Source organism: Verrucomicrobiaceae bacterium, assembly GCA_016713035.1.
Classification (GTDB): Bacteria; Verrucomicrobiota; Verrucomicrobiia; order Verrucomicrobiales; family Verrucomicrobiaceae; genus Prosthecobacter.
Window position 1 is genome coordinate 403,698 of the sequence record JADJPW010000001.1, and the last position, 57,671, is coordinate 461,368.

The window sequence follows — 57,671 nt, forward strand, 5'->3', positions numbered from 1 at the left end:
ATCGGTGCGCGGCAACATGGCGCGGATTTGCGGAACCTTCAGCCCCATGAACAAATCCCCTTCTCCATACTCCCCTGGCCCCGTTTTGAAAAACCGCTGCGACACCTCCGCATGCGCAGGTGTGGCCTGCGAGCGAAGTTCCTTCCTGAGTTGGCTCAATGTCATAAAAATGGACTACTCACTCCCCAAGAAGGCCGTTTCAAGCCCGTGAAGCGTGAAACTGCTATGAAACGCCCTCTCCACACTCTCCAGGTCGAAAACGCGGTTCAGCCCGGTTTTCAGATCGCCCCGATGATTGATGTCGTCTTCGTCATCATGCTCTTTTTCATGGTCATGGCCGCCAGTGTGCGAAAAGAGGGCGAGCTCGGGCTACACCTGCCACGGGGACTCCATTTATGGGAATCAGGCCCGCTAGCCGATGTGGAAATCACACTCGGCATCCAAGCCGACCACAACGTGACGATGAATGAAGAAGTATTCGACTCCCCAGGCCAGCAGCAGCTTCCACAGCTCACACGCACCCTGCGCCGACTCGCTGCATCCTCGCACGCCACAGGCTCCAAAGTGCTCGCCACCATCGAAGCAGAGCCTCAAGCAGACTACCAGCGCATCATCGACGTCCTCGCCGCGCTCCATGTTGCTGGCATCGGGCATGTCACCTTCCAAGTGAACGCCGAGTAGCCCAACAACGGCATGCTACTTTCACCTGATACTCCATCCAGGGTTGGGATTACCCGCAGGAAAAGCCCATCATGCGACCCAAACCGCCCAATGGTATTCATTCTCGATTGATGACTCGCGAAGCGAGTGCACCAAGTCACCCAGCGATAACGTCCCCATTTCTGGATGGGCCGTGAACGGGTGCTTGATAGCCTACTTGAATGTCCGGTTCACGATCTGGTTCTTTTCGTCGAGCAGGAGGCGCTTGGGGACGATGGGGTGCTCGCTCTGGGCCCAGGCCATGATGGTGACGCGGTGGCCGGTGTTGATTAAGTGAGCAGCGGCGCCGTTGACCACGATTTTCCCGGAGCCACGCGGGCCCGTGATGACGTAGGTCTCTAGCCGGGCACCACTGGTGATGGAGGTGACGAGGACTCTTTCGCCCTCCCATAGGTCCACGTCTTCCATGAGATCGAGCGGAATGGTGATGCTTCCCTCGTATTCGGTGTTGGCGTCGGTGACGCGGGCGCGGTGGATTTTGGATTTGAGCAGGTGTCTGAGCACCCGGCAGACATGCGGGCAGGTGCGGGTAGTTTCAAGTTTCAAGTTTCAGGTTTCCACATCCTCCGCTACACGAATGGGCATGCTTTCTGACACTATCGCCGCGATTTCGACCGCCACTGGCGAGGCCGCCATCTCTGTGATCCGCCTCACCGGTCCTAAATCCCTGCAAATCGCCGCGCAGGCCTTCAAACTACCGGCCAATCCCCTGCCCCGCTTTGCGCATCTGGTTTCTGCGATGGATGAAACGAGAGCGGTGATCGATAGCGGGCTGTTTTTCCACTTCGTAGCGCCTGCGAGCTACACGGGGGAGGCGGTGGTGGAGTTCCACGGCCATGGCGGGCTGCTGGTCACCCAGCGTGTGCTGGAGCGTGTGCTGGCATGCGGGGCACGGGCGGCAGAGGCGGGTGAGTTCACCCAACGTGCTTTTTTGAATGGCAAAATGGACCTCACGCAGGCGGAGGCGGTGATGGACCTCATTCACGCCCAGAGCACGCTGGCGCTGCGTGCGGCCAATGAGCAGCTCGGCGGGGCGATCGGTCGGGAGGCGGCAGCGATGCAGCAGGCGCTGATCCCCGTGCTGGCCCATGTGGAGGCCTTTATCGACTTCCCAGATGAGGACATCGCTCCTGAGACTGGCGCGGATCTGCTACGCCGCATCGACAGTGTGCGTGATCAGGCTAGGCGGTTGCTAGCGACCTCGGAGCAGGGCCGCATCCTCCGCCACGGTGCTCGCACGGTCATTTCCGGCTCGCCGAATGTCGGGAAAAGCAGCTTGCTGAATCTCCTGCTCGGTTACGAGCGTGCCATCGTCAGTCCTACTGCTGGAACCACGCGTGACACCATCGAGGAAATCATCCAGGTCCACGGCATCCCCCTGCGCCTCGTCGATACAGCAGGACTGCGTGAAGCCGGGGACGACATCGAGCGCATCGGTATCGAGCGCACTCGACGGGAGCTGGACCGTGCCGATCTCATCCTGGAAGTGGTGGATGCCAGCAGATCACCGGATGAGGTGCAGCGGCTTCTTTTGCCGACAGAGGTAGCGTCTCGCAGGATCTTCATTCTGAATAAGGCCGATCTCGGGCTGCATCCTGGCTGGAGCGGCGAAAAGGATGCCATCCACCTTTCCTGCGTCTCTGGCGAGGGCATGGACACGCTGCGGGATGCGATCCGGGCCGTCATCGCACGGGCGGGCACGCTCTCCGCAGATCACCCCATAGCCATCAATGCGCGGCATCAGGCGGCCTTTGAGCGGGCCGCTGCTCGGCTCGATGCCGCCCGTGCTGCACTACAATCACAGGCTGCGCCGGAATTCCTCGCGCTGGAATTACGCGATAGCATGCAGTCCCTGGGCGAGGTGATCGGCCAGGTCGATGTGGAGCGTGTGCTCGATGTGATCTTTAGCACTTTCTGCATCGGCAAATGAGCAGCGGACTCGATCTGGCCTTCTGGCAGCGCCTCCTACCGGATGCGGATCATCGTTTTCAGATGCATCTACGCCCTGGAGACGCCACACGCTTCTGGCAGCCCACGTCTGCCTCCGGCGACATCTTGGCCGAGCGCACACGCTGGCTCGCAGAGACACCTGGGCGCTACCTCTGCGTCCAAGAAGAGGCCGCAGCAGCCATCTCCGAGGTCGCAGAGGCCGTAGGCCACGCAGGAGCCACAGCGGCCACTTTGGCCACGGTGATCGAGCCAGACTGGCTGGTGCTCGCTGGGGATGAATCCCGCTTTTTCCCCGTCATCGCCGGAGCGGTCCTTTTTCCCTCCGGCTGGGCTTTGGAGGAGAAAATCGGCCTGCCGCTGCATGTGGTGCATGGACCCGTCCCCGGCCTCCAGAGTGCTCTGGGCAGCCAAATCGCCCGTTTTTTAGCCAAGCTAGCCCCCCAGGCCGCCTGGGAGCGGGACAACTGGGGCCTCAGTGCCGATCCTGGGCTCAATCACCACCCGGCGCTGCTTTTTCCGCGCCTGGATGCCCAGGCTACCCTCTCCAGCACCTGGCTGCGCCTGGAGCAGCAGATCCTCCAGCGGCTGCCCCGCACTGGGGCGGTGCTCTTTGGCATCCGAGTGACGAATCACCGGCTCGATCAGCTCATGACCACGCATCCGACACTGGCTCCACGCCTGATCCGTGCCCTGGAGACCATGGATCGCGCCACGGCGGAGTACAAAGGCCTGGCGACAGCTCGTGGCACACTGGCCGAGCAGTTGCGCCAGTTTGAGTGAATGCACTCGGTGGTGAACATTCTCTCTTGCCACAGAGCGGTGGGGGGCACTAAAACACGCCCTCCCATGAGCCCCCTCTCCCGTGAAGCAACCGTCGCCCCTGCTGGATTCAATCGCTGGCTAGTCCCGCCCGCCGCGATCGCCGTCCACATGTGTATCGGACAGGTCTATGGCTTCAGCGTCTTTAAAAAGCCCCTGGCCAAGGCCCTCGGCATCACCGCGCCGATGACCGGTGATTGGACCGAGGCAGACGTGGGCGTGGCCTACTCCATCGCACTGGCTCTGCTGGGCATCTCCGCCGCCGTCTTTGGGAAATGGGTCGAGCGCAGTGGACCGCGCAAAACCATGCTCGCCAGCATGCTATGCTTTTGCTCCGGGCTGGTGCTGGCATCCCTCGCCGTGCGCTTTCACCAGCTCTGGCTGCTTTACGCAGGATATGGGCTCATCGGCGGCATCGGGCTCGGGCTGGGCTACATCGCCCCCGTCTCCACCTTGATGAAATGGTTTCCAGACCGACCCGGCATGGCCACGGGCATGGCGATCATGGGATTCGGCGGTGGTGCGCTCATCGGTGGACCACTGGCAGAGGAGCTCATGCAGCGCTTTGCCTCAACGACCTCCGTCGGTGCCCATGAGGCACTCCTCGTCATGGCAGGCCTGTATGCCATCTCGATGCTGTTTGGTGCCTGGATCGTCCGCGTGCCCGCAGAGGGCTGGAAACCGCAGGGCTGGGAGCCGAAGGAGCATGTGAAGCCGCTCGTCACCAATGCCAACGTGGCCGTGGACACGGCATGGAAGACACCGCAGTTCTGGCTGCTGTGGATCGTGCTCTGCATGAATGTGAGCGCAGGCATCGGCATCCTCGGGCAGGCCTCGCCGATGATTCAGGACATGTTCGGCGTCACCGCTGCCGCAGGCGCAGGCTACGTGGGGCTGCTCTCTCTGTGCAATCTGGGCGGGCGCTTCCTCTGGTCCTCCATCTCCGACTTCCTCGGGCGGAAACTCACCTACTGCGTGTATTTCATCCTCGGAGCCGCACTCTACATGAGCGTGCCGTGGACGCAGGGCGCGGGCAATGTGACCCTCTTTGTGATCGTGACCGGGCTCATCCTCACCATGTATGGCGGCGGCTTCGCCACGATCCCAGCTTACCTACGAGATCTATTCGGCAGTTACCAAGTCGGAGCCATCCATGGCCGACTCATCACCGCATGGTCGCTAGCGGCCATCATCGGCCCGCAGCTCGTCGATCGGCTCTCCGTCGCCAATAAAAAGCTCCTACCCGCCGCCCAGGCCTACAATTCCATCTTCTACGTCATGGTCGGCCTCTTGGTGGTCGGTCTCATCGCCAACCTCCTGGTGCGACCCGTCGATCCGAAGTATCACGTCCAAAAATAACACCGCATGAAGTCTCCATTCATCCTCATCGCCTGGATCTGGGTGGCAGTGCCACTCGGCTGGGGCGTTTACCAGTCTGTGAACAAATCGCTGCCACTCTTTGGCATCGCCGCGGCCAAAAATCCACCCGCCGCCGCCGCCCCCGCTGCACCCGCCGCAGTGAAGTAGCACAACCACGCCACGCAGAAGTTTCGCCCGCACGGCGCAGGTTTGTTTGCTTCAGCAAAGAGACCGCGTAGAAGCAGCCCCCCATGCCGCTGAATTTCATCCGCTTCAAACACGCCCGCTTCTCTGCACGCTTCCCGGACTCCTTCCGTTACTCGCGCTCGCACTACTGGATGGCAGAGGTCGAGCCCGGCCTCTGGCGTGTCGGATTCACCAAATTCGCCACCCGCATGCTCGGCGAGCTGGTGGACTGCGAGTGGAAGAGCCCCGAGGGAGCCCCCGTCGCCCCTGGCGACAACATCGGCTGGGTGGAGGGCTTCAAAGCCGCCTCCGATGTCTATTGCGTGATGCAGGGCCACTTCGCCGGAGGCAATGCGGCACTCAAAGCAGACGCCTGCATCGTCCGCAGTGATCCCTATGAGCAAGGCTGGCTCTACGCCGTCCGTGGCAGCCCCGAGCCCGATGACCTCGATGTCCACGGCTACATCGACTTCCTCAGCGAGAAAATCCAGCGCATGGCCGAAGAAGGCCACGGCGAAGAAGGAGCCGAGGAAGAATGAGCACCACCTCAGCTCGCCGGAAGACGCGGTAGCGTTGGAAATGCGGCTCTCAGCGCTCAACCGAAAAGCTGTGTGACAGGGCGGCCCTTGTCGGAGACGGTGAAGGGGCGCTTGCTGGGGCTGTAGAGGACGGTGTCGAGCGGAATGCCGAGTGCGTAGGCGATGGTGGCATTGAAGTCTGGGATGCTGACGCCGTTTTCGACGACTTTGCTGCCGATTTCATCGGTCGCGCCCCAGACCTGGCCACCACGGATGCCGCCACCTGCGAGTAGGCAGGTGAAGCCGGGTGCGTGGTGGTCGCGGCCATCGTTGGCATTGATCTCGGGGGTGCGGCCGAATTCTGTGGCGAGCACAACGAGGGTGTCTTGGAGCATGCCTCGGGATTGCAGATCTTGGAGTAGGGTGCTGAGGGCCGCATCGAGCTCTTCGCATAGCTCTGGGACGCGGGTGAAGTTCGCGTTGTGGGTGTCCCAGGAGCCAAAGGTGACCTCAACAAAGCGCACGCCATGCTCGACGAGGCGGCGGGCAAGCAGGCAGCCCTGACCGAAGCGGTCTGTGCCGTAGTTTTGACGCAGCTTGGCATCTTCGGCACTGAGGTCGAAGGCTTTGAGCTCCTCGCTTTTCATCATCTTGAGGGCATCGTCATACATGTCGGCATAGGCGCGGACGTTCTTGGTGTTGTAGGTGCTGGCGAACTGCGCATCGAGCTGCTTGGCGACGCTGAGGCGGCTGGCAAAGCGCTCTTCGGTGAACCACTGGTTGGTTTTGACGTTGTTGATGCCGTCTTCAGGATCATTGATCATGAGTGGGGCGAAGCGGCTCTCAAAGAAGCCCGCTCCGGGATGGCGGCTGTCGTTGCCGATCATCACACTGCCGGGCAGCGTGGGATTGCCCCTGTCCTGGAATTTTTGGAGCCACGCTCCCATGAAGGGGTGGCGGATGCTGCTGCGCTGAGTGTAGCTGGTGCGCTGGTAGTAGGCCCCCTGCTCATGCGCTCCCTGGGTGGAGGACATGCCGCGCACGACGGCGAGCTTGTCCATTTGGCGGGCGATGAGGGGAATGTTGTTGGAGACTCGGATGCCATCGACGTTGGTGTTGATGACCTTGGTGAGGCCCATGATGTCGGTTTTATCGGGCTTCGGGTCAAAGGTGTCGAGATGGCTCATGCCGCCATTCATGTAGAGATAGATCACGTTCCGTGCTGTGGCAGCCTGCTTGAGCGGTGAGGTGCCCTGCCCTGGTGCTGCGAGGATACGACTGCCTGCGGTGACGCCGAGAAAGGTCTGCGCGGCTCCGTGGACGAAGGCGCGGCGGGATAGGTCATGGCGGAGGTTCATGGTCAATTCTGTGAAGGCTGAGTTTTTTTAGAGGGGGCGCGGAAACGTGGCCTTGTGGGCGTTTTTGCATGAAATGATGCTCGATGGGGCAAAAAACTACTCCAGGCAGGTTTCTCCGCCGGTGTGTGCTGCCGGAGGTTTCTGGGGTGTGCTAGGCGTAGCTATCGGATACGCTTCGGTTTGTGCGAAGTGGCTCAGCTCTGGCGCACCTCGTTCACGAACTCCTCCATCAAATCCATCGCTTTGGCGATCAATTCAGGTGCTGTGGCGTAGCAGCAGCGGACGAAGCCCTCTCCTGCGCTGCTGAAGGCGCTGCCGGGGACGACGGCGACGCTCTTTTTCTGCAAAAGCTGGATGGCGAATTCTTTGCTGGTGAGGCCGGTGCTGCGGATGTCTGGGAAGACGTAGAAGGCCCCGCCGGGATTGAAGCAATGCAGGCCCATGCCATTGAGTCGGCTGACGATGAGATTGCGACGCTGCTCGTAGCTTTGGCGCATGTCTTCGTAGGCAGAGGCTCCCATTTTGAGGGCCTCAATGCCGGCCATCTGGCTCATGATGGGGGCGCAGAGCATGCAGTATTGATGGATCTTCATCATCGCCTCCCGCAGTGGTGCGGGGGCACAGGCGTAGCCGAGGCGCCAGCCAGTCATGGCGAATGCTTTGCTAAATCCGTGCAGGAGGACGGTGCGCTCACGCATGCCGGGGTATTCGACGATGCTTTTGTGCACGCGGCCATCGTAGAGGAGCTCGCTGTAGATTTCATCGGTGAAGACGAAGAGGTCGTGCTTCACGGCGAGGGCGGCGATTTTTTCGAGCTCCTCGTGCGGCATGATGCCGCCAGTGGGATTGGTGGGGAAATTGAGGGCGATGACTTTCGTCTTCGGTGTGATGGCTTTTTCGACATCGGCAGCCATGAGGGCGAATTCATTCTCTTCGCGGGTCTGGACGACGACGGGGACGCCATAGGCCATCTTGATGCTGGGGGAGTAGCTGACGTAGCAGGGCTCGTGGTAGATGACTTCATCACCGGGATTTAAGACGGCACGGAAGGCGAGATCGAGCGCCTCTGAGACACCGACGGTGACGAGGATCTCCGTTTTCGGGTCGTAGGTGACGCGGAATTGCTTGGTAACGTAATCACTGATGGCGATACGCAGGGATTCGAGGCCGAGATTGGAGGTGTAGCTGGTCTGGCCTTTTTCGAGCGAGCGGATGACGGCCTCGCGGATGGGCCAAGGTGTGGGCTTGTCTGGCTCACCGACGCCGAGTGAGATGACGTCGGTGCGGCCGATGACGAGTTCAAAGAAGTCGCGGATGCCGGAGCGCGGCAAGTCACGAATCTGGGTACAGAGTTTGCTGTCGTAATCCATGGTTGGTGGTTCCTCGGCAAAAGATTATGCACTCACGGGGAGACGTGCTTCGTCATCGCCGGGATTGACGAAGAAGCCGCCTTCTTTGTAGGCCTTGAGCTGAAAGCGTGTGGCCGTGCTGAGGACGCCGCCGAGTGTGGAGAGCTTTTCAGCGACGAAATTCGCCACATCGAGCAGGTCTTTGCCCTCGACAATCACAGCGAGGTCATAGCCGCCACTCATGAGGAAACATTCGCGGACTTGATCAAATTTAGCGATGCGTTTCGCCAGCCGGTCAAAGCCCCCATCACGCTCAGGAGTGATGCGCACTTCGATGAGGGCGGTGACGCCACGGTGGCCTGCTTTGAGTCGATCGACGACGGCGCTATAACCCAAAATGGTGCCATCGGCCTCTGCAGCGGCGATGCGGGTAGTGACTTCATTCTCGCTGATGCCGAGGAGGCGTGCCATCTCCACCGGAGTGCGGCGTGAGTTGTTGTGAAGGAGTTCGATAAGCGGGTCCATGGTAGGAAGGGCTAGGATGATAGCGAGTGAAGAGGATTTGAACAGCGGGAAACTGAGGCTGAGTAAAATGTTGAGCGGCAGGCCTGCTCGGGGTTAGGTAGTCGTTTCTCCACACGCTCCCGCATGCCCGAATCTCAGACTCAACTCCCAAATACACCCGCGTCGTCTCCCCAGCCAGCGAAGCATGATGTCATGGATATCACCAAGCAGACGCTGAAGGCGCTGTGGGGCTATACCCTGCCGTATCGGGGCCGATTTGCGCTGAGTTTGCTTTTGGGCATGCTGAGTGCACTCTTCAATGGGGTGATGTTGATCGGATTTAACGTCATTTTTTCGCTCGTACTGAAGGGGCAAACACGCAGCATGGGTGAACCCATCAATCTGGGCATGCTGGGGGAGTTTAATTTGGCAAAAATGCTCGGGCTGGAGGAGGACCGGCCAATAGGCCTCATTGGAGTCATCATCGCCTGTTCCTTTGTGCCGTTGTTGATTTTTCTGCGTGGCTTTCTGACCTATCTGGCGAGCTATATGCAGGCCTGGGTCTCCAGCCGGGTTGTCTTTCGCATTCGGAATGATGCGTTTCGCAGCATTTTGCGCCAGTCCCCGGCCTACTTTAACAGCGCACGCACAGGTGAGCTGATGCAGACGGTGGCTAGCCAGACGGCGGTGGTGCAGCGCAATGGCATGCTGCTGGTGCAGACGCTTGCACAGCGCCCGCTGACGATTGTTTCGATCCTGGCGGTGCTTTTTGCCAAGGACTGGTTTTTCACGCTGATGTCGCTGTTTGTCTTCCCACTGTGCCTTTTGCCCATCATCCGCATCGGCAAACGTGTGCGCAAAGCGGGAGCAAAGGAAGAATATGATTCGCGTGAGATGATGGTGGCGATGCAAGAGACATTCAGCGGCATCCGCTTGGTGAAGGCTTACTCGCGTGAGGACTATGCGGCGAAGCGCTTTGAGAATGTGAATGACAGCATGACAAAAAATCAGGTGCGCTGGACCAAGGCGGTGGAGCTCGTGGGACCGATGGTGGAGACCGTGGCCTCGATAGGCATCGCCGCAGGGTTGGTTTATGCCTGGAAAACGGGGCTGGAGGCGGAGGACTTCATCCTGCTGGTGATGGCCCTGACGCAGATCTACCCACCGGTCAAAGAGCTCAGTAAAGTACAGATGATGCTGCAAAAGACCACGGTGGCCGCTGGGATGGTCTTTGAGATACTAAAGCGTCCGTCGGACATCCAGGATGCGCCAGATGCGCGGGTGATGCCGCGTGGAAATGGGGCCGTGAGCTTTGATCAGGTGACTTTCCACTACCGCGATGCTGAGGTGCGAAGGTTAGAAAAGCCTGCAGCTTCGGACATCAGCGTCGATTTGGAGCCGGGCAAGTTCTACGCCATCGTCGGACCCACTGGAGCGGGAAAAACGACTCTGTTCTCGTTGTTGCTGCGTTTTTACGACCCAGATCGCGGTAGCGTGCGGCTGGACGGGCAGGACATCCGCTCCATCACCCTGGAGTCGCTTCATCAAAACGTCACCATCGTCAGTCAGGACATTTTTATCTTCCACGATACGATTCGTGAAAACATCCGCTATGGCCGACTAGATGCCACGGAGGCGGAAATCATCGAAGCCGCGAAAAAAGCCCATGCGCATGATTTCATCATGCAGATTCCCGGCGGCTATGATGCCGATGCTGGCGAGGGCGGCAGAAACCTCTCTGGAGGCCAAAAACAGCGCATCAGCATTGCTAGAGCCATTTTGCATGATGCACCCGTATTGCTACTGGATGAGGCCACTTCCGCACTGGACACGGAAAGTGAAAAAATCATCCAAGAGGCCATCCAGACTCTCTCAGCGGGCAAAACAGTCATCGCCATCGCTCACCGACTCTCCACCGTGCTCTCCGCGCATCGCATCATCGTCATGCAGAATGGACGAGTGGAGGCTGTGGGCTCGAATGAGGAGCTGCTACGCACCAGCCCGCTCTACCAGAGACTCCACGGACTACAATTTCACTCCGAGACAGAGAATTGAACATGCGGGCACGGAATTAGAAGCTGCTGTTCTTGACCACACCCCGCGCCTGCCTAGCCTCTTCGCCTTCTTATGGCACTCGAACTCGTCAGACTCGGCATCGTTGGACTCGGAAATATGGGCAAAGCACACCTCGCGAATATTCGCGCGGGCAAAGTGCCAGGAATGCGCGTCACGGCGCTATGTGAGAGCCATGGCACCATCCCGCCGCAGCAGGAGGGAGAGACGGCCTTCACAGATGTGTCGAAAATGATCGCCAGCGGCCTGATCGATGCCATCCTCATCTGCACACCGCATTTTAGCCATACCACGATCGGTATCGAGGCACTGAAGGCCGGACTGCATGTGCTTGTCGAAAAACCCATCTCTGTTCACAAAGCGGACTGCGAGCGGCTGATCGCTGCGCATACAGACAAGAGCAAGATTTTCGCCGCGATGTTTAACATGCGCACGAATGCCTGCTTCAAGAAGGTGAAGGACCTCATCGAAAGTGGTGAGCTGGGGCAGGTGCGCCGCGTCCACTGGGAGGTGACGAACTGGTTTCGCACGAATTACTATTACGCGACGGGCGGATGGCGTGGCACCTGGAAGGGCGAGGGCGGCGGTGTGCTCATGAATCAGTGCCCGCATAATCTTGACCTTTTCCAGTGGCTCTTTGGTATGCCGCAGAGTGTGCGCGGCTTTTGCCAATTTGGTCGTTTTCACGAGATCGAGGTCGAGGATGATGTGACGGCGGTATTTCAATATGCCAATGGCACCACCGCTACCTTTGTGACCAGCACAGGCGAGGCCCCCGGCTGCAATAAGCTGGAAATCTCTGCTGAACAGGGACGCCTGACGGTCACTGATGGCACAAAGATCCACTTCCAGCGCAATCGAGCGCCGATGAGCAAATTCTGCATGGAAGCGGACGCTGCCTTCGCGATGCCGGAGAGCTGGCACATGGACATCCCGGTGGATACTAGCGGTGGGCAGCACGTGGAGATCCTGCAAAACTTCACTAACGCGATTTTGAAGGGCGAAAAGCTACTCTCACCTGCCGCTGAAGGCATTTACAGCGTGGAGCTGGCCAATGCCATCCTTCTGAGCACTTGGCAGGATCAAACCATCTCCATGCCGATGAGCAGCGCGGACTATGAGCGCATCCTGATCGAAAAAGGTGAGAAAAGCACCTTCCAGAAGACTAAAGTGGTGGCGAAAGCGACCTCTGATGATTTCGCCAAGAGCTTCCGCTAAAACCATTCCAACTCATCAGCCTCCGCCGACGAGGCCACCCAACTTACGAATGCGTGTAGGGTGGCGCAGTTTGCGCAGCGCCTTCGCCTCGATCTGACGGATGCGCTCGCGGGTGACATTGAATTGCTTACCCACCTCTTCGAGCGTGCGTCCTTGACCGCCATCACTGAGGCCAAAACGCTGATCGAGCACGGCACGCTCGCGTTCATTGAGGCTGTGGAGCACATCCCGCAGCTTGTCACGCAGGAGATGCATGGAGGTGAGCTCCATTGGATCGCGGGCTTCCTTATCCTCGATAAAGTCGCCGAACTCGACATCGCTATCGCCACTATCACCACCGACTTTCGCCTGCATGCTGATGGTGGGCTGGGACATGCGCAGCACAGCATTCACGCGATCGACTGGGATCTGGATCTCTTCGGCGATTTCTTCCGGCGTGGGCTCGCGGCCGAGCTCTTGATTGAGCTGGCGGAAGACACGCATGAGCTTGTTGATCGTCTCGATCATGTGCACCGGGATGCGAATGGTGCGGGCTTGATCAGCAATGCTGCGTGTCATGGCCTGACGTATCCACCAGGTCGCGTAGGTGCTGAATTTGTAGCCGCGGCGGTACTCGAACTTCTCGACGGCTCGCATGAGGCCCATATTCCCTTCCTGGATGAGATCGAGGAAGGAGAGACCGCGGTTGGTGTACTTTTTGGCGATGGAAATGACGAGGCGCAGATTGGCCTCGATCATTTCTGTTTTGGCCTTGGTGGAGTCCGCGACGGACTGCACGGCACGGGCAACGAGGGCACGGAATTCGTCCGAGCTCATCCAAACGTCGTTTTCAAAGGCACTCAGGTCATCTTGAGCGGACTGACTTCGTGGATGGTCACGCAGATTCGCCTGGAGATCATCCAGATCCTTCAAGCGCTGCTGGGCGACGACCATGAAGTCTTCCATGACTCTTTGCTTGAAGAAAAATTTGTCGCTAAACTTGAAGAAAGCGCTGCGGGCAGTCTCAAAGCTGGTGCGGGAAGCCGCTTTCTTACGTGGTCCGGCGGATACGAATTCAGCGAAAAGGCGGGAGCATTTATCGAAGGCATCCTGGCCTTGGAGAATGAGCGGCCCGAGCTTTTTGAAGTAACTGTCTCGCTCGCTGGATTTGCGGTCAGAGACCAGCTTGTCAAAACGCTCGACACCTTCGGCGATTTGGCGTGCGTGGGCAAGATAACCACTGGCGACGAAGCCTAGCTCATGCATGCAGGCACGGAGCTGATTGTCACCCTTTTCGATGCGCTTGGATATTTGGATTTCTTGCTCACGGGTCAGCAGCGGCACCTGCCCCATCTGCCGCAAATACATGCGAACAGGGTCATCAAGCGTGTCGAGTTTTGCGCTTTCCGTGTCACGCTGACGGTCCGTAGAGCTGCGTCTGGAGGCAGCCTCCACTTCGCTGTCGTCGAGGATTTTAATCTCCATCGAGCGAAGGCGGGTGATAAGCTCATCCATGACCTCTGTGGTCACAAGGCCCTGAGGAAGGGCATCATTCATGTCATCCCAGGTGAGATAATCATGCTCTCGAGCAATGCGGATGAGCATGCGAAGCCGTGACTGGACCTCGCTATGATTGATGTCACTGAAAACGACTACGGCAGCACGGGCACCCTGGCTGCTCTTTGGCGGACGGCCCCGGCGACGGATGGGCAGTCCATCTGGACCGAGGACGACGACAGGAGTCGGCTGGTCCTTCAGAGGATGAATACGTGGGCGACCGCGACCGCGTTTGACTGGGGTGACAGCATCTGGCTCCTCGCCCTTTTTTGCGGCGTGGGAGATTTGTGGAGATGCGTGATTACCGTTGTGGTTGATTTTGGATGCAGCCATACACGCCGCTGGGGGGTTCTCCGGGAGGTCGCTTCGGGCTAAGAAAGCGAACCAGACTAATGCTGGGCAGGTCGCAAGCGGTCAAGGCTTTCTTTAAGCTGTGCGGTCAACTCAATGACGTGTTCCTGCTCGGCGGCCATATCGTCGGGTTGCTGGTCGGGCTGGCGCATGCGTGCCTTTGCCCGTTGGATGAGGCTTTGTAGCCGGGCGACTTCGAGGGTATCGAGCGTCTGCCGCGCCTCTTCGAGTCCACCAGGGGGGCGCTTTCGTGCGATGAGCTGGGCCAGCGCAGCCTCCTCATGCCGCTCGAGTCCTGCTAGGAATGTAGTCTGTGAAATGTCATCCATCGGATCGTAGCGACTGTGCCAGAGCAGCGAAAGCAACTCCGTGCCGGGGACATCATTCAAAATCTGCTCACAGGGCTCAGAGCGGAGCCAATGGAGCACTTGGGCATCCGCGAGGGCGATTTGACAGAGGAGCATCGCGTTCGGGTGTTGTGCGGCGAGTAGCTTTTTGGCACTCTCATCGGGTTTCACGGCGTCCTTGGCCTCATCGGACTTCTGAGGCCGCTTTTCGCGGTCTTTGGCCGCACGGGTGACCATGCGCCCGAGTTCATCTTCCGAGATTTCGAGCAATTTGGCCACTTTATTGACCGCCGCGACTCGCTGGGCCACACCAGTGAAAATGCTGATCGCTCCAGCGACTTGGCCAGCCATGCGCACGCGCTCGGCCATACCGTCGCCCTTTGCATCGGAGCGCATGGCACGGATCTGGTGCTCTAAAAACTCTGGCGCATTCATCACGATCTCACGCAGAGTATCGGCCCCTTGCTTACGAATCAGTGAATCTGGGTCTTCCCCAGGCGGCAGCGATGCCACACGCACCATGAGACCGTGCGGAGAAAGCAGCTCGAAGGCACTCACGACAGCTTTTCGACCTGCGCCGTCGCTATCGTAGCAGAGAATGACTTCGTTGCAGAGGCGCTTGAGCATTTTAGCATGCTGCTCGGTGAAAGCGGTCCCCTGCCCTGCGACGACATTTTGCAGACCAGCCTCGAAAACCATGATCATATCGATCTGGCCTTCGCAGATGAAGGCCTGGCCCGCTTTGGCGATATGGCGCTTCGATTTGTCGAATCCGAAAAGGACACGACTCTTGCTAAAAACCGGCGTCTCGGGTGAATTGACGTATTTTCCGCCTTTTTGCTCAGGATCGAGTATACGACCGCTAAAGGCGATCACGTCGCCATTGTCATTGCGAATGGGAAACATCAGACGGTGCCGCCAGCGAGCGTAAGGACGGCTAATGTGGCCACTGTCATCCGGCCCCGGCTGGGTAAAGATGCCAGCATCGACCATCGCCTGCTCAGAGAGCTTTTGTTGAGCCATCCATTCTCGATAAAAGGCCGTACTCTGCGGCGCATAGCCCATCTGCCAACGCTTGGCCATCTCAGCATTGATGCCACGAGACTTCAGGTACTCACGAGCTGGCGCGGCGAGTTTATGCTTCAGAAGCAACGCGTGAAACCACTCTGCAGACTCTTTATTCGCACGAAGTAGCAGTGAGCGCTGCTTCGCCTCTGCCTCAGCATTCGCATCCCACACCTCCTCCTCCACCCGGATGCCCGCAGCATCGGCGAGACGCTTCACCGCCTCGACGAACGACATGCCATCCTGTTCCATAATAAATCGAATCGCGGAACCACCCGCACCACAGCCAAAGCAATGATAGGTGCCGCGTGATGGACTCACATTGAAAGAAGGCGTCTTCTCATTGTGAAATGGACAAAGGCCCGTGAAATTCGTGCCCGCACGACGCAGCTTCACACTACGACCGATCAGCGCCACGATGTCTGTCGCGGCGAGGATTTGGTTAACGGTTTCTTCAGGGATACGGCCCATTTTGGAGACCAGAGTGTGGAGCGCATGCTGGCTAGGCGCAAGACCAGCCGTGCGAATCCATCCCTCAGCATTCGTTTCTCCAGCTATCCGATGGGCCTAACGCGTAAATTTCGCAGTGAAAAAAGCTGCCCATCCGCTTCAGCGAGGTGCCTCGCCCCATTTTTGCGCTGCGGACTAAACTGTCGACGTCTGCGGCGAAAAACTGCCTCCACAAAATCTCGACCACCCAGCGCCACACCATCGCTAAAGTAACGCACTCTGTGACGGATCAGATCGCCCCGTGAGAGCTTTCCACCCGTGAGCAACACGTCCTCGGCTGCACGGCGGGTGATTCCACTGCGCACGACCTTTCCCTCATCATCCAAGACCTCCACTGCCGTATCGAAAAGCATGCGCCGGTATCCCTCACCAACAGAGTGCCTCAGCCAAGCATCCTCATCATGCGCCATCACGCGGCAAATACCACGCTGGCATGCCACATCACCCGCCAAGGCCTCTGCGTAACCACACCAGCGGTAATTCTGCGGATCAGCGCAAATACCGGCACGAACAGGATTCAAATCAATATACAACGCCATTGTCAAAAGAGGCTCATCTCGCCCCTCCACGAGCACCGATTTGAAGCGATCCATCCAAAGGGTCCCCTTGCGCTGGTGACGTTTGTTATACCACCGTGAGAAACGCTCCTTCACCTCTTTGATGAAGACCGTCAGATCGCAAAAACGCCGCCGAATCCCCTCCAATCGCTCCTGCGCAAGGCGCTCCTGACCGCATTTTCTCCATTCTGCCAGCTCCACCTGGAGAGACTCGATATAGCTTCGGCTATACAGAATCCGCAGGTGGCGAAGCAGCCTCGCCTCGCCCTCAGGGCCTGAAAAACGCTGCTCCAACCACGACTCCCGATTTGGCACCTCCGCCAAAACATGGAAGTGATTATGCATGACACAGTAGGTCAAAATGCGCACCCCCGTGAACTCCGACAGACGCCAAAGAACACGCCGCAGCGCCTCCTTTTCCACATCATCCCAGATCACAGCTCCGCCGCAGGTGCGAGACATCGCGTGGTAACAATTGGAGGCATTTTCCTTGAACCCCAAAATCCGCCGACGCCGCCCCTTCCAACCACTGGCAAATGAATAAATAGACGTCTTCGCATCCACCCCGATGAGTGGAGACGTCTTCGCCGACGAAGTGGTTTCGGACGCTAGACCATCCGAAATGCCACCGACTAATCGGGGCGAAGAAACTTCAGGGAGGAACGTGGGCGATCCTGAGCCAGTCGGCGGAGTCGAAGGGAGTAGAGCCATGGCCCAAAAGTAGTCGTGTCATTGGTAGGACGCAACAACTTAATGCCGCGCATATAGTAAGCATCACGGGCCTGCAAAACACGGGGTTGCGAGCGTGCGCTCCGAGCACCGCGGCGCATGACGCCATTTCCTACTCAGGACACGACTTGACGAAGCCTTGGAGGCGGGGCACCGAGCGGCATGATGCTTATCTCAGGAAATCAGGTCGCAGAAAAAGTACTTTTGGAATGCAAAGCGGAAATCGCCGCGCTGAAGGCGTGTGGTGTCACGCCAGGGCTGGCGGTGGTGTTGGTGGGGGATGATCCTGCCTCGCGGGCTTATGTGCGCTCGAAGGATAAAAAGTGCCGCGATCTCGGGCTGCACTCGGTGAAGTTGGAATTACCTGCCACGACGTCGCAGGCGGAGTTGCTGGCTGTGGTGGCCAAGTTGAATGCTGATCCGGCCATTCACGGCATTTTGGTGCAAAGTCCGCCCCCTGCTCACATCGACGAAAGCGCGATCGTGAGAGCTATCGAGCCCACGAAGGATGTGGATGGCTTTCACCCGGTCAATGTGGCCAAGCTGGCGCTGGAGGATGCATCTGGCTTCGTGCCTTGCACGCCCCTGGGTTGCCAGAGACTGCTCATGGAGGCCGGGATCGAGACAAAGGGCGCCCGAGCGGTGATCATCGGTCGCAGCATGATCGTTGGGAAGCCGATGGCGATGCTCCTCATGGCGAAAGGGCCGGGCGGTGACGCGACGGTCACGGTGGCGCATTCACGCACGAAGGATCTGGCTGCGATCACCCGCGAGGCGGATATCATCATCGCGGCGATTGGCCGCCCAGGCTTCGTGAGAGCGGAGCACGTGCGCGAGGGAGCCGTGGTGATCGATGTGGGCATCAATCGCGTGGACGATCCAGGCTCTGAAAAAGGCTACAAGCTGGTTGGTGATGTGGCTTTTGATGAAGTGGCGCCGAAGTGCCGCGCCATCACGCCTGTGCCAGGCGGCGTGGGTCCCATGACCATCGCGATGCTGATGGCCAATACGATCAAGGCAGCCAAATTGGCCACGGGACGCTGATTTGATCCCTCATTGGCGGTAGGAGCCAGATTCGGCTCATCCGAGGCGTTTTTTGCATCTCGACTCATGCGCACGCTTTTTTTCTGCCTTCTTGCCTCGTCTTTAACTGCCGCTGACTGGCCTACCTATCGTGGTGATGCCTCGCGTAGTGGTTACTCGCCAGAAACGATCCCCAATCAACTCCGGCAGCGCTGGGAGTTTCGTCTTCCAGCAGCTCCAAAGCCAGCCTGGCCGACCTCCGAGCGCATGGAGTATGATTTGGCGTTCCAACCGATCATTGTGGGTGATCTTGTGCTGTTCGGTAGCTCGGTGGATGATCAGGTGTATGCGCTGGAGGCAAAGACGGGGGCTGTGCGCTGGCGATTCTTCACGGGTGGACCGGTGCGCTTTGCGCCAGCAGCGTGGAAGGACCGCGTGTTCGTGGTGAGTGATGATGGGCATCTCTACGCACTCGCGTTGAGCGATGGGAAGGTGCTATGGCAGCATCGTGGTGGGCCGGGACCGCAGCAGGTGCTCGGGAATGAGCGAATGATCTCACATTGGCCTGCACGGGGTGGGGCGGTGGTGCTTGGTGATCAAGTGTATTACTCTGCGGGTATTTGGCCGAGTGATGGTGTGTTCCTGCATGCGCTGGATGCGGCCACGGGCACTCCGATCTGGCAAAATAGCGAGTCGGGCGGCATTCTCATGGCCCAGCCGCATGGCGGCGCGGAGGCTGTGAGCGGTGTGGCTCCACAGGGCTACCTGCTGGCTGATGAGAGTGCTTTGATCGTGCCCACAGGCCGCGCTGTGCCAGCGGTGTTCGAGCGTAGTGATGGAAAGCTGCTCTATTATCATCTGCAAAAAAACCAGCAGCGCGGCGGCACGCGCACGGTGCTCACGGAGTCGAGCTTTTTGAATGCAGGCTGCCTTTTTGATGTCAAGACGGGCGATATGACCTCGCAGTTCGGCATGGGCTCGGCGGTGGCTATTCCCGGTGGGGTGGTGCGTGCCGAAGGACGCTCCCTGGCCACCTATCGCTGGAAAGATGTGGAAAAAATCGACCGCAAAGGCGCAGCGTCGATGGTGCGCTCGCTGGTGCAGGACAAGCTCACCCCGCTGGAAAAAGAAGTGCTCGAATTCATCATCACTGGCTCAGAGGCGGTGATCGGCTTTGACGGGCAAATCAGCGCCATCGACTACAACGGGCAGCGCACAGAGTGGTGGAAGCAAAAGGTCGAAGGACGTGTGCTGGGGCTAGCGGCAGGTCATGGCCGTGTAGTCGCTACCACGGACAAAGGCATGGTTTATCTCTTTGATGGTGATCCTGCTCCGCTGCCCGCCCCGGTGCCACTAGCAGAAGAAAAGTCGCTCGATGCCGCCGCGATGGCAGAGGCAAAAAACATCCTCGATGCCGCGAAAATCACGGAAGGCTACGCCGTCGTGCTCGGAGCAGGTCACGCTGATTTTGCCCTCGCTTTGGCCCGCCAATCCGAATTGCAAATCGTCGTCGTGGAGAGTGATGCCGCCGCTGCACAGGCAGCGCGGGAACGAATCGCCCACGCAGGCCTCTACGGCACGCGTGTGTCCGTGCAGGTTGGTAAGTTGGATGCTACGAGCTTTCCCAAGCAGTTCGCCAACCTCGTCATTGCACCGAAAGAGGTCACGCCAGCGATTCAAAAGGAGATGGATCGTCTGCGCCGCCCTTACAGCGGTCTCATTTGCCATCGCGACAGTCTAAAGCTCGAAAAAGCTGATGCTCCAAGCGGTGCAGGAAGCTGGACGCATCAAAATGGCAGCGCCGCGAATACACTGTGCTCGGATGATGAATTGGTGAAGGGCAAGTTGTCGATGTTTTGGTTCCGCGATGTCGAGTTCGAGATCGCGAATCGTCATGGACAAGGCCCCGCACCACTCATTGCGCAGGGTTACATGGTCACGAGTGGTGTTCACGGCCTCTATTGCCTGGATGCCTACAATGGGCGCAAGCTATGGGAGTTTGATGTGAAGAATCTGCTCATCGACTTCGATGGCATCCATCATGATGTCGGCATCGGAGACACGGGTGGTCCGTTCTGCATCGGTGGCGACTCTGTTTATGTCAAAAGCGGTTCACGCTGCCTGCGGATCAGCCTGGCGACGGGCAAGCTCGTGCGTGAATTCGCCACGCCAGTCGCGACGGATGCTGTGAACCGCAACTGGGGCTATCTGGCTTTTGAAAATGGGCTACTCTTTGGCTCGGTGGAAAACGCCGCGCATAATGTGAGTCCGCGTTATCAGCTCACAAATCTGCGTACTGAGTCTGTGCTACTTTTTGCGGCTGATCCGGCCACTGGTGCGATCAAATGGAAGTATGAGCCCCAAGGCTCCATCCGCCACAATAGCGTCGCCATCGCTGGAGAGCGTGTCTATTTGATCGACCGCCCGATCATCGAGGCGGATCGCGTGAGCAATCCGCGCCGTGATGGCAAATCAGCACCGAAGCTCACGCACAGCCAGCTTCCGGCGGGCACTCTGATCGCGCTGGATTCTGCCACGGGCAAAGTCCTGTGGGAAAACAAGGAAGACATTTGGGGGACTCAGGTGGCAGTCAGTGCGAAGCACGGCGTGCTGCTGATGAACTACAAAGCCGTGCGGCATAACTTCTTCGAGCTGCCATCGGAAGTGGGTGGACGCCTCGCCGGCTTCGACATTGCCACAGGGAAGCGCTTGTGGGATCAAGACGGCAAATATCAGACCCGCCCGCTCATCAATGACTCGACGATTTATTCCCAAGGCGGTGCCTGGGATCTAAAAACGGGTTCACCGGTCGAATTCGAACTCCAGCGCTCCTATGGCTGCGGACAGATCGCCGCGAGCAAGAATCTGATGCTCTTTCGCAGTGCCACGCTCGGCTATGTGGATCTCACTCGCAAAGCGGGGACTGAAAACTATGGCGGCATACGCCCTAGTTGCTGGATCAATGCGATTCCCGCCTCTGGTCTCGTTTTGGTGCCGGATGGCTCTTCGAAATGCCATTGCAGCTACCAGATGCGAGCGTGGTTCGCCCTTCAGGGGGAGTGAGGCGTTTGAGGCGATGGAGACTAAGTTTTCGGGCGAAAAGCGCCATTCTCACAGCGTAGGTTTCTTGTGAGCGCAAAAATGACACCTCGGGTTTTTATTGGATGGACGTTGCTGGCTGGCATCAGCCTCGCGGCGGCTCCACAGCAGCCATTGAGCTTTGTGAACGATATTCAGCCTATTTTGACCAAGGCGGGCTGCAATGCGGGTGCTTGCCATGCAAAGGCGATCACGGGCCAGCGCGGTTTTCGCCTCAGTGTGCTGGGTTTTGAGCCGGAGGAGGATTACGAGGCGATCGTGAAACAAGGAAAAGGCAGACGCGTGTTCCCGCCAGCGCCAGAGGAAAGCCTGCTCATCACGAAAGGGGCCGCCATCGTACCGCATACGGGCGGGAAGAAGATCGAGCCCGGATCGGAGCCTTTTCAGACGCTGGTGCGCTGGATCGCGGAGGGGATGCCCTACGAGCAGCCAGGGGAGGCGAAGCTGACGCAAATCACCGTGGAGCCCGCTCGCGTGACGATGCAGGCCAAAACACAGCGCCAACTTCAAGTGAAGGCTACTTACAGTGATGGAAGCAGCCGCGATGTGACGAAACAGGCCCTTTTTGAGGCCAATGACACGGCGATGGCCACGGCGAGCGAGAGCGGGCTGGTGAGCACGCTGGATCTACCGGGCAATGTGGCCGTGATGGTCCGCTATGGCGGCAAAGTGTCAGTTTGCAGCATCTCGGTGCCACTAGGGGCTCCTGTCGTCTCGATGCCGCCGGAGAAAAACTTCATCGATAAGCATGTTTTTGCCAATCTGCGGCAGATCGGGGTGCCACCATCGCCCATCTGTGATGACAGCTCTTTCCTGCGCCGCGTGTCGCTAGACATTGCGGGCCGATTGCCGACTCCGGAGGAGACTCGCACGTTTTTGAGTGATCAGCGGCCCGATAAGCGTGACAGGGCTATCGACTCGCTTTTGGCCTCACCTGATTATGCGGACTATTTCGCCAATAAATGGACCTCCCTGCTCAAAAACCAGCGCACCGAGGCCGCAGACATCACGGCGAACTTCGCCTTCCACGCATGGATGCGGGATAGCCTGCTGGCGAATGCGCCCTACGATCAGATCGTGCGGCAAGTGCTGGCCTCCACGGGCACCATCGTATCGAATCCACCCGTGGCGTGGTACAAGCGGGTGAAGGAACCGAATGTGCAACTGGAGGATGTGGCGCAGCTCTTCCTGGGTGTGCGGATGCAGTGTGCGCAGTGCCATCATCATCCGTTCGAGAAATGGACGCAGGCGGAGTACTATCATCTGGCGGCGTTCTTCAGCCAGATCGGTCGGAAACCGACCGCCATCGCGGGTGAGGACCTCATCTTCCACAAGCGTGGCATTGCACAGACGGAGCACCGCAAGACCCGCGTCATGCTACGGCCTGCGGGACTGGGAGAGCCGCCATTGGACATCCCGCCGGATGAAGATCCGCGCCTAGCGCTGGTGGATTGGATGAGTAAAAAGACGAACCCGTTTTTCGCGAAGTCGCTGGTGAATCGGTATTGGAAGCACTTCTTCAAGCGCGGCCTAGTGGAGCCAGAGGACGATCTGCGTGATACGAACCCGCCGAGCAATCCAGAGCTCTTCGATGCTCTGGCCAAGCACTTCACGGACAGTGGCTATGACCTGAAGTCCCTGGTGCGTGAGATCGCCCGTAGTCACACCTACCAGCTCAGTGCGATGCCGAATGAGCACAATGCGGTGGACCGGCAGGCGTACTCGCACTTTTACCCGCGCCGCATGCCTGCGGAGGTGCTTCTCGATAGCATCGACATGGTGACGGGCTCGAAGACGGACTTCGCCGATCTACCACCCGGCACGCGTGCCGTTTCACTGCCAGATAATAGCTACAACCGCGCTTCGCCCTTCTTAAAGGTGTTTGGCCGTCCAGAGGCGACGAGTGTGTGTGAGTGTGAGCGCACGCAGTCGGCGAGTTTGGCGCAGAGTCTGCACCTGATGAATGCATCGGACGTGAAATCGAAGCTAGCGGCATCCAATGGCCGTGCGGATCTGCTGACGCGTGCGGAGAAGCCAGAGCCGGAGCGTATCCGGGAGCTTTACCTCGCAGCCTTTTCACGCGAGCCGGAGGCAGATGAGGTGAGCATCGCGGAGACGCATCTGCTAAAGCCACGCACGGATGCCGCAGGCAAGCTGCTCGACTCGCAGCGTGCAAAGCGAATGGGCTACGAAGATCTGCTGTGGGCGCTGATCAATACGAAGGAGTTTCTATTTAATCACTGAGTCGGCATCTTTGCATTGCCGGGGGCGGTTTTTCGGCCAACGGGAGAGTTCCTCTATCTCACTTCATGCCAGCCACACTCCGCGCCGTCCTCTTCGATTTCGATGGCCTCATCGTTGATACCGAAAGCACCGGGTATCTCACCTGGAAGGAAATCTTTGCGCAGCACGGGCATGAGCTGCCAGTGGAGCGCTATGCGCAAGTGGTGGGCACGGATTTTAGCACCAGCTATGATCCGCGCCGCGATCTGGAGTCGCTGACTGGCCTGCGCTTTGACTGGGATGCGATGGAGCTACAGCGGCGTGAGCGTGAAAACACGCTGCGTCAGACGCTGACACCGCTGCCCGGTGTGCTGGAGCGGCTGGAGGAGGCGGCATCGCTGGGGCTGCCCTGTGCCATCGCCAGCAGCAGCCCACGCTGGTGGATCGACTCCTGGATGCAGCAGCTCGCGCTGGGGCATCGCTTTGTGCATTTTTCCACGGTGGATGATACGGGCAAGGTGAAGCCGGACCCGAGCCTGTTTCAGCATGCTGCGGCTAGTCTAGGCATGGCAGCGGATGAGGTGGTGATCTTTGAAGATTCGCTCAATGGACTCAAAGCAGCGCTAGCGGCCGAAATGCGCTGCGTAGTGGCCCCAGGGCCGATGACGCGGCATCTCGACTTCGAGGGTGCTTGGCGACGAGTCGAGTCGCTGGCGCATGTGTCGCTGCGGGAGTTAGCGAGCGAGTTTTGACCGGCTTCATTTCGTACCGATGGCGTACACGGCTTTGTCACTGCGTAGAATGAGCACATCGCCACTGACAGCTGGCGTGGCATTGAACTGCGAGTTATCGAGTGAGAGCACATTGTGGCCAAGGAGCTCGTATTTGGGCTTGGCGGCGAGGATGTAGGTGCCGTTTTTGCGGCTGACGCAGACCAGCTTGTCACCGACGAGCACGGGGGAGGCATAGAAAGGCTTTCCACCGCCACGGCGTGCGCCACCGCTGCCGCCCGCGCTGTCGTTTTGCATCACTCGCTCGCGATAAACATCTGCGCCGGTCTTTGCGTCGATGCAGGTGGCAAAACCCTGGTCATTGACGACAAAAAGATGGCCGTCCTTGAGAAGCGGCGTGGGCACATAGGAGCTGGTGTTGCTGCTCCAGAGCACGGAGGCGGCTCCGAGGTCGCCTTTGCCACCGATTTTTAGCGCGGCACTGCGTGTGGCAGGATAGCCACCGAAGACGTAGGCCATGCTTTCGCCAAAAAATGATGCTGGGGGAAACATTGCCGCTCATGCCATGTGGGGCGAACCAGCGGAGCTTGCCCGTCTCGGGGTTCATTCCCCAGATTTCCATCGGCACGGCGATGACGAGGTCGGTGAGGCCATCTCGCTGATAGAGTGCGGGGGTGCCGTAGGCCATGCCGAACTCGCCCTTGGCTCTCCAGAGCTGTTTGCCGGTTTTTTTGTCCAGGCCGATGATGGCCATGCTTTCATCGTTGGCATTGATGACGAGCACATCACCCGCGAGCACAGGGCTGGCGGCACTGCCCCAGCGGCGATCCCCAGAGCTGGTGCCGCAGGAGGTCTGCCAGAGCTGCTTGCCATCGAGATCGAAGGCGAGGGCACCACTTTTGCCAAAGAAGACATACACCCGCTCTCCATCGGTTACAGGCGTGTGGGTGGCATAACCATGCTCGGTGATAAAGCCCTGCCAGGGGTCCTCTGCGACGGTGGAGGGCACTTTCGCATCCCAGAGCAGCTTTCCATCCGTGCGGGAGAGGCAGACGAGGTGGCGAGTGAGCTTCGTCATGTCATCCGATCCTGATGCGTCGCCGTAGCCGCTCCAGCAGGTGATGAAAACTTTATCCCCCAGCACGATGGGGCTGGAGGAGCCGGGGCCGGGCATCTCGGACTTCCACAGCACGTTCTCGGAGTCGCTCCACTTCAGCGGTGCCTTGGATTCCGGCGCAAGGGCAGCACCCGTGGGGCCGAGGAAGCGCGGCCAGTCTGTCGAAGAAGCAGCGTGCAGCGTGATGGAGGCGAAAGTGAGTGCGAGGAGCAATTTCATGTCCCGGAGCGAAACCCGCCTGCGCAGAAAAAGTTACGCAAGATCACGCCAGGCAGAAATCGAGGCCAGGGCGGGGCGCAAACGTCCTCTTTGCAAGTATTCGCGTCGCCATTATCCTCCGCGCATGCCGCCACCCGCTATCGACTATGCCCGCCTGCCACGCATGACCGGGGAGGAGTATCTCGCTTTTGAAGAAGAGAGCGATGTGAAGCACGAATACGCCGCTGGCTACATCGGCTAAAAATGCCCGTGTCTGCCATCCCTGCCCAAAAACCTGACTTCGTAGCGCTGCTGCATGATGTGCCGCATGCGCCGGGTGTGTATGTGATGCGTGACCGACTTGGACGCGTCATTTATGTGGGAAAAGCACGGGATCTGCGCAAGCGGCTCTCGAATTACTTTTTGCCCTCGGCGGTGAAAAAGGCGGAGCCTGAAGACCAAGGCACTCATCGCGAGTATTTGGAGCTTTGAAATCCATGTGCTGCGCAGCGATACGGAGGCGCTGCTGATGGAGGGGAAGCTCATCAAGGAATTCCGCCCGCGCTACAACGTGAGCTTCAAGGACGATAAGCGCTTCTGGATGGTGCGGGTGCACTTTGCGGATGATTTTCCACGCATCGGACTCACGCGGCTGCGGAAGGAGGATGGGGCGGAGTATTTCGGCCCTTTCGCCCATGGTGGAGCACTCAAAATCACACTGGAGTGGCTGAATCGGCGCTTCGGCCTGCGTGTCTGCCGCCCTTTGCGGCCCGGAGAGGCGGATTACAAGCATTGCAGCAACGACATCATCAAAAACTGCTCCGCACCGTGCATCGGACGCATTTCAGCGGAGGAATACCGCCAGCGTGTGCGTGAGGCCTGCGACTTCCTCCAAGGCAAGAGCAAAGACCTCATCGCCGCCTTGGAGGAGGAGATGCAGTCGGCTGCGAAGCGGCTGGATTTCGAAAAAGCCGCCGAACTACGCGACATGGTGCAGAGCATGCGACAGACGACGGAGCGCACGCGGCGCTTCGAGCGTGGAGCCCGCATGAAGGTGATGTCCACCATCGACCCGATGGCGGATGTGCGTGAGTTGCAGGATATTTTGCGCCTGGAGCGCCCCCCGTTGGTTATGGAGTGCTTTGACATCGCCAATATCGGCACCGCGCACTGCGTGGCGAGCATGGTCCGTTTTAAAGAAGGCGTGCCGGATAACGCGAATTACCGCCGCTACCGCATCAAGTCCGTCAGTGGCCAAAATGACTTCATCAGCATGGCGGAGGTGATCCGGCGGCGCTTTTCCCGCATCCTGCTCGAAGCGGCCCAGGCCGCCCCAAACGCTGAATTCAGCCAAGAGGCTCCTCTGGAGGCGATGCGCCGCCTTGCGGACTCTGGACGAGCTGAGGTCAAAAATCAGAAATTCGTGTCCTTGCCCGATTTGGTGATCGTGGACGGTGGGAAGGGCCAGCTCGGCATGGCGGTGGCTGAATTGCAAAAACTCGGTCTGCATGGCTTACCTATCGTGGGCCTAGCCAAGGAACATGAGGAGATTTATCGGCCCGGTGAGAGTGATCCAGTGATCATCCCGCATGATCGCGGTGCTCTGAAACTGCTCCAGCGCATCCGCGATGAGGCCCACCGCTGGGCCAATGGCTACCACCAGCTCCTCCTGCGCCGCCGCGTGGCAGAGAGCATTCTGGATGAGTGCCCCGGCATCTCGGAGGCTCGAAAAGCGGCATTGCTAAAGGCTTTCGGCTCTGTGGCCAGACTACGAAAGGCCAGCGCCAAACAAATCGCGGAAGTGCCCGGCATCAGCGAAAAGCTAGCGAGTGAGGTGTTGTCCTTTTTGGAATCGCGAAAAGACTGATCTGAGAGCAAAAGGATGCGTTGGGGGCAGAATCAGGCGTCTTGAATGGCCTTTCTGAACAATTTAGAGGCCTGAACTTCCATCTTGACGCGAGGGGGGCGGGAAAGCAGTAATGTGCAGCCTTTATCCGTTCTACGGAGTGGGCTTATTAAGTACACGTCATCCCCGCCCCATACCCCTTCTCCCGATCATGCTGCAATTGATCCTCCGCCGTTCTCGCGCCGCCTTCAGCCGCGCCACATTATCGGCCCTGATGCTCCTCGCACCCGCGATCACCCATGCCCAGGATCTGGGTTTGCGTGAGGCCCCCACTGGAGCACGCATCGTGCGTAATGTCTTCGTGCGATTCAAAGGAGCTGCAACCCTCGATGAAGCGCGTGTGCGCAGCCAGATGGCGACGCGTCCAGGCTCCCCCTATCTCGATGAGACAGTCGAGCGTGACATCCGCAGCCTTTACGCAACGGGCGCAGTGGAGAATCTAGACATCCAGGCACAAAATATCGGCGGCAATGGCGTGAATGTGATCGTGACCATCTCTGGCCGTGGAGCCATCGGTGAGATTTACTTTGCAGGGAACACCGTCTTCAATGCCGAAAAGCTACGCATGGAGATCAAAACCCGCGTGGGCGATGCGGTGGATGAAATCAAGCTCGCTGCGGCCCAATCAGACATCCGTGAGATGTATGAGAAAAAAGGCTACCCTGATGTAGGCGTGAGCTATGAGACCACCCCCTCTAGCCGCGAAGGTTTCACCGCCGTGACCTTCAAAATCGACGAAGGTGCCCGCGGCCTGATCAAGGACATCATTTTTGAAGGCCTCACCTGCACAAAGCACTTCAAACTGCGTGAGAAGCTCAAATCGAAGGAAAAGACCTTCTGGCGCATCTGGGGCAAGGCCGGCAAGCTCAACAACGAAGACGTCCAGAGCGACATCAAGACCGTGGAGCACGCCATGCAGGATCGCGGTTACGCGTATGCCAAAGTCGTCGAAGTCCGTCGCGACCCTGTGAACAGAAATTCCGTGAACCTTGTCTTCGTGTGCGTCGAAGGCCAAAAATATGACGTGGCAGGCGTTTCCGTCACCGGTAACACCGTTTTCTCCCAGGATGAGTTGATGCCCGGCATCAGCACCGAGGCTGGCTTCCCCTACTCTGGTGCGGACGTGCGTGCGGATGAGAAGATGATTCAGGAGTACTATGGCTCACGCGGCTACTCAGACGCCCGCGTAGATACCTCCATCCTCAATGCCGGCCCAGGACAGGTCAAAGTGAACTACGCCATCACCGAAGGCAGCAAATTCTACATCAACCGCATCAACATTACCGGAAATTCCGTGACGAAGGACGAAGTCATCCGCCGCGAGCTACCCATCGCCCCAGGTGAAGAACTCAACACCGTGAAGATGAACACCGGCAAGACCCGCCTGGAACAGCTCAATTACTTCAGCCAAGTCGATGTGCGCACCAATCCGACCTCCGCGCCAGATCGCAAGGACATCGACGTCAATGTCCAGGAAACCACCACCGGCACCGTGAACTTTGGTGCGGGCTTCAGTTCCATTGACAGCATCAGCGCCTTCGTCGGCGTCACCCAGACGAATTTCGACATCCGTGACTGGAGCGACTTCCGAGGCGGCGGCCAGCGCTTCAACGCCAATGCACGCGTCGGTCTTCTCCGCCGTGACTTCAACGTCACTTGGACGGAGCCCTGGTTCCGCGGTGAGAAGCTGGCCCTCACGGTCGATCTCTTCTACCGTAACCTCTTCTACCTCTCCGATGTGTATGACCAATCGAATGGCGGCTTTTCTGTGGGGTTGCGCAAGTCGATGGGCGAGCACGCCTATTGGGAGACCACTTACACCCTCCAGATGGTCAGCATCGACAATATTGATGCCGCCGCCTCACCCCAGATCCGTCAAGAACAAGGTGACTACATCCAGAGCAAGATCGATGGCCGCTGGGTGCATGACACGCGTGATAGCATCTTTATTACCCGATCTGGGCATAAATTCGAGGCAGGCGGCCTTGTTTCCGGCCTGGGTGGCGACGCCCAGGTCTGGGGTATCAACTTTGCTGGCCAGCAGTTCTTCACCTTCCCAGGCGATGTGATTCTGTCCTTCGAGGGAGCATTCTCCAGCGTGGATACGTGGGGCAGCGGCACGGTGCCGATCTTTGAGCGCCAGTTCCTGGGTGGAGCGAACAATCTTCGCGGCTTCAATTTCCGCCATGTTGGCCCGAAAGATGCCACTGGTGAGCCCCTCGGCGGTCTGAGCTCCCTCTACGGCACAGCCGAGGTCAGTGTGCCAATCATCGAAAAATTCCGCATCGCGGCCTTCTATGATGTGGGCAGCGTGGGCACCAGCTCGTTCGATGTCGGTGGAAAAGTCTATTCCGACTATGGCCTCGGCGTGCGTCTCTTCATGAGCTCACTGGGCCCCATCCGTATCGACTACGCCCTCCCACACCAGGGGGACAATTTCACGGGCGACTCTGGCCGCTTCCAGTTCAACATGGGCTACAAATTCTAAGCCCCGCACCTCAAACTTAACGCAGGTTTTACTTGGCATAACCTGCCAGATGCCTCCACATTTCCACTCTTATGCTCCGCAGCACCATTACCGCACTCCTCCTGGCCGCCTCGACGGCCCTCTCCAGCGCCGCCGAACTGAAACTGGCCGTCGTCGATATGAAGAAGGCTTTTGAGGAATTTCACAAAACCCAGGAAGCCGCCGAAACCTATAAAGGCAACTACAACAAAGCCGCCGCAGAGATGCGTGAGCGCCAGGATGCCTATAAAAAGCTCTCTACTGAGATGCAGCAGCTCGAAAAGAAGGCCCGTGACACCATCCTCACCCCTGATCAGCGCCAGAAAGCCATCGCCGAGCTGAACGACAAAATGAAAGAGGCCCGCGCCCTTGAGTTGGAAATGCAAGAGTTCGCAGAGCGCCGTATCGGCCAGCTCAAGCAGGAGGACATGAAAATCCGCCAGACGCTCTATGAAGAAATCAGCAAAGTCGTGCGCGATCACGCCCTAAAGACCAGCATCGACATGGTTTTCGACAAAACGGGCGTCTCTCTCTCCACAGTGCCAGTGCTCGTCTTCTCCAAAGACGGAGCTGCGGCTGACATCACCAACGAAGTCATCGTCGAGCTCAACAAAAACGCCGCTCCGAAGAAGGAAGAAGTCGCTCCAGCCAAACCTGTCGAAGAAGCCAAGAAATAAGCTCACCTCCCCCGGTAGCGCCTTCCCTGGCGTCACTTTTTAAAAAGCACGCCACGGCATCTCGCCCGGCGTGCTTTTTTGTTCCCTCCATTACGCAACCCTCCTCGTGTCCACGCATGACGCTCACCCTCCAGCAGCTTTCCGACCTCGTCAGCGGCGAAATCCTCCGCGGCGGTGCCGACACAGAACTGCATGGGCTGAACTCCATCCGTGAGGCAGGACCAGGGGAGATTACCTTCCTCGGGAATCCGCGCTACCTCCCGCAACTGAAGAGCACCCAGGCCTCTGCCGCACTGATCCCGATGGATTATGTCCTCAGCGAGGACACGCCCTCGGGCTTGGCTCTCGTGAGATGTGAGAATCCCACCCTCGCCTTCTCCAGCGTGATCCGCCATTTCGGCCCACCTGCCCGCGAGTTTGCCCCTGGAGTGCATCCTTCGGCCTCCGTCGCTACTTCCGCCGTATTTGATCCACAGAAGGTCAGTATCGGCCCCTGTGTGGTCATTGAGGAGGGGTGCGCATCGGAGATGGTACGATCCTGCGCGGAGGAGTCTTCATCGGCCATGAGGCGATATTGGGTGAAAACTGCCTCCTGCATGCCAATTCGACCGTGCGTGAGCGCTGCGTGCTCGGAAACCGCGTCATTTTGCAAAACAACTGCGTTATTGGCTCCGATGGCTTCGGCTATGAGCTGGTCAAAGGCCGTCATCAAAAGATCGAGCAAGTCGGTATCGTCCAGCTCGATGACGATGTCGAAGTCGGCTCCTGCACGACGATTGACCGTGCTCGTTTTGGCCGCACCTGGATCGGTGAGGGCACCAAAATCGACAACCTGGTCCAGATCGCCCACAACGTCATCATTGGTCCGCACAGCATCGTCGTCTCGCAGACGGGCATCAGCGGCAGCACCCGTATCGGCAACCATGTCACCATCGCAGGCCAAGTCGGAATCGCTGGGCACCTAGAAATCGCGGACCAAGTCATGCTCCTCGCGAAATCGGGCGTCAGCAAAAGCATCACCGAGCCGGGAGCCTATACCGGCTTCCCTGCCCGTCCGCTCATCGAGGGGCGTAAGATGCTGGCTCTCCCAGCTAAAATACCCGATCTGATCGACCGAGTGCGTGACCTCGAACGAAAAATCGCCGATCTAGAGCAAAAGGAGGGCTGAGCTCCAAACCAGCCCCACTGGAGAATTCCCGCTGCATTTAGCCAATCTGCGACAGGATGGCGGAGGCCACTTTATCTGCCTGGGCATCGAGATACTCGATATCGCGCCCCTCAATGAGTAGGCGGATGATTTGCTCCGTGCCAGAGTAGCGCAGCAGCACCCGGCCATAGTCCCCCAGCTTCTTCTCGGTCTCTGTGATGATCTTTTGGGCCTCCACTAGCTCTGTGATGGGCGGTTTGGACCTGACACGCAGATTGCGGGCAGATTGGGGGAATTTCTTCAAGCACTTGCGCAGTTGGCTCAGGGGCTCGCCGGTCTCCTTCATGATTTTGAGCAACTGTAGGCCCGCGATGAGTCCATCACCTGTCGTCGCCCAGTCACCAAAAATGATGTGGCCACTCTGCTCACCGCCGAAATTGAGCCCACGGCTGCGCATCTCTGCCAGCACATAGCGGTCACCTACATCCGTGCGGATCACCCGCCCACCCAGGCGAGAGACTAAGTCATCGAGGCCGAAATTACTCATCGTAGTTACGGCTAGAGTGCTCTGCTTCAGCGTGCCTTTGCGCAGCATCGACTCGGCGGCGATGGCCATCAGCTCATCACCGTCCAATGCGCTAGCCTCTTCGTCACAGAGTGCGATACGGTCTGCATCTCCATCATGGGCGATACCCGCTTGGGCCTGGGAGGAGCGCACGATGCGCTCGATCTCCTCAGCGTGCGTACAGCCGCATTCCTCATTGATATTGAAGCCATCTGGCTCGCTGTGAAAGACCTGCACGTCCGCGCCCAGCTCCAGCAGTGCCAGCGCACTGGTGTAGGCTGCTGCACCATGTGCATTATCCAGCGCCACACGCATGCCATCGAGCCGCACACCGCCCATGGAGGCCACTGCGTGCTTCACATAGCGCTCTGCGCCATCCGCGAGCCGCGTGATGCGGCCGATGCCACGGCCCTCTGGCCTAGGCATGTCCTCAGAGCCCAGGACGAGCTTTTCCATGGCGATTTCGGTCTTGTCGTCGAGCTTGTGCCCATCGCCATGGACGAATTTGATGCCATTGTCCTTAAAGGGATTGTGAGAGGCCGAAATGATCACCCCGAAGTCTGTGCCGAGCTGCGCAGAGAGCATCGCCACGGCGGGCGTGGGCAGTTGTCCGACGAGGATGACATCCACCCCTGCCGAGTTCAGCCCAGCGGCCAGTGCAGCCTCCAGCATCTCGCCAGAGGCACGCGTGTCACGCCCCACGACGCAGCGGGAGCGCTCGGACCCGTTTTTTTTTCCCATGACGACGGCAGATGCCTGCGCGAGGCGCAGGACAAACTCGGGGGTCATTGGATGACGATTGGCCACAGCGCGAACGCCGTCTGTACCGAAGAATTGACGCTTTTCAGACATGAGGCGGCGGCTTTAAGCCAAAAGCACAAGAGTGTCAAAACGTGTGATTCGCAGTCGATCCACCCTTTCCCCAAATACGCGGGATCAATACTGACCATTCACCACCTGCTGATGGGAAGGGCGATACACATAACTCCACCCACCGTAGTGCCGCATGGGCACCGCATAGCTCGTGGTGGGGCTGCCATACTCCTGATACCGCGTGTAGCCTGGGTTACGCCACTGCGAGCTGTAGGGCATCGCATACCAGGTGGAGCCGTAATAAGGCCTGCCCCAGCCGTAATTGGCGTAGTAGGGACGCACATGACGTGTCGCAAAGACGAATCTGGTGGGCTCTACGTTGCTATTGTGCTGGCTGTAAAGCGGTGTGTAGGCCGGGGCGATACGAGGCGTCTCATTGAGCACCCCTGTGCCATAAGGCTGCACCGCGCAGGACGATAAGAACATGCCAATGAGCATCAAGAAGCGGAGGTGGATAGTAAGCATGGGAAGGGCCTTTTGTGTTCGCGTCCCAATGCGCCAGAGACCGGCCTTTTCATCAAGTAAGAAGGCTGTCAGTGCCCCGTCTCAAATCTCACATCTCCCAGGCGGATCCAGAGGCCAATGTGGCGGCTTCAAAAGGCCCATAGCCGCACCGGCAGGCTATCGCGGGCACGTTTACCCGGATCATCCCTCATCAGCAGCTCGAACTGCTCTGCCCATTCACGGATCGCAAAACGGGCCTGCCCGGTGGGGTAGGTCTCTTGCACTGGCAGAAGGATCACCGATTTCGCCTCTTCGCGGTCTGCGAACTCGAAGACAGGCTTGCCGCTTTTCGGCTCAATGAGTCGTCCTTCGATGGTGATGACGCTGCGGAGAGGTTTTGAGATCAAATCACCCACCGCAGGCAGAGTGAAGAGATCCACCGTCTCACGTGCGAGGAAGCCACTAATCGCATTCGGCTCGAACTCCAAAATCTGTAGCTCCAGACGCAGCGCATCAGGCGCAGCCTCTGGGACGATCTCATGATCCGTGTGTTTTGCGGACTTAAAAGCCCGTGTGAAGCGCTCATGCGCATAATCAGCCAGCTTCAGCAGCTTGGCGGCACGGCGCTCATCGCTGAACTCTGCCCGCGCTAGCACGTTCTTCATTGGCCGCGTCTCGTGGAAGCGCACGGGTGCGATGTAGAGCCTCCGTGTATTCGCCGCCGCCGTTTGTAGCGCTGCATCAGGCGTCCACCAGTTCCCCAGGAATGGAGAGCGATTCCGGTCCTCCTTGAGCTCAGTCCCATGCGTGAGAAAAGCTGATGGCTTTACCACCGTGGCAGCCACCACGGTCTTTGCCGTCTGGCAGGAGGGCAGACTCAATGCCGAGAGCCCCGCCAGCAGCAGAAAACCGCAGCTTCGAAAAACCTGGATGGAGCACACAAACATCGTCATGAGAGGCTGGGAAAAGTACATTCCGTGACCGGTCAGAGGCACCGGGCAGCTATTATCCCTGCTAAAGAGCACATTTCACGCGGAAACTCCGCCCGTTCATTTGCACCGTACCTGCCAGGGTGGTAGCTTTCCGGCCTTTTTACGGTCCTTCAGACCCCACTCCTCGTTTTTCCCCCTCCACACCTCTCATGTCCTGGCTTTTTGACATCCTCCGCCCTGTGCTCCTCATTCTGGAGGTCATCCTCGTCTTCAATCTCATGATCGTCGTGCATGAGTGGGGCCACTTCCTCGCTGCACGCTGGCGCGGGCTCAAGATCGACCGCTTCTACGTCTGGTTCGGCAAACCCCTCTGGCGCAAGACCATCAATGGCGTCGAATATGGCCTCGGCAGCATCCCCTTCGGCGGCTACGTCGCCCTACCACAGATGGCCCCCATGGGAGGGCTCGAAGGCGAGTCCAACCACGAGCAGCTCCCCACCATCACCCCACTCGATAAAATCATCGTCGCCTTCGCCGGGCCGCTCTTCAGTTTTCTGCTTGCCTGCGTGTTTGCTGTATCCGTCTGGTTTTTCGGCAAGCCACAAAGCGAATCCCACTCCACCAGCATCGTCGGCCATGTCGCCAAAGGCAGCCCAGCCGAAAAAGCAGGCATTAAAGCCGGAGACATCGTCAAAACCGTCGATGGCGATCCCGTGAAGCGCTTCGAAGGGCTCGTCGATAGCGTGCGCTGGAGCATGGTCGCCAGTGAGGGCGAAACCATCCCCTTTGAAGTCGAGCGGCCAGGGCAGCCCGGACTGCTGAAATTCGACGTCAATCCCAAGGACTGGAAGACTGAAGACGGCAAGCCCCTAGAAGCCCCCCAATACTCTTGGTGGCAATCCATCTTCAAGCGCCCAGACCTGCGTGAAGTCGGCCTCAGCGGCCAGTCCACACCTGTCGCAGGCATCATCATGAAAAACAGCCCCGCAGACGATGCTGGGCTCAAAGGCAACGACATCGTCGTCCGCGCAGACGGCCAGCCATTGCGTAGCACAGGTGATTTGAGTGATCTCATCCGCGCAACACCCGGCAAAACGATCAACCTCTCCATCGAGCGTGAAGGACAGGTGCTGGAACTCCCCGTCACCCCTCGCGTGCCCGATAAAAACAACATGAAGGAAATCGGCGACAAAAAAGAATTCCCCATGATCGGCATCCAGTGGGATACAGAGGGCAAACGCAACCTCACTCGCCCCGGCCCCACTCCCAAAGAGCAAATTTACGATGCCGTGAAGCACATGGGAGCCCTGGTGGACAAGCTCACCTCCCCACGCAGCGACCTCGGCCTCTCGCACATGAGCGGCCCCGTCGGTGTAGGCCGCCTCTACTACAAGCTCTTCCAGCACCCAGATGGTTGGCGGCTCGTCCTGTGGTTCAGCGTCGTCTTCAACATCAATCTCGCCATCCTCAACATGATGCCCTTCCCCGTGCTCGACGGCGGGCACATCACCATGGCCCTCGCAGAGATCATCACCCGCCGCACACCACGCGGCATGATCATCGAATACATCCAGACAGCCTGCGCCATGCTGCTCTTTGGTTTCCTCATCTTCGTCACCTTCAAAGATGCAGGAGATGTCTTTTCGAGCTGGATCTTCGGTGGCTCTAAAAAAGACAGCCAAGAGCTCCAAATCGAGTGGCTCCCCAAAGACAAACGCCCCGCTGCCACCACGACAGCGCCCTGAATCGGTTTAACTAGGTTGGCCTTCATCCCATTGCTCGAAAGCGGCCATTCCCATCGCCACTTACTTGCACTCTGTCCGTGGCAAAGGATTCGGGGACGGAAAAGTCGCCTTGCTGTAGGTCGCGGGAGTTTTCAGAAACGCTCCTTTCTGAGCTTCCATGAGCAAAAGTGCTCCTCATCAGCCATTGGACATCCCCTGAAAGCTCCCCTGTGCGGTCGCGTTATCGCAGGCCCATGAAACGCCTTGTTTTACTCGCACTTCTTTTCGCACCTTGCTCCCCGCTGCTGGCGGGTGAGGCAGAGGACATTCTCGCTCAGTCTGGAGTCAAAGGAGGCATCGTGGTGCATGTGGGCTGTGGCGATGGCACGGTGACGCAGAAGCTCCGCGCCAATGATTCCTATCAAGTGCAGGGGCTCACCACGAATCCTGGAGCTCTCGGAACGATCCGTGAGTCGATTCACAAGACCGGCGGCTATGGCGCGGTGGCTATTGATGCATGGGATGGGAAGCACCTGCCCTACATCGAGAATTATGTGAACCTGCTCGTCATTGAGGACGCGGGCAGTGTTTCAAAGGAGGAAATCGACCGCGTGCTCGCGCCACTGGGCGTGGCGATGGTAAAAAAAGGCTCTAGCTGGGAAAAGACCACCAAAGCATGGCCAGAGAAGATGGATGAGTGGACCCACTACGCCTACGACAGCAAAGGCAATCCCACATCCAAAGACTACCTCGTCGGCCCACCCACACGCATGCAGTGGGTGGGGAATCCACGCTGGAGCCGCCATCATGACCGCATGTCCTCCGTGAGTGCGAAGGTCAGCAGCGGCGGCCGCATTTTTTACATCATCGACAAAGGCAGCCGCATCACCATCCTCACACCGCCGAAGTGGACTCTCGTCGCCCGCGATGCCTTCAACGGCACCATCCTATGGGAAAAACCCATCGAGAAATGGAGCACCCACCTCTGGCCTCTGAAATCCGGCCCCACGCAGCTCGCTCGCCGCATCGTCAGCATCGGTGACAAGGTGTACGTCACGCTCGGCATCGCAGCGCCCATCACCTGCCTGGATGCCGCCACGGGGAAAGTCCTCCGCACCTACGATCAGACCGCTGGCACCGAGGAAATCCTCTTCCGCAACGGCACCCTCTATGCCCTGGTGAACAAAGAAGCCTGGCGGCTCAATGAAGAATTCGCCGTGAAGCAGCAGAGCGACCAAAAACGCGTCGAGACCGAGTTCAACTGGGATGGCAAGCCGCGCGACCTCCTGGCCATCGACGCGACCAGTGGCAAGACGCTTTGGAAAGAGACCGACCGCATCGCCCCCATCACCCTGGCCCTCGATGACAAGCGCATCGTCTATTACAATGGCGACGGACTCGCCGCCCGCGACGTGAAAACCGGCAGCGTGAAATTCACCACCGATCCCACCAAGCGCCGCAACCTCTATGAGTTCAATTTCGCCCCTCGCGTGTTGCTCCACGGCGACGTCATCATCTACGCGGGTGGCAATGGGGAGATGAAAGGCATGAACGCAGACACCGGCAAAGACATGTGGACCGCACCGCATGAAAAGAGCGGCTACCGCAGCCTAGAGGACCTCGTCGTCGCCCAGGGCCTTGTCTGGAACTCTGGCAACCTCCAGGGCAATCAAAGCGGCGAGTATCGCGGCTTTGATCCCATCACAGGCGAGAAAAAGAAGAGCTTCTTCCCCGATGTGCCCGATGGCACCTACTGGTTCCACCACCGCTGCTACATGGGCAAAGCGACTGAGAAGTACCTCATCCCATCCCGCACCGGCATCGAGTACGTCGATATGGAGAAGCAGCACTGGGATCTCAATCACTGGGTCCGTGGAGCCTGCCTCTATGGCGTCATGCCCTGCAACGGCCTCACCTACGCAGGCCCGCATAACTGCGCCTGCTACCCCGAGGCCAAACTCGATGGCATGGCCGTCATGGCCAGCGAGCCACGCTACCCGCTGCCCGCGAACACACCCGATGCCGAGCGCCTCATCAAAGGCCCCGCCTACACCGATGCCATCGTCGAAAAAGAAGCCGACACCGGCGACTGGCCCACCTACCGCGCCGACAATGCCCGCAGCGGCGCCGCCAAGAGCGATCTGAAAAGCGACCTCGGCATGGCCTGGGAAGTGAAGCTCACATCGCCCCTCAGCACCACCACCACCGCCGCTGGCCTCACCTTCGTCAGCGAGGTCGATAAACACACCCTGCATGCCTTTGATGCCGTCAGTGGCAAGCCCGCCTGGCACTTCATCGCCGGTGGCCGCATCGACTCACCGCCCTCCTACTGGAAAGGCCGCGTCCTCTTTGGTGGCAAAGACGGCTACGTCTATTGCCTCCGCGCCAAAGACGGAGCCCTCATCTGGAAATACCAAGCCGCCCCCGCCAAGCTCAGTCACAGCGCCTGGGAAATGATGGAGAGCGTCTGGCCCGTGCACGGCAGCGTGCTCGTCGAAAACGGCCTCGTCAGTTGCGTCGCAGGCCGCAGTTGCTTCCTTGATGGCGGATTGTGGTTCTACCGCCTCGATGCCAAGACCGGCGAGCTCCGCGCCAAGAAAAACTACGACGACAAAGACCCCGACACTGGCGGCGACCTCAATGATCGTCACAAGACGCTGCAAATGCCCGTCGCACTCAATGACATCCTCAGCAGCGACGGCAAATGGACCTACCTCCGCACCCAAAAAATCATCGACGACGGCACCCGCGTCGAAGTCGGCCCCATCAGTGGCGACTTCGCCAAGCAAGGCGGCGCTCACGAAGGCGAAGGCTCCCATCTCTTTGCCCCCATGGGCTTCCTCGATGACTCGAACTTCCACCGCAGCTACTGGGTCTATGGCAAAAGTTTCGCCGGAGGTCACGCCGGTTATTATCAGGCCGGGAAATACGCCCCCGCAGGTCGCATCCTCGTCCACGACGACAAAAACGTCTATTCCTACGGCCGCGAGGCCCAGTACTACAAATGGACCACCACCATGGAGTACACCCTCTTCTCCACGCCCAAAACACCGCCTGAGGAGGCCTACAAGACTGAAGAAGCCACCACCGCACGTCAGGGCAACAGCATCGTTTTAGGCCCAGATGGCCAGCCACTCGCCCAGCAGCCCCCACGGGTCGAAAACCCGAAAAAAGCCGCCAAAGCCGCCGCTAAGACCGATGGCAAAAAGAAAGGCAAAGGCAAAGCCGCCGCCAAACAGACCGCCGCAGTCGCCAATACCCCGATTCCCGGCTCCGTGCTCTTCCCAGACTCCGCAGCGCTCGATCCCACACAGACCCCCATCTCCATCGAAGCATGGGTTTTGCCCGATAAAGCCAGCGGCACCGTCCTCCACCACGGCGGCCCGCTTCAGGGGCTCGCCCTCGACATCCGCGATAAAAAACCGCAATTCCACATCCGCAGCGATTCCCAGCTCACCACCATCATCAGCGCAGAGGCCCTCAGCGATGGCTGGCACCACCTCGTCGGCACCCTCGCCGCAGACGGCCAGATCAGCCTCTATCTCGATGGAAAATCCGTCGCCACAGGCAAAGCCAAGCCCCTTCCTGCCAAGCCCGCACGCCCCCTCTACCTCGGCAATGGTGAAGGAGCCGCAGATGGCAGCGCTGGAGGCTACAGCGGCCTGCTCGATCAGTTTGCCCTTTATCACAAAGCCCTCAGCCCCGCCGAAGTGCAGCAGCGCTTCGAAGCCCCCGACTCCAAACCCGCCGATGCCATCCTCTTCTGCAACTTCGACAACGGCGACAGCCGCGACAGCGGCCCCAATGCCATCCACGGCATCGGCGCAGGCGTGGAGACCGGCAAAGGCAAAGTCGGCGGAGCCCTCTGGTTCAAAGGCGGCGCCACTCCAGGAGGAGTCGCAGACAAAGGCAGCTTCGTGAAGCACACCTGGGACCGCTTCGTGCCCATCGTCGCCCGCAGCATGGCCCTCGCAGGCAAAACGGTGCTCGTCAGCGGCCCACCCGACACCATTGATGAAGAATACGCCTTTGAGCGCCTCGCCGCCAAAGACCCCGCCATCCTCAAAGAGCTCGACGAGCAAAACGAAGCCCTCGAAGGCCGCCGCGGTGCCAAAATGTGGGCCGTCAACGTCGAAACCGGCGAGCAAAGCACCGGCCTCGATCTCACCTCCCCGCCCGTCTGGGACGGCATCACCATCGCCCAAGGCCGCGTGTACATCAGCACCGTCGATGGCCGCTTGCAGTGCTTCGGGAAGTGAAGCTGGCTTATTCTCCTCGGCGATAGCCCCTGCCCTGTTGCGCAGCAACAGGGCTACTTTAGGCCTGCTAGGCTAGCGGTGGGCCAGGGTGGCGAGTTTTTCACCGGCGGCGTTCAGGGTGTCTTCCTTTTTGGCGAAGTGGAAGCGGATGAAGCGATTTTCCGGCTCGCGGAAGAAGCTGCTGCCTGGGACGCCGGCGACGCCGATGGTTTTGACGAACCATTCGGCGGCCTCGGTATCCGTGGTGAAGCCCAACGAGGAAATATCGAGTAGGACGTAATAAGCGCCCTGCGGCTCGGTGAATGGGAGCCCTGTGCGACGAAGAAGGGAGAGGCATACATCCCGCTTCGGGGCGTAGGTGGCAGGGAGAGACGCACAGTAGCTGTCTGGCAGCTCCAGACCGGCGATGGCGGCCTCTTGCAGCGGCGCTGCGGCTCCGACGGTGAGGAAGTCATGCACCTTGCGTGCCTGCTGAATGATGTGCGGTGCGGCATGGACGTAGCCGAGCCGCCAACCGGTGATGGAGTAGGTCTTGGACAGCGAATTGCAGGTGATGACGCGGTCTGCGGCTCCAGGGAGCGAATTCATGTACACATGCTCATGCGGTGCATAGACGATGTGCTCGTAGGGCTCATCCGTGATGACGAAGGCATCATGCTTTTCCGCGAGATCGAGGATGATCTGCAATTCACGGCGAGTGAAGACCTTGCCAGTGGGATTGGATGGATTGCAGACGATGATGGCTTTCGCCCCTTGGGCAAAGGCGCGAGCGAGCTCCTCTGGATCGAAGTCAAAATGCGGCGCATGCAGCGGGACGTAGATGGGCTGTGCCCCACTGAGAATGGCGTCTGCGCCGTAGTTCTCGTAAAAGGGTGAAAAGACGATGACCTTATCCCCTGGGTCGCAGCAGGTCATCATGGCGCACATCATGGCCTCTGTGCTGCCGCAGGTGACGACGAGGTTCTGATCTGGATCGACCGAGACGCCGGAGAAGTGCGTGATTTTCGCCGCGAGAGCCTGGCGGAAGCGCGGTGCCCCCCAGGTGACCGCATACTGATGAAAGGCCCCCCGTGTAGCACGCTCCAAGGCGGTGATGATCTCCTCCGGCGGATCAAAATCGGGGAAACCCTGAGAGAGATTGATCGCGCCATGCTGGTTCGAAAGGCGTGTCATGGCGCGGATGACGGATTCGGTGAAATGGGAAAGGCGGACGGCAGTGGCGGGCATGATCGAGAAAAAAGGGCACATGTCCGGTGATGGATGTGTGCCCGATGAGGTCTGGCGGTTAGCGGCTCATGGGAATGATGGAGTCCTATTGTGGCTTGAGTTGGTGCTTTGGTCGAGTCCTGGCTGATCCAAACTCGCTGGCGCAGAAATCAAGGTGCCAAGGTCACTCCAAGTTTAAAGAATTTCGCGGGTCCTGCGCCGATGACAGGATGCGGAATGCAGACGGCCTCATAAGTGCCGTCGTCTGCCAATACGGTTGGCGTCGTGGCGCTGGTCTGCCAGGCGCTCAGATCAGCACTGAAGTTCGGCGTGTAGGTGAGACCAGCCTGCACGTAATCTTTGCGGCGGATGAAGATGGCGCACCATTCTGGAGCACCGCCGCCGGGTGGTGGGAGTTGGCGGACGATGGGCTGCCCGGTGGCGTTGAGGGTGCTACCGGTCAAAACAAGTGCCCCGGTGCCGCTAGCACTCGCTCCAGCCATACCCATGGCGTATTCGAGCACGTTCGCGATGCCATCGCCGTCGAAGTCGTCCATCGGGTCGGCATTCGTGGCCCCAGTGATGCCTGTGGCGGCGCTCCACACCGAGTATCCAGATGGGCGGGTGATTTGGAGGGTGTAGAGCCGCAGTGTGACCTCATCTTCGGCGGTGACTTCGATTTGCACGGTATTGAGGCCGGTTACGAGCGTGACGGGGATGGCGAGGCCGTTGGTGGTGGTGTATTCGGAGCCGTTCACGCGGTATTGCAGCGTGGCGTTCGTGTTGGCGGTGGTGGCGGTGAGGCTCACGCTGGTGGTGCTCGCGGTGACGCTGGCGGTGTAGCTCAAGGTGCTGCTGGCAAAGGCGGGCGAGAGCGTGCCGGTGCTCATGGCGAGCGCGGAGAGGTCGGCGTTGTTGCTGAGGGTGGTGAAGGTCAGATCATCGCCGTTGTCGGTGCCGCCGAGGTTGCTGGCGCTGACGCGGAAATGATACGTGGTGCCGGGAAGCAGCCCGGTGAGCTCCAGCGAGACATTTTCAGCCGTCACGCCGGAGGGTGCGGTGAGGGTGATGGGCGAGTTGGTGCCGTAGCTGATGCTGGTGCCGCTTTGGAAGAGAGCCGTCGTGACTGAGCCATTCGGATTGACGGTGGCGTTCAGCGTGGCGGTGGTGGTGCCCACACTCGTCGAGGCAAGGGTGGTGGCGGTAGGCGCGGCGAGATTGATGTAGGCATAGCGGAGGTCGCTGGCTTGCCAGTAGCTATCACCGGGCTGGTAGGCGATGACGGTAACGAGTCCGGCGGCGTTGATGGTGAGTTTATCGCCATTCAATGAAGCGGGCCCGGTGACGATGTAGCGTGCAGGCAGTGCGCTGGAGGCGGTGGCGTTCAACGTGATCGTATCACCCACGGGCACGGTGGAGGGCGCGGTGAAGCTGAGCGTCTGTGCGGCAGTCAAAGCGGGGAAAATGACCTCCGGTGTGAGCTGGCTACGATCCGCGAGTATGTTTTGGCCGAGATTGTTCCATCCTGCGGCCCACAAGCTGCCGTCCACGGCCCGCACCTGTGTAAATGCGGAGCCACTGGTAGGCATGACCACATCCCAGCAGGTCGCCGTTCCGACTTGGCCTGGTGTGGAGCGGCTTGAATAGGTGCCGGTAGCCAGATAGCCCACGCCATTGGCTCCCCAGGTCCAAAGAGTGCCGTCCGTTCGTGTAGCGGAACTGTGAAAGGTGGAGGTGTTGATGCTTTTCCAGTTCGTGGCCGTTCCGATTTGCACCGGGGCATTGCGCTGCGAGGTGGTGCCGTCGCCGAGCTGGTTGTTGCTGTTGATGCCCCAGCCCCAGAGCGTGCCATTGGAGCGCAGCGCTAGCACCTGCGAGTTGCCGACGGCCACGCGGGTCCAGTCGGTGAAGGTGCCGATCTGCGTGGGGACGAGGCGCTGCGTGGTGTCATTCTGGCCGACCTGGCCGTTCGTATTGACTCCCCAGTCCCAAAGCGTGCCATTGGTCTTTTTCGCCACGGAAAAGGTGCCGTAGCTGGTGTAGGCCTGCTCCCAGTCGGTATCACTGCCCACTTGCACGGGCACGGTGGAAGCAGTGGTGCTGTTGTTACCGAGTTGGCCATTCCCATTCGCGCCCCAGGCCCACAGCGTGCCATCTGCCTTCACCGCGAGCGAGTGCGTGTTCCCAGCAGAGACTTGCTGCCAGTCATCATCCGTGCCGACTTGGAAAAGGAAGCTGTGATTCGCCGTGGCACCATCTCCGAGCTGGCCGCTGGTGTTGAAGCCCAGTCCCCAAAGTGTGCCGTCCTGCCGGATGGCGAGCAGATTGCTGTTTCCGCCGGAAATTTGCCGCCACGGGCCGCTGGCGAGTCGCACGGGTGTGTGATGCGGCGAACTATCCGAGCTACTGATGCCGAGCTGGCCGATGCTGTTCGACCCCACGCTCCACAGGCTACCGTCTTCACGCAAAAAGTAGCTGACGGCATTCGCTCCCACGGCGCTGCTCACCGCGCCGAGATTGGCGGCCAGCGGGCGCATGAGTCGCGGTAGGAATCCATTTTGACCGCTGTTATTGCTGCCCCAGGCTCGCAGCGCACTGTCTGTGGTCGTGGCGAGGCTGAAATTCGTCCCTGCGGCCACCTCCTGCCAGTTCACCGCCGTGCCGATCTGCTGCGGCGTGTTGCCGCGTGCCGTCGGATCGATGATTCCCTGCCCAAGCTGGCCGAAGACATTCGCGCCCCAGCTCCAAAGTGTGCCATCGCTGCGGGTGGCGAGCATGTGCGAGGCACCGGCGATGATTTTGCTCCAAGTTGTTACGCTACCGAGCTGCGTTGGCGCATTGCTCGTGGTCAGTGAGCCGTCGCCGAGCTGGCCGCTCCCATTTGCACCCCAGGTCCACAACGAGCCGTCCGTGCGCAGTGCGGCGGAGAAGGCCGTGCCCGCCATCACGCGGCTCCAACTTGTGACACTGCCGATCTGCACCGGTGCGCTGCGCAGTGTGGTGCTGGCATCGCCGAGCTGGCTATTAGTATTCTGCCCCCAGGCCCACAGCGTGCCATTCGCCCGCAGCGCGAGGGTGAAATCACCGCCTGCATGCAGATGATCCCCATCGGTGCTCCAAGTCGTCAGCGTGCCGATCTGCGTCGGGGTGGAGTAAATCGTCGTGGTCGTGTTCCCCTGCCCCACTTGGCCGTTGCCATTGGCTCCCCAGGCCCAGAGTGTGCCATCGGTTTTCACGGCGACGCAGTGATTCGCTCCCGCCACGACCCAGGCCCATGTCGTCTCCGTGCCGATCTGTGTTGGCGAGGTGTATTGTGTCGTCGTGGTGCTGCCCTGGCCGATTTGGCCGTTGTTATTCCGGCCCCAGGCCCAAAGGGTGCCATCTGTGCGTGTGCCCAGCGCATGATCCGTGCCGCAGCTCACCTGCCGCCACGTCGCCACTATTCCCACCTGCACCGGCGTGCGCCGCGTGGACAGGCTGCCATCACCGATCATACCATAGGTATTGATGCCCCAGCCCCACAGCGTTCCATTGGCCCGGATGCCTAGCGCCCACTCTACAGCCTTGCTGGCGCTGATCTGTGCAAAACCCGTATTCGCCGCCGCGAGCACAAAGGTCTGATACTTTGGCAAAGCGGTCCCAGCCGTCGCTTTGATGGTCACGGTGCCGGGTGTGGAGGTCAAAGTGACCGTGTTTCCACTCACGCTGGCACTCGCAGCTCCGGCGACGATTTCGTAACTCACTGCCGAAGCTCCGCTGGAGGTCGCATTGAGCGTGAAAGCCGGATCACCGACGTATTTCACTCCAATGGCCTCAAACGTGATCACCTCGCTCACAGCAGTCAAAGTGATGTCATTGCCATCTCCTCCGCTGTAGCTGATTTCGAAGGTGCGCGGCGTCGCTCCCTCCAAAGCGGTGAGCAGACTGCCTTCGGGCTTGTTCGCGAAAATGCCGCTCACAAGCAGAAAACCGGTATTATCGACCAACTTGAGCACCTGACCCGCCGTGGGCGTAAAACCGAGCGTGATGAGCGGCGAGCCGCTGGCGGAAAACTCGTTGGAAACGATCGGGACGGTCGTCGGTGTATCAAAATGGATCGCCGAGCTGGTGGTGAAGGTCTGATTGATGCCGCTGGTAGTTCCCTGAGCATTTTGCACCACGAGGCGGTAATGATACGTCGTGAGCGGATTGCCAGAAAGCGCCGCTGTGACCGCAGTGATGGCGCTGCCTGCGGCGAGATTCTGTGTGGGCGTGACCTGGCCATAAGAGGGCGTGAGGCCGTATTGGAACCAATAACTCGTGGCAAGGCCACCCGGCATCACGCGACCATTCAGCGTCGCTCCGGTGGCGATCACCGCCGTGGCAGGATCGCTAAACGCCTCCGGCATGGAGATGTTGTTCACCGTCAAGGTGTGCGAGCTAGTGCCGAGATTCGCGCCGGTTTGATTGAGGAGCTGCACGATGATCGTCTCCGCTGGCTCGGGGAGCTGGTCTTGCACGATGGTGATGGGGATTGTCTTGCTCGTTTCGCCGCTGGCGAAGTTCAGCACGCCATTGGCGAGTGAGAAGTCGATGCCATTGCCCGCTGCGGAGCCGCCATTCACGCGATACTGCACGCTGGCGGTGCCCGTGGAGGTGCCAGAACGGTTCACCGCAAGGTTATAGGTGCCCACGGCCTCGTTCGTCGTGGCGGTGGCGGCAGCAAAACCCACGCTCATGCTGCTGAAGCTGTCATTGTCACCCAGCAGCATCGTGGCGCTGCCCACACGCACGCCGTAGCTGCCGCTGGTGAGCGTCATGATGATGGACTCGGTGCCCTCGGGAACTGTATCGACGATCGCAGCCACATTCACATACACGCCTGTGCTGCCCGCCGGGATCGTCGCGGTGCCGCTGAGCGCGGTGTAATCGACGCCCTCGGTGGCCGTGCCACTCATCGTGTAGTTCACCACGAGGTCCGCCGTGGTGCTCCCGCGTCGGCTGATGAAAAAGTCCTCGGTGGTGACGGTGGTGGACTCGGTGAACGGCGCGGTGAGGCCGCTGGTGCCGTCTCCCACATTCACCTCCACTGTGGGCTGATCCGCATCGTAGATCCAGGCAGTGGCGCTTTGAAATTGCCCCGCCAGCGGTGAATAGCCCGTGCCAGTGGTCAGCGTGAGTACGACGGACTCCGCGTCCTCCAAAGCCGTGTCCGCGAGCATGCTCACGGTGATCGTCTTGCTCGTGTCAGCGGCTGCAAAGGCGATGGTGCCCGGCAGCGCGGTGAAGTCCGTGCCGCTCGTGGCCGTGCCGGTGATCGTGTAATTCACCGTGATGGCCGCGCCGCTGGCCGGACGGCGAATGTTGAAGACCGCGCCAGCTGCGGAGCCGCTCGCAGGCTCAGTGCCGCTGCCGGTATCCAGCTCGACATACATCTGCGAGGCGTCATTATCCGTGATGGAAAGGGTGGCGCTCTGCGTGGCCGGATTGATGAAATACTCACGTGTCGTGCGGAGCTGCAAAATGACATCCTGCGTGCCTTCATCCAGCGCATCGTCAAACGGAATGATCTCCACCGTCGTGCTCGCGAGGCCCACAGGGATCGTGGCACGGCCTTCCAGGCGGCGATAATCCGAGCCCAGCACCGCACGACCATTCACACCATAATCGACGATCAGCGCCGCTGCCGTGCTGCCGGTGCGAGTGATGGTAAAGACCCCCTTGTCATTTCCGGTCTCGCTCGCCGCTGCATCTGTCGCCACGATGCTCACCGTGGGCATATCGTCATCATTCAGCGTGCTCGTCACGGCCTGCGCGGTGCCGTTGCGATTGTAGGCCGCGTTGCTCGCCACCGTGCAAATGATCGTCTCCGTCGTCTCGATGTCGCTGTCATTGATCGGCGTGATGGTGAAGGTCGTGCTGGAACTCCCTGCGGGGATACTCACACTCGCCGCCGCTGTGTAATCCGTGTTTCGCGTGGCGGTGCCGGTGTAGCTGAGGCTCACATTCAGAGCTGCCGCCGTGACTCCGGTGCGCTCCAGCAGCATTGTCAGAGTATCTGTGCCAGCTTCATGGCCGGAATCATCCACCGGCGTGATTTTCACTACCGGCAGATTGTTTTCGTCATCGGTGATCGCCACCACGGCCTTTGGATTGCCCGCCATGATATAGCCGTGCGCCGTATTGACGAAATCCAGCGATGCATACTCCACTCCTTCCGCAGTGGTGTCCTGCACTGGTGTGAGCGTGATGTCGAGGAAGGCCGCCCCTGCGGGAATGATGTACTGTGAGGTGCCGCTGCCGCCATCCGGGCTGGTGGCCGTCGCAGGCGCGGGTGCGAGTGTGTAGTCGGTGTTCCGTGTCGCGGAGCCGGTGTTCACGTTATAAATCTGCACCGAGAGATCTGCTGCCGCGCTGCCTTCGCGTGAAAGACGAATCGTCGCCGGATTCGCCACCGCTCCCTCCGCGGCCACGTCGTCGGGATAAGAAATCGTCACCGCAGGCAGGCTGGCGCTGGTGAAATTCTTCGCCGTCGTGCTCGGCCCGACTGTGAGCGGATTCGCGAAGCCATCCGGCGTGAAAACGAGCGGATAAAGCCCCGGTGAAATGCTGTAACTGCCTGCTGCGAGTCGCGTGAGCGTGTAATTCCCATCGCTATCTGTCCAGGTGCCGCGGAAGGTGGCGCTGTTCGTGTGCGTGGTGTTGTTTGAAGGCGCGTAGTTCGCCACATACACGCCTTCCAGCGGCAGCGAATCCGTGCCGGTGATGGTTCCGCTCACTGTGAAGGTGCTCGGCGTGCCCACGGTGATCAAAATCGACTTCGTGGTGCGCTTGCCCTTCATGTCCGAGGCTGTGCAGAGCACCTGATAGTGCCCGGCGGTGCCCCAGGACTTCGTCTGCACCGCGCTGTTGTTCAGCGAGTAGTTTCCATCATCAAAAACCCACGCGTAGGCCAGCGTGTCGCTATCAGGATCGCTCGCCGTCGCGGTGAAGGTCACACCAACACCTGTGCCCACGCTCGTGGCACTCGCGGCGATGCTCAGCGTCGGCGCATTGTTCCCTGGCGCATCGCCGATTTGTACCTGCACATCCATCGAAGGCGGAACCGTGGTCGTGTTGTTCGCCACGGGGGTGAAGTGGATGTTGAAGTCCGGATCGCTGAACGTGCGGCCCATCCACAGCGCGGAATCGTTTCGCGTATCGGTGATGCCATTGCCAAAACTGCCCGGCGTCATGTCCAGGAGCTGTGCGCCGCGATTGCTGCCATTCAAAGGTGCCCCACCACTGCCGCCGATGCCGCCCAGGCCCCATTGGTCAAAGGTCATCATCAGACCATTCGTGAAGCCCACGTTCGTCGTGTGCCGCAGGCGAAACTCCGCCCAGAAATCACGCTCCGCATCCCGCCGCAGCCGCAACGCATAGCGCAGGCTCGGGTCCGCGATGCTCGCATCCGTCTGGCTGATGCGATACAGCCCGCTCGACGTCACATTCCAATACTGCTCCGGCGGCATCCAGCTCAGCGTGTTTTTGAAGCTCGCCGTGTATTGCCCGCTGCTTCCGCTGCTGCCCATCACATCGAAGGTATTGCCGTATTCCGCATTGTTGCCCGGCCCGGTCACGCTCGGCGGCGTGGTGCGCCAGTAGTTCGCATGCCACACGCCCAGATTATGCCCCAGTTCATGCAGGAAGGTGCCGCTGCTGCTCGACTTCATGCGCATGCCCGCGCCGCCCACGCTGGCGCTGCCGCCGTAGCTCCCAGGGCCGCCGCTCCAGCGCACGGCCCACATGTTGTAGCTGCCGTTGTTGTAGCCCATCGACTTCGCGATCTGGATGGCGTGGTTTTGCACCAGGTAGTCACCGCCGCCCACATCCGTGTTGTAGCGGTTGTACCACTCCAGCGGGTAAGGCAGCACCACCAGCGGCGGAAAGGCATACGTCAGGTAGCAGCGGCCGTAGCTCGTCTGCACGATGTAGTCGTTCGCCGCCTTGAACATGTCGTAGCACTCCTGCTCGTTCTGTGGATCGACCGGATTATCCGGGAAGCAGGCTCGGATATAGAGGAAAGTGCGATTTCCCGTCGTCCAGCCGCTCGGGATCGTGCCGGAGATCGGTGCATTCGCCGGACCGCTGCCCGTGCCCGCGTTCAATTCGGTACCGAGCTGCTCCCAGTGCGCTTTTTCCTCATCGCTCAGGTATTGCTCCGAGATCTGTGTGATGTGACCACCGCTGCACACGTAGATCACCCGCTCCGGCGTCTCAAAAGCTGGCGTCTCCTCCGAAACCGCCGCCAGCGAGCCATCGGGAGCCTTTTCCACCTCCGTCTCGATGCCGCTGATCGGACAAGCCTCCACCACCTCGCGACCCTCGCCCTGCGGCACCTCACCCACCTCCAAGACGCGAAGCGGCGAATCACTCACCGCCATCTCACGCCCCACCGCCACGCCGTTGAGTGAGGCATTCGAGGTGCTGCGCTGCCACTGGCGCTTCCCATACACATGCGCATTCCATCGCTTGCCATCCTCCGTCGTCACCGTGCGTGTGTAAGGCTCCATCGTCGCCTCCTGGCCTGGCAGCGGCGCATTTCCATACACCTCGTAATCCCCGCGAACCCGCACGCGATCCTCCAGCAGCGCCACGATCTCCTTCGGCAACTTCTGCCTCACCACCATCGGTACCGCACTCTCGATCGCGAGCTGCGGATCACTCACGATGAGTTTCGCGATCTCCGCCGTGTGCTGCTTCGCATAGGCTTTGCCGAGCTCCAGGCTCTCTGGCGATGGATTGGCCGAATAATCGGAAAACCATGCTGTGAAGGCCTTCGTCGGCGCGGAGAGCAGAGCAGGCTTTTGCGTCAAAACCGACTGCGCAGCCGGTTCAGCCATCGAAACGGCCTTTGGGGCTGTTTGCGGCCAAAAAACGAAAAAGGCCGTCAAAACGACGGCGCAGAAAAGGAAGACAACTTTGCGCATAAAAGGAGGCCAGAGTGGCTGGGGCCGACAAAAAAGTGAGTGTTTTTACCAAAATCGGCCTCGGACCACAAGCATTGACTTGGGCCGCCAAATCTCGCTGCTGCGAGACTTTGAGGTGTTTCCAGGTCGAAATCTCACAAGGCGTGAATAGCCAAAAGTAGGCCCCGTGGGCTCAGTTGGCCCCTTTGGGCATCCAAGGCTCCAGGCTGCTGACTGCGGCCTTGGCCTGGGAGCTCAATGGGATGCCCCAGAACTCCAGGAAGGGAGCGAGGTTCTTTTTCGTGATCTTGGAATAACGCACCAGGAACTGATCGCGGGCCTCCTCATCGTTTTCGGGCTTGGGACCGAAGGATTCGTCCGCAAAGCTGTACAGATACGCACGCCAGCTCTCCCAGCCGAATGCGTCGATGAGCTGAACGTAGGTGGTGAGCGCTAAAAAGGGCTCCTTTTTCCAAAGCGCCCATTTGTCGGCTGCTTTTTTGATTTCCTTCATGTACTCGCGCTGCCGCTCTGGCAGTGCCCCGGTATGGCCCACCGTTTTATCCTTCTTCAAGACGGCTTCATAGCAGTACATGCCGATGACATTGTTCGTGACCTCACCCGTGCCTGCAAAGGTGAAATCGGATCGCTGATGGTTATGGCCGATCTCGTGGTAAAAGCCCCAACCTGGCCACTTGAGCCGTGTCAGCGTGACCATCTCCGGCGCGGCGCTGGTGGGCACCATGATGGGGTATCCGCTATGCATGTAGCCTGCGCTGATCTGCACATCGCAGACGATGCGCTCTGGGCGGCGGCGCTCGGCGGTCTGATTGGAGAGGTCATCCTGCGCGGTGACGACGGCGTCCCAGAAGGTCATGAGCTCAGTGGGATTCTTGATATTGCGGGCGACCTCGGACGGACAGGAGACAACCATTTTGCTGCCAGCGAGCTCGGCCCATGGAGCGGGGCGATTCTGAATTTGCTTCCACGTTTCATCGGTATCCTTCCCCAGCACGAAATAGGGGGCCGCGACGGCATTTTCGATGGTCACGGGGCAGGTCGCCTGATTGTCACGCTCACGCGAGGGCACCTCGATGTAAATGAGTCCACCAAAGGCGCTAGCCGTCTTGGTCACGGGCTCCTCCAGTGAAACGCTGCGACAGATGTCTGGCACGCGTTGCCATTTATCGAGGTGGTAAAGTGTATCGTTGTGGCAGCCGATGCGCACGGCATAGCCCTTCCCTGCAAAAGCAGCGGGTATGGTGACGGTGATGCTGTCACCCGCAGCAGCGTAGAGCCCGGTGCTCGTCCAGCCAGAAATCGCCGGACTGATGACCTGTTCCCCTTTTATGCGCGGAGCTGTGGCGGGCACTTTGCCAGGAAAGACCTCATGCGCAGGATGTGGAACGACGGCTCCACCTGACGCAAGCTTCAAAACCCGTGCCTCCATGCCCAATCGCATGCGTGCAGGTCCGTGCTGGGCATCGGTGAGCGGTGTCTCACGCGTCGGCACGGGGACATTGGCATCAGCATTGCCTAGGGCACCGAGTACGGCGACCTGGAGATTGTTCCGCCCCGGCGACTGTGCCGCGAGAGCGATCTGGATGGCATTGGAGCCCTGCTTGAGCTGCTCGGGCGTGATGGCCGCTCCCTGCCCCTGCTGTTGCTTTCGGATCGCTCCGATCGCCTCTGCCGCATTCATGAGCGGCGACAGCTCGATCCGCGCATCAAAGGCGGGGAGTCGATCAAAGGCGGTCATGTCCGTGATCGCCACGCCGATGGGCAACAGCGCTTGATTGAGCCCGTGTGAGGTGGCCAGATCTTTGCCCCCGCTCGTCTGTCCAAAGGCCCAGCCTGACATTCCGCCGATGAAGCCGCCACCGCCTTTGATGAACTCGAACACCGCAGCGCCATCCTCGGTGGATATGAGGCCCTGCATGTTGACGATGACGACATCGTAGTCATTGAGCGATTTTTTATCGAGCTTCTCCATCGACTCCGTGCGGAAGCCCCGCTTTTGGAGCGTGGCGGCGGCCGATTGAGCACCGCGCAGGCCGATGCGAGGCTTTTCTTTGTTGGCTGCCCATTTGACGCAGTTCTCCAGGAGTTGTCCGTGGTCACCACCACCACTGCCACTGAGGTAGCTATTCTGACCAAAGAGGACCACGCGGCCCTTCGCGTAGCCGGCAGCAGCGGCGATGGCCATTTCTACGCCATCTGCATTCGGCGCAGAGAGGATGGGGAAGGCCATCGTGCCCCAAATCGCGACTGGCCCACATGCTCCGAGCTTTGGCACCGATTTCACGCTTGCGAGGAGTTTGGCACGCTCTGCATTCACCAGTGCAGCAGGCATCTGGGCCTGCGACTGATGCGCAAACATGAGCAGGAGGGTGGATAGGAGTGTGAGGCGGTATTTCATGAGTTGGTGAGAATGAAGGATGGGCGAGAGTTTTTCCACAAGAGAGATGCAGCGCGGTGATCGAGCATGAGGCTACGTCCAATCGAGCACGACTTTGCCACAATCGCCGCTTTCCATGGCGGCGAATCCCCGCTCGAACTCGGTGTAGTGAAAGCGGTGCGTGATGACGGGCGCGATATTCACACCACTCTCCAACATCACACTCATCTGATACCAGGTCTCATACATCTCACGCCCGTAGATGCCGTGGATGGTGAGCATATTGAAGATGACTTTATTCCAGTCGATGGCGATCTGCTCACTGGGGATACCGAGCATGGCGATCTTGCCCCCGTGGCACATGCTATCGATCATGTCACGAAAGGCTGCCGCATTCCCACTCATCTCCAGGCCCACATCGAAGCCCTCTTTCATCCCCAACTGCTTCTGCACATCAGCGATGGAGCCGGTTTTGACATTGAGGGCAACCGTCGCCCCCATCTTGCGAGCCAGATCGAGTCGATACTCATTCACATCCGTGATGACGACATGGCGGGCCCCCGCGTGCTTCACCACCGGGATGGCCATGATGCCTATTGGCCCTGCGCCCGTGATCAAAACATCCTCCCCCAGGCATTCAAAGGCCAGGGCTGTGTGGACGGCATTGCCAAACGGGTCGAAAATGCTCGCTACCTCCTCGTCCACGCCCTCCCGGTGGTGCCACACATTGGTCATCGGCACACTAATGTACTCCGCAAAAGCCCCGGCTCGATTCACCCCGATACCGACGGTGTCTTTGCATAGATGGCGGCGGCCAGCTAGGCAGTTGCGACAGCGACCACACACGACATGCCCCTCAGCGCTGACGATTTCCCCCAGATGGAAGTCGTTCACATTGGAGCCCACTGCCACCACCTCCCCGACAAACTCATGCCCCACCACCATCGGCACGGGGATGGTCTTCTGTGCCCAGGCATCCCATTTGTAAATATGCAAGTCCGTGCCGCAGATACCGGTTTTACGGACCTTGATGAGGACATCATTGATGCCGACCTGCGGCTCCGGGACATCCTGGAGCCATAGTCCGCGCTCAGAGCGTGCTTTTACGAGTGATTTCATGGTTATGTCGGCATCTTGGACGATATTCCGGTATATTGGCAATCAAATTTTTCTATTTTACCAGATCATCTTCCGCTATACCGCCACACATGCCCTCCAAACGTAAATCCACACCCCCAGCCCCCAACCCAGAAGCCATCAATGAAAACCTGGGCAAACGCGTGAAGAAGCTCCGCGCAGATCGCGGCTGGTCGCTCGAAGAACTGGCCACCGCTAGCGGCGTGAGTCGCAGCATGCTCAGCGAAATCGAGCGTGAAAAAGCCAACCCCACTCTCACCGTCACCTTCCGCATCGCGAGGGCTTTTGGGCTTACTTTGCAAGAACTCATCGAAAGCGCAGAGAGCAGTGCATCGAGAATCCAGGTCATCCGCGCCACGGATCGTGCCCAAGTCTTTCGCAGTGATAAACAGTGTGAAATCCGCACCCTCTCCCCGCTGAACCTGGAAAAGGATGTCGAGTTCTATGAGCTCACGCTGAATCCAGGCGGTGCCCTGCGCTCACAGCCGCACTTCGAAGGCACGCGTGAGTTTCTCACCGTCGAGGAAGGCAGCGTCCGCATCGAGTCCGATCAGGATAACGACGAACTGACCAAAGGAGACAGCGGCACCTACCGTGCCGATGTGCCACACGCCATCATCAATACGGGCAAAGGCACCGCACTGGTCTTCCTCGTGGTGATATATCGCTGAAGCACCGCAAGCAGTCACACTCACTGCTTGGGCACATTCAGAGAGCCCTCTTCGGGCCAAAGGGCTGCGATAGATTTCGCAGAATCACACCTTCCACTCGCCACGATATTCGCGGGTCAACCATTTGGCATCACCACCGCTGATGTACTCGTGCTTTTCGGGGTTCCACTTGTGGGTGCCGCCGTGGTAGTAGGCCTGATTCATGAGATGGCAGGAAATGACGGTGCTGGCTCCGATGGCAACATCGGCGATGGGCTTCTGACGGGTCTGGATGGCATTGAGCCAGTCTTCGTGATGATTTTTGGAGTCGTAGAGCTTCACGCTGGCATTGGCGAGGTGCTCCTTCTCTGCGAGGAGGACTTCGCGATCGAGAGAGGTTCCTTTCGTTTCCTTGCCGATGAATTCGTGTACAACTTTACCACCGAGCACGAGTTTGAATTTGCCACGGTTGACGTGAACCTCGCCGTTTTCGCCGTAGAAGCTGACGCCGAAACCGTTGTTCACATGCGTCAGTGGGATGCCGCTGGCGTAGATGAGCTTGGCACCGTGAGTCGCCTCATCATGCTTTTCTGGAGCGATGATTTCGACGGGGCCTTTTTCATCCTCTCCTAGCCCCCACTGGGCAATGTCGATGTGGTGGGCACCCCAGTCGGTGATCATGCCGCCGCCGTATTCACGTGTCATGCGCCAAGCTGGGAAATGATTATGCACACCACGCGGACTGAGCACGCTGCTATATGGAGCGAGCGGTGCAGGGCCGCACCACATGTCCCAATCGAGTCCTGGCTCCATAGGTTCTTCTTTGTTGGCATTCGGCTTCGCAGGTGAGCCGAACTGAGTCTCCACTCGCTGAATTTTGCCGATGACGCCATTGCGCACCAATTCGCAGGCGATGCGGAATTCCTTGCTAGAGCGCTGCTGGGAGCCGGTCTGGAGGATGCGGTTATTTTTCCGCACGGCGTCGATGAGTGTGACGGCCTCGTGAATGTTATGTGTGAGTGGTTTTTCACAATACACGTCCTTACCTGCATTCAGCGCGGCGATGGAGGTGATGGTGTGCCAGTGATCCGGCGTAGCAATCACGACAGCGTCGATGTCTTTGCGTGCGACGAGCTCGCGGAAGTCACTGTAAGAAGAGCAGCCTTTATAGCCTTCCACTTTCTTCTCACCGTAACGTTTCTCCACGGTCTGCTTGGCGTTCTCGCGGCGGCTTGTGTCCACATCACAAACGGCAACGACTTGGACGGTGTCACGGCTAAGGAAGTTATTGAGATGGCCGCTATTCATCTTGCCGAGGCCGATGAAACCGAGATTTAGGCGGCTACTGGGGGCCGTGGCCGCGCTCCAGACGCGAGAAGGGAGGATAAATGGCGCTGCGATGGAGGCAGCGGCTGTTTTGACGAAGTGACGACGTTTGGCGTGGTTTTGCATAGGTTGGAAAAAGAAAAATGAATGCGTCTGGCGCGGACACATCCAAACGAAGTGCGAAAAGGCATCCTTGCGTTCAGAATGCCCGCTCCTAACATCCACTGGCCATGAAACAACTGATTCTTCTCTGCCTTTGCACCCTGCTTTCGAGCTGCATCGATCCCTACATGATGGATATGGGACATGATCCTTATGCAGACCCGTACGGTGGCCAACGCCGCGCCGAGGTGCGTGAGAATGGACGCGAGCTCAATCAGATGGCCTATGAGCGCGGCACCCAGGATGGTCAATACGATGCCCAACGCCGTCAAAGTCAGAATTACAATCGCTACCGCTCCAAGCGCTTCGATCCGAATACTGAGCTGGCTTACCGCGATGGCTACAATGACGGTTACGAGCAGACCGTGAGCAGCCTCAACAACCTAAACCGCCCACCCGCCAATCCCTACGGCAGTTACACCCCACCTTTGCCTGGTGGCAGCTACGGTCAGCCGACTCCCTACAACCAACCTGCGCCTCAACCACGCATCGAGGAGCGTGACGCCGCGTATCAACAGGGCTACGACTATGGCCTGCGTGACCGCACTGGTGGACGCGTGGCGGACCCAGCGGTGCATGTAGGTCGTTATGATCCCCGCAAGCGCTCCAGCTTTGAACGTGGCTACTACGACGGCTACAACACCCGCTCAGGCTCCACATCTTCCTCTGGAAGCCCCTCACGTTACGGCAACGGCGGCACCCTTTGGTCGTTGTGATTCCAAACGGATAAAACCTCCCTATAAACCCAGGGTAACGGCTTTTTATGCCGCCCTCTTGGAATTGCAGTGCATGTGCTGGATACCCAGCTTTGCGACCAAGTGGACATTCCCGAGAGTCGCCCCTCGATTCATTCACTTCGACGTGAAAAAATCACAAGCCACCACTCTGAGCCATGAAATTCAAGGCTAGGGCGAGAATAGCGAAGATAAAGACGAGCCAAGCGAGCATAACGAAAGAAAGTTAAGTGGAGGTGAGGTAAAAAGGCTGGTGCTACAGCCACTCGTTACGGGATGGATTTGAGCTCGTTGGAGAAAGTCTGAGTCCAAGCACCCGTGCTGCTGTTTCGTTGCTCCCACTTCATGGCACCAGGATCAGGCACCATGAGCGGCGAGGTACCACCAGCGACATCCTTTGTCACCATGTCAGCACCCAGCATCTGGACGACTAGAAGGACAGCGGCCAGCAGGAATGCGATCGCGGCCAATGGCATCAGCCCAGCATCGGGATCTGATTCTTCATAGAACTGCTCGGAATCTGCCTGGGCACTGCGTTTCACTGGTGCGCTAGGGGGA

37 protein-coding genes and 2 pseudogenes (2 of these 39 cut by a window edge) are annotated in these 57,671 nt (G+C 59.2%); 20 read left to right on the forward strand and 19 right to left on the reverse strand.

Translation table 11 applies throughout. From position 1 onward, the window contains the following. Positions 1-165: the 5' end (the start) of a DNA alkylation repair protein gene (locus IPK32_01690; GenBank protein ID MBK8090731.1), read on the reverse strand. The gene continues 546 nt to the left of window position 1, outside the view; only the first 165 of its 711 coding nucleotides appear in the window; its start codon is at positions 163-165; the stop codon falls past the left edge of the window. 60 nt (positions 166-225) lie between these two features. Here IPK32_01690 and IPK32_01695 point away from each other — a divergent pair, with 60 nt between their 5' ends. Further along, a complete protein-coding gene (locus IPK32_01695) occupies positions 226-681 on the forward strand; it encodes a biopolymer transporter ExbD (GenBank protein MBK8090732.1) in 456 nt (151 codons plus the stop codon). 192 nt (positions 682-873) lie between these two features. Here the strand turns inward: IPK32_01695 and IPK32_01700 are convergent, their stop codons facing one another. Beyond that, complete coding sequence (locus IPK32_01700) at positions 874-1,224, reverse strand: aspartate 1-decarboxylase (GenBank protein MBK8090733.1); 351 nt, start codon at positions 1,222-1,224, stop codon at positions 874-876. 79 nt (positions 1,225-1,303) lie between these two features. On the opposite strand from IPK32_01700, the gene mnmE reads away from it, so the two are divergent. The 5 genes from mnmE to IPK32_01725 all read left to right on the forward strand — a co-directional run bounded on the left by mnmE (position 1,304) and on the right by IPK32_01725 (position 5,573). After that, positions 1,304-2,650 carry a tRNA uridine-5-carboxymethylaminomethyl(34) synthesis GTPase MnmE gene (mnmE, locus tag IPK32_01705; GenBank protein MBK8090734.1) on the forward strand — a complete coding sequence of 449 codons (1,347 nt, stop codon included), beginning with the start codon at positions 1,304-1,306 and terminating at the stop codon, positions 2,648-2,650. Next, entirely contained in the window at positions 2,647-3,450 is an 804-nt protein-coding gene (locus IPK32_01710) for a DUF3445 domain-containing protein (GenBank protein MBK8090735.1), read from the forward strand. The genes mnmE and IPK32_01710 overlap by 4 nt, the downstream gene beginning before the upstream one ends. Positions 3,451-3,516: 66 nt before the next feature. After that, positions 3,517-4,848 (forward strand): OFA family MFS transporter, encoded by a 1,332-nt coding sequence (locus IPK32_01715; GenBank protein MBK8090736.1) that lies wholly within the window; start codon positions 3,517-3,519, stop codon positions 4,846-4,848. A 6-nt stretch (positions 4,849-4,854) separates the two neighbouring features. After that, positions 4,855-5,016: a hypothetical protein gene (locus IPK32_01720; protein ID MBK8090737.1), complete on the forward strand. Its 162-nt coding sequence runs from the start codon at positions 4,855-4,857 to the stop codon at positions 5,014-5,016. An 83-nt stretch (positions 5,017-5,099) separates the two neighbouring features. Continuing rightward, a complete protein-coding gene (locus tag IPK32_01725; GenBank protein ID MBK8090738.1) occupies positions 5,100-5,573 on the forward strand; it encodes a glycine cleavage system protein H in 474 nt (157 codons plus the stop codon). Positions 5,574-5,629: 56 nt separating this feature from the next. Here the strand turns inward: IPK32_01725 and IPK32_01730 are convergent, their stop codons facing one another. The 3 genes from IPK32_01730 to IPK32_01740 all read right to left on the reverse strand — a co-directional run bounded on the left by IPK32_01730 (position 5,630) and on the right by IPK32_01740 (position 8,784). Beyond that, positions 5,630-6,910 carry a DUF1501 domain-containing protein gene (locus IPK32_01730; GenBank protein ID MBK8090739.1) on the reverse strand — a complete coding sequence of 427 codons (1,281 nt, stop codon included), beginning with the start codon at positions 6,908-6,910 and terminating at the stop codon, positions 5,630-5,632. 194 nt (positions 6,911-7,104) lie between these two features. Further along, the gene (locus tag IPK32_01735) at positions 7,105-8,280 is read right to left on the reverse strand and encodes an aminotransferase class I/II-fold pyridoxal phosphate-dependent enzyme (protein MBK8090740.1); all 1,176 of its coding nucleotides are present in this window, start codon (positions 8,278-8,280) and stop codon (positions 7,105-7,107) included. 24 nt (positions 8,281-8,304) lie between these two features. Further along, entirely contained in the window at positions 8,305-8,784 is a 480-nt protein-coding gene (locus IPK32_01740; protein MBK8090741.1) for an Lrp/AsnC family transcriptional regulator, read from the reverse strand. A 123-nt stretch (positions 8,785-8,907) separates the two neighbouring features. Here IPK32_01740 and IPK32_01745 point away from each other — a divergent pair, with 123 nt between their 5' ends. After that, positions 8,908-10,818, forward strand: a complete 1,911-nt coding sequence (locus IPK32_01745; GenBank protein MBK8090742.1) for an ABC transporter ATP-binding protein — start codon at positions 8,908-8,910, stop codon at positions 10,816-10,818. A gap of 72 nt (positions 10,819-10,890) precedes the next feature. Beyond that, entirely contained in the window at positions 10,891-12,054 is a 1,164-nt protein-coding gene (locus IPK32_01750; protein MBK8090743.1) for a Gfo/Idh/MocA family oxidoreductase, read from the forward strand. Positions 12,055-12,069: 15 nt separating this feature from the next. Here the strand turns inward: IPK32_01750 and rpoD are convergent, their stop codons facing one another. From rpoD to IPK32_01765, 3 genes are all read right to left on the reverse strand, one after another. Further along, the gene (gene rpoD / locus IPK32_01755; protein ID MBK8090744.1) at positions 12,070-13,923 is read right to left on the reverse strand and encodes an RNA polymerase sigma factor RpoD; all 1,854 of its coding nucleotides are present in this window, start codon (positions 13,921-13,923) and stop codon (positions 12,070-12,072) included. 56 nt (positions 13,924-13,979) lie between these two features. Next, entirely contained in the window at positions 13,980-15,824 is a 1,845-nt protein-coding gene (gene dnaG / locus IPK32_01760) for a DNA primase (protein ID MBK8090745.1), read from the reverse strand. Positions 15,825-15,907: 83 nt separating this feature from the next. Continuing rightward, positions 15,908-16,882, reverse strand: a complete 975-nt coding sequence (locus tag IPK32_01765) for a chemotaxis protein CheW (protein MBK8090746.1) — start codon at positions 16,880-16,882, stop codon at positions 15,908-15,910. Positions 16,883-17,311: 429 nt separating this feature from the next. Between IPK32_01765 and folD the strand changes: the two genes are divergently transcribed. From folD to IPK32_01785, 4 genes are all read left to right on the forward strand, one after another. Next, positions 17,312-18,193 (forward strand): bifunctional methylenetetrahydrofolate dehydrogenase/methenyltetrahydrofolate cyclohydrolase FolD, encoded by an 882-nt coding sequence (gene folD, locus IPK32_01770; protein MBK8090747.1) that lies wholly within the window; start codon positions 17,312-17,314, stop codon positions 18,191-18,193. Positions 18,194-18,259: 66 nt separating this feature from the next. Beyond that, positions 18,260-21,235 (forward strand): PQQ-binding-like beta-propeller repeat protein, encoded by a 2,976-nt coding sequence (locus tag IPK32_01775; protein MBK8090748.1) that lies wholly within the window; start codon positions 18,260-18,262, stop codon positions 21,233-21,235. A gap of 78 nt (positions 21,236-21,313) precedes the next feature. Beyond that, positions 21,314-23,515 (forward strand): DUF1553 domain-containing protein, encoded by a 2,202-nt coding sequence (locus IPK32_01780; GenBank protein ID MBK8090749.1) that lies wholly within the window; start codon positions 21,314-21,316, stop codon positions 23,513-23,515. 65 nt (positions 23,516-23,580) lie between these two features. Next, the gene (locus tag IPK32_01785; protein ID MBK8090750.1) at positions 23,581-24,246 is read left to right on the forward strand and encodes an HAD-IA family hydrolase; all 666 of its coding nucleotides are present in this window, start codon (positions 23,581-23,583) and stop codon (positions 24,244-24,246) included. Between the two features lie 6 nt (positions 24,247-24,252). Here IPK32_01785 and IPK32_01790 read toward each other — a convergent pair whose 3' ends face one another. Beyond that, entirely contained in the window at positions 24,253-24,630 is a 378-nt protein-coding gene (locus tag IPK32_01790) for a hypothetical protein (protein ID MBK8090751.1), read from the reverse strand. After that, on the reverse strand, positions 24,584-25,561 hold the full coding sequence (locus tag IPK32_01795; protein ID MBK8090752.1) for a PQQ-binding-like beta-propeller repeat protein: 978 nt from the start codon (positions 25,559-25,561) through the stop codon (positions 24,584-24,586). The genes IPK32_01790 and IPK32_01795 overlap by 47 nt, the downstream gene beginning before the upstream one ends. Positions 25,562-25,804: 243 nt before the next feature. On the opposite strand from IPK32_01795, the pseudogene IPK32_01800 reads away from it, so the two are divergent. The 4 genes and pseudogenes from IPK32_01800 to lpxD all read left to right on the forward strand — a co-directional run bounded on the left by IPK32_01800 (position 25,805) and on the right by lpxD (position 31,797). Further along, positions 25,805-27,407 (forward strand): annotated as a pseudogene (locus IPK32_01800) (excinuclease ABC subunit UvrC). A gap of 253 nt (positions 27,408-27,660) precedes the next feature. Next, positions 27,661-29,934, forward strand: coding sequence for an outer membrane protein assembly factor BamA (gene bamA, locus IPK32_01805; protein ID MBK8090753.1), 2,274 nt, complete (start codon positions 27,661-27,663; stop codon positions 29,932-29,934). Between the two features lie 71 nt (positions 29,935-30,005). Further along, the gene (locus IPK32_01810) at positions 30,006-30,629 is read left to right on the forward strand and encodes an OmpH family outer membrane protein (GenBank protein MBK8090754.1); all 624 of its coding nucleotides are present in this window, start codon (positions 30,006-30,008) and stop codon (positions 30,627-30,629) included. A 116-nt stretch (positions 30,630-30,745) separates the two neighbouring features. Beyond that, positions 30,746-31,797 (forward strand): annotated as a pseudogene (gene lpxD / locus IPK32_01815) (UDP-3-O-(3-hydroxymyristoyl)glucosamine N-acyltransferase). Positions 31,798-31,834: 37 nt separating this feature from the next. Here the strand turns inward: lpxD and glmM are convergent. The 3 genes from glmM to IPK32_01830 form a co-directional block, all read right to left on the reverse strand. Continuing rightward, positions 31,835-33,193: a phosphoglucosamine mutase gene (glmM, locus tag IPK32_01820; protein ID MBK8090755.1), complete on the reverse strand. Its 1,359-nt coding sequence runs from the start codon at positions 33,191-33,193 to the stop codon at positions 31,835-31,837. Between the two features lie 84 nt (positions 33,194-33,277). Next, the gene (locus IPK32_01825; GenBank protein ID MBK8090756.1) at positions 33,278-33,679 is read right to left on the reverse strand and encodes a hypothetical protein; all 402 of its coding nucleotides are present in this window, start codon (positions 33,677-33,679) and stop codon (positions 33,278-33,280) included. Between the two features lie 128 nt (positions 33,680-33,807). Continuing rightward, a complete protein-coding gene (locus tag IPK32_01830) occupies positions 33,808-34,632 on the reverse strand; it encodes a DUF3313 family protein (protein MBK8090757.1) in 825 nt (274 codons plus the stop codon). 167 nt (positions 34,633-34,799) lie between these two features. On the opposite strand from IPK32_01830, the gene rseP reads away from it, so the two are divergent. Both rseP and IPK32_01840 read left to right on the forward strand, forming a co-directional pair. After that, positions 34,800-36,335, forward strand: a complete 1,536-nt coding sequence (rseP, locus tag IPK32_01835; GenBank protein MBK8090758.1) for an RIP metalloprotease RseP — start codon at positions 34,800-34,802, stop codon at positions 36,333-36,335. A gap of 233 nt (positions 36,336-36,568) precedes the next feature. Then, the gene (locus IPK32_01840; protein ID MBK8090759.1) at positions 36,569-40,573 is read left to right on the forward strand and encodes a PQQ-binding-like beta-propeller repeat protein; all 4,005 of its coding nucleotides are present in this window, start codon (positions 36,569-36,571) and stop codon (positions 40,571-40,573) included. 72 nt (positions 40,574-40,645) lie between these two features. Here the strand turns inward: IPK32_01840 and IPK32_01845 are convergent, their stop codons facing one another. The 4 genes from IPK32_01845 to tdh all read right to left on the reverse strand — a co-directional run bounded on the left by IPK32_01845 (position 40,646) and on the right by tdh (position 54,223). Beyond that, entirely contained in the window at positions 40,646-41,800 is a 1,155-nt protein-coding gene (locus IPK32_01845) for a pyridoxal phosphate-dependent aminotransferase (GenBank protein MBK8090760.1), read from the reverse strand. A gap of 149 nt (positions 41,801-41,949) precedes the next feature. Beyond that, positions 41,950-50,727 carry a cadherin-like beta sandwich domain-containing protein gene (locus IPK32_01850; GenBank protein MBK8090761.1) on the reverse strand — a complete coding sequence of 2,926 codons (8,778 nt, stop codon included), beginning with the start codon at positions 50,725-50,727 and terminating at the stop codon, positions 41,950-41,952. 172 nt (positions 50,728-50,899) lie between these two features. Beyond that, positions 50,900-53,125 (reverse strand): hypothetical protein, encoded by a 2,226-nt coding sequence (locus tag IPK32_01855; protein ID MBK8090762.1) that lies wholly within the window; start codon positions 53,123-53,125, stop codon positions 50,900-50,902. A gap of 72 nt (positions 53,126-53,197) precedes the next feature. Beyond that, complete coding sequence (tdh, locus tag IPK32_01860) at positions 53,198-54,223, reverse strand: L-threonine 3-dehydrogenase (protein ID MBK8090763.1); 1,026 nt, start codon at positions 54,221-54,223, stop codon at positions 53,198-53,200. A gap of 89 nt (positions 54,224-54,312) precedes the next feature. On the opposite strand from tdh, the gene IPK32_01865 reads away from it, so the two are divergent. Then, on the forward strand, positions 54,313-54,912 hold the full coding sequence (locus IPK32_01865) for a helix-turn-helix transcriptional regulator (protein ID MBK8090764.1): 600 nt from the start codon (positions 54,313-54,315) through the stop codon (positions 54,910-54,912). A gap of 84 nt (positions 54,913-54,996) precedes the next feature. Here the strand turns inward: IPK32_01865 and IPK32_01870 are convergent, their stop codons facing one another. After that, positions 54,997-56,343 carry a Gfo/Idh/MocA family oxidoreductase gene (locus tag IPK32_01870; protein ID MBK8090765.1) on the reverse strand — a complete coding sequence of 449 codons (1,347 nt, stop codon included), beginning with the start codon at positions 56,341-56,343 and terminating at the stop codon, positions 54,997-54,999. A gap of 104 nt (positions 56,344-56,447) precedes the next feature. Here IPK32_01870 and IPK32_01875 point away from each other — a divergent pair, with 104 nt between their 5' ends. Then, entirely contained in the window at positions 56,448-57,095 is a 648-nt protein-coding gene (locus IPK32_01875; protein ID MBK8090766.1) for a hypothetical protein, read from the forward strand. Between the two features lie 287 nt (positions 57,096-57,382). Here the strand turns inward: IPK32_01875 and IPK32_01880 are convergent, their stop codons facing one another. Next, a protein-coding gene (locus tag IPK32_01880; protein ID MBK8090767.1) for a hypothetical protein crosses the window boundary here: on the reverse strand, positions 57,383-57,671 show its 3' portion. Its footprint extends 47 nt past the window's final position; 289 of the gene's 336 nt are visible here — the last part of the coding sequence; its start codon lies off the right edge, out of view — the gene reads right to left on this strand; it ends in the stop codon at positions 57,383-57,385.

Bases quoted from the DNA above. Each gene is read 5' to 3' on its own strand.
- IPK32_01730 (MBK8090739.1), bottom strand. From the start codon at position 6,910: ATGAACCTCCGCCATGACCTATCCCGCCGCGCCTTCGTCCACGGAGCC.
- IPK32_01740 (MBK8090741.1), bottom strand. From the start codon at position 8,784: ATGGACCCGCTTATCGAACTCCTTCACAACAACTCACGCCGCACTCCG.
- IPK32_01765 (MBK8090746.1), bottom strand. From the start codon at position 16,882: ATGTCTCGCACCTGCGGCGGAGCTGTGATCTGGGATGATGTGGAAAAG.
- IPK32_01750 (MBK8090743.1), top strand. From the start codon at position 10,891: ATGGCACTCGAACTCGTCAGACTCGGCATCGTTGGACTCGGAAATATG.
- IPK32_01870 (MBK8090765.1), bottom strand. From the start codon at position 56,343: ATGCAAAACCACGCCAAACGTCGTCACTTCGTCAAAACAGCCGCTGCC.
- IPK32_01825 (MBK8090756.1), bottom strand. From the start codon at position 33,679: ATGCTTACTATCCACCTCCGCTTCTTGATGCTCATTGGCATGTTCTTA.
- folD (MBK8090747.1), top strand. From the start codon at position 17,312: ATGATGCTTATCTCAGGAAATCAGGTCGCAGAAAAAGTACTTTTGGAA.
- IPK32_01780 (MBK8090749.1), top strand. From the start codon at position 21,314: ATGACACCTCGGGTTTTTATTGGATGGACGTTGCTGGCTGGCATCAGC.
- glmM (MBK8090755.1), bottom strand. From the start codon at position 33,193: ATGTCTGAAAAGCGTCAATTCTTCGGTACAGACGGCGTTCGCGCTGTG.
- mnmE (MBK8090734.1), top strand. From the start codon at position 1,304: ATGCTTTCTGACACTATCGCCGCGATTTCGACCGCCACTGGCGAGGCC.
- IPK32_01695 (MBK8090732.1), top strand. From the start codon at position 226: ATGAAACGCCCTCTCCACACTCTCCAGGTCGAAAACGCGGTTCAGCCC.
- bamA (MBK8090753.1), top strand. From the start codon at position 27,661: ATGCTCCTCGCACCCGCGATCACCCATGCCCAGGATCTGGGTTTGCGT.
- IPK32_01855 (MBK8090762.1), bottom strand. From the start codon at position 53,125: ATGAAATACCGCCTCACACTCCTATCCACCCTCCTGCTCATGTTTGCG.
- IPK32_01735 (MBK8090740.1), bottom strand. From the start codon at position 8,280: ATGGATTACGACAGCAAACTCTGTACCCAGATTCGTGACTTGCCGCGC.
- IPK32_01845 (MBK8090760.1), bottom strand. From the start codon at position 41,800: ATGCCCGCCACTGCCGTCCGCCTTTCCCATTTCACCGAATCCGTCATC.
- IPK32_01840 (MBK8090759.1), top strand. From the start codon at position 36,569: ATGAAACGCCTTGTTTTACTCGCACTTCTTTTCGCACCTTGCTCCCCG.
- IPK32_01715 (MBK8090736.1), top strand. From the start codon at position 3,517: ATGAGCCCCCTCTCCCGTGAAGCAACCGTCGCCCCTGCTGGATTCAAT.
- rseP (MBK8090758.1), top strand. From the start codon at position 34,800: ATGTCCTGGCTTTTTGACATCCTCCGCCCTGTGCTCCTCATTCTGGAG.
- IPK32_01795 (MBK8090752.1), bottom strand. From the start codon at position 25,561: ATGAAATTGCTCCTCGCACTCACTTTCGCCTCCATCACGCTGCACGCT.
- IPK32_01850 (MBK8090761.1), bottom strand. From the start codon at position 50,727: ATGCGCAAAGTTGTCTTCCTTTTCTGCGCCGTCGTTTTGACGGCCTTT.
- IPK32_01875 (MBK8090766.1), top strand. From the start codon at position 56,448: ATGAAACAACTGATTCTTCTCTGCCTTTGCACCCTGCTTTCGAGCTGC.
- IPK32_01865 (MBK8090764.1), top strand. From the start codon at position 54,313: ATGCCCTCCAAACGTAAATCCACACCCCCAGCCCCCAACCCAGAAGCC.
- IPK32_01830 (MBK8090757.1), bottom strand. From the start codon at position 34,632: ATGTACTTTTCCCAGCCTCTCATGACGATGTTTGTGTGCTCCATCCAG.
- tdh (MBK8090763.1), bottom strand. From the start codon at position 54,223: ATGAAATCACTCGTAAAAGCACGCTCTGAGCGCGGACTATGGCTCCAG.
- IPK32_01725 (MBK8090738.1), top strand. From the start codon at position 5,100: ATGCCGCTGAATTTCATCCGCTTCAAACACGCCCGCTTCTCTGCACGC.
- dnaG (MBK8090745.1), bottom strand. From the start codon at position 15,824: ATGGGCCGTATCCCTGAAGAAACCGTTAACCAAATCCTCGCCGCGACA.
- IPK32_01775 (MBK8090748.1), top strand. From the start codon at position 18,260: ATGCGCACGCTTTTTTTCTGCCTTCTTGCCTCGTCTTTAACTGCCGCT.
- rpoD (MBK8090744.1), bottom strand. From the start codon at position 13,923: ATGGCTGCATCCAAAATCAACCACAACGGTAATCACGCATCTCCACAA.
- IPK32_01745 (MBK8090742.1), top strand. From the start codon at position 8,908: ATGCCCGAATCTCAGACTCAACTCCCAAATACACCCGCGTCGTCTCCC.
- IPK32_01810 (MBK8090754.1), top strand. From the start codon at position 30,006: ATGCTCCGCAGCACCATTACCGCACTCCTCCTGGCCGCCTCGACGGCC.
- IPK32_01710 (MBK8090735.1), top strand. From the start codon at position 2,647: ATGAGCAGCGGACTCGATCTGGCCTTCTGGCAGCGCCTCCTACCGGAT.
- IPK32_01785 (MBK8090750.1), top strand. From the start codon at position 23,581: ATGCCAGCCACACTCCGCGCCGTCCTCTTCGATTTCGATGGCCTCATC.
- IPK32_01720 (MBK8090737.1), top strand. From the start codon at position 4,855: ATGAAGTCTCCATTCATCCTCATCGCCTGGATCTGGGTGGCAGTGCCA.